At 63.5% G+C, this 57,237-nt stretch carries 50 protein-coding genes (1 of these 50 only partly in view); 25 read left to right on the top strand and 25 right to left on the bottom strand.

The features are described 5' to 3' along the window. On the top strand, window positions 1-128 hold the final stretch of the coding sequence (locus ACVOMB_RS10710) for an NAD(P)H-dependent glycerol-3-phosphate dehydrogenase (protein ID WP_481531158.1). Its footprint begins 901 nt before the window's first position; only the last 128 of its 1,029 coding nucleotides appear in the window; its start codon lies beyond the left edge, outside the window; it ends in the stop codon at window positions 126-128. A gap of 241 nt (window positions 129-369) precedes the next feature. On the opposite strand, the gene ACVOMB_RS10705 is transcribed toward ACVOMB_RS10710, so the two are convergent. Further along, the gene (locus ACVOMB_RS10705) at window positions 370-942 is read right to left on the bottom strand and encodes an OmpO family porin (protein ID WP_481531157.1); all 573 of its coding nucleotides are present in this window, start codon (window positions 940-942) and stop codon (window positions 370-372) included. Between the two features lie 446 nt (window positions 943-1,388). Then, window positions 1,389-3,464 (bottom strand): O-linked N-acetylglucosamine transferase, SPINDLY family protein, encoded by a 2,076-nt coding sequence (locus ACVOMB_RS10700; RefSeq protein WP_481531156.1) that lies wholly within the window; start codon window positions 3,462-3,464, stop codon window positions 1,389-1,391. 1,181 nt (window positions 3,465-4,645) lie between these two features. On the opposite strand from ACVOMB_RS10700, the gene ACVOMB_RS10695 reads away from it, so the two are divergent. After that, window positions 4,646-6,916 (top strand): Ig-like domain-containing protein, encoded by a 2,271-nt coding sequence (locus tag ACVOMB_RS10695; protein ID WP_481531155.1) that lies wholly within the window; start codon window positions 4,646-4,648, stop codon window positions 6,914-6,916. A 130-nt stretch (window positions 6,917-7,046) separates the two neighbouring features. Here the strand turns inward: ACVOMB_RS10695 and ACVOMB_RS10690 are convergent, their stop codons facing one another. The 7 genes from ACVOMB_RS10690 to ACVOMB_RS10660 form a co-directional block, all read right to left on the bottom strand. Next, window positions 7,047-8,972 (bottom strand): CocE/NonD family hydrolase, encoded by a 1,926-nt coding sequence (locus ACVOMB_RS10690; protein WP_481531154.1) that lies wholly within the window; start codon window positions 8,970-8,972, stop codon window positions 7,047-7,049. A gap of 287 nt (window positions 8,973-9,259) precedes the next feature. Next, the gene (locus tag ACVOMB_RS10685) at window positions 9,260-10,102 is read right to left on the bottom strand and encodes a hypothetical protein (protein ID WP_481531153.1); all 843 of its coding nucleotides are present in this window, start codon (window positions 10,100-10,102) and stop codon (window positions 9,260-9,262) included. Then, window positions 10,099-10,596, bottom strand: a complete 498-nt coding sequence (locus tag ACVOMB_RS10680) for a LeuD/DmdB family oxidoreductase small subunit (RefSeq protein ID WP_481531152.1) — start codon at window positions 10,594-10,596, stop codon at window positions 10,099-10,101. Before ACVOMB_RS10680 ends, ACVOMB_RS10685 begins: the two co-directional genes overlap by 4 nt. Beyond that, window positions 10,593-11,876: a 3-isopropylmalate dehydratase large subunit gene (locus ACVOMB_RS10675; RefSeq protein WP_481531151.1), complete on the bottom strand. Its 1,284-nt coding sequence runs from the start codon at window positions 11,874-11,876 to the stop codon at window positions 10,593-10,595. The genes ACVOMB_RS10680 and ACVOMB_RS10675 overlap by 4 nt, the downstream gene beginning before the upstream one ends. After that, window positions 11,873-12,670 (bottom strand): GntR family transcriptional regulator, encoded by a 798-nt coding sequence (locus ACVOMB_RS10670; RefSeq protein WP_481531150.1) that lies wholly within the window; start codon window positions 12,668-12,670, stop codon window positions 11,873-11,875. The genes ACVOMB_RS10675 and ACVOMB_RS10670 overlap by 4 nt, the downstream gene beginning before the upstream one ends. A gap of 410 nt (window positions 12,671-13,080) precedes the next feature. Beyond that, window positions 13,081-15,198, bottom strand: a complete 2,118-nt coding sequence (locus ACVOMB_RS10665; RefSeq protein ID WP_481531149.1) for a TonB-dependent receptor — start codon at window positions 15,196-15,198, stop codon at window positions 13,081-13,083. 334 nt (window positions 15,199-15,532) lie between these two features. Then, a complete protein-coding gene (locus tag ACVOMB_RS10660; RefSeq protein ID WP_481531148.1) occupies window positions 15,533-16,321 on the bottom strand; it encodes a GntR family transcriptional regulator in 789 nt (262 codons plus the stop codon). Window positions 16,322-16,377: 56 nt separating this feature from the next. On the opposite strand from ACVOMB_RS10660, the gene ACVOMB_RS10655 reads away from it, so the two are divergent. The 4 genes from ACVOMB_RS10655 to ACVOMB_RS10640 are packed head-to-tail and all read left to right on the top strand — an operon-like array spanning window position 16,378 to window position 19,952. Further along, window positions 16,378-17,157, top strand: a complete 780-nt coding sequence (locus tag ACVOMB_RS10655) for an enoyl-CoA hydratase/isomerase family protein (RefSeq protein WP_481531147.1) — start codon at window positions 16,378-16,380, stop codon at window positions 17,155-17,157. A gap of 11 nt (window positions 17,158-17,168) precedes the next feature. Continuing rightward, window positions 17,169-17,501: a DUF1330 domain-containing protein gene (locus tag ACVOMB_RS10650; RefSeq protein ID WP_481531146.1), complete on the top strand. Its 333-nt coding sequence runs from the start codon at window positions 17,169-17,171 to the stop codon at window positions 17,499-17,501. Then, window positions 17,498-18,541, top strand: a complete 1,044-nt coding sequence (locus ACVOMB_RS10645; RefSeq protein WP_481531145.1) for a nitrilase-related carbon-nitrogen hydrolase — start codon at window positions 17,498-17,500, stop codon at window positions 18,539-18,541. Before ACVOMB_RS10650 ends, ACVOMB_RS10645 begins: the two co-directional genes overlap by 4 nt. Further along, complete coding sequence (locus ACVOMB_RS10640; RefSeq protein ID WP_481531144.1) at window positions 18,534-19,952, top strand: aldehyde dehydrogenase family protein; 1,419 nt, start codon at window positions 18,534-18,536, stop codon at window positions 19,950-19,952. The genes ACVOMB_RS10645 and ACVOMB_RS10640 overlap by 8 nt, the downstream gene beginning before the upstream one ends. Window positions 19,953-19,959: 7 nt before the next feature. On the opposite strand, the gene ACVOMB_RS10635 is transcribed toward ACVOMB_RS10640, so the two are convergent. After that, a complete protein-coding gene (locus tag ACVOMB_RS10635; protein ID WP_481531143.1) occupies window positions 19,960-20,277 on the bottom strand; it encodes a hypothetical protein in 318 nt (105 codons plus the stop codon). Window positions 20,278-20,387: 110 nt separating this feature from the next. Further along, the gene (locus tag ACVOMB_RS10630; RefSeq protein ID WP_481531142.1) at window positions 20,388-20,702 is read right to left on the bottom strand and encodes a hypothetical protein; all 315 of its coding nucleotides are present in this window, start codon (window positions 20,700-20,702) and stop codon (window positions 20,388-20,390) included. Between the two features lie 313 nt (window positions 20,703-21,015). On the opposite strand from ACVOMB_RS10630, the gene ACVOMB_RS10625 reads away from it, so the two are divergent. Further along, a complete protein-coding gene (locus ACVOMB_RS10625) occupies window positions 21,016-21,792 on the top strand; it encodes a glucose 1-dehydrogenase (protein WP_481531141.1) in 777 nt (258 codons plus the stop codon). Between the two features lie 8 nt (window positions 21,793-21,800). On the opposite strand, the gene ACVOMB_RS10620 is transcribed toward ACVOMB_RS10625, so the two are convergent. From ACVOMB_RS10620 to ACVOMB_RS10590, 7 genes are all read right to left on the bottom strand, one after another. Continuing rightward, window positions 21,801-22,196 carry a c-type cytochrome gene (locus tag ACVOMB_RS10620; protein ID WP_481531140.1) on the bottom strand — a complete coding sequence of 132 codons (396 nt, stop codon included), beginning with the start codon at window positions 22,194-22,196 and terminating at the stop codon, window positions 21,801-21,803. A 429-nt stretch (window positions 22,197-22,625) separates the two neighbouring features. Further along, window positions 22,626-23,510, bottom strand: coding sequence for a methylisocitrate lyase (prpB, locus tag ACVOMB_RS10615; RefSeq protein ID WP_481531139.1), 885 nt, complete (start codon window positions 23,508-23,510; stop codon window positions 22,626-22,628). A gap of 28 nt (window positions 23,511-23,538) precedes the next feature. Continuing rightward, the gene (locus ACVOMB_RS10610) at window positions 23,539-25,218 is read right to left on the bottom strand and encodes an electron transfer flavoprotein-ubiquinone oxidoreductase (protein ID WP_481531138.1); all 1,680 of its coding nucleotides are present in this window, start codon (window positions 25,216-25,218) and stop codon (window positions 23,539-23,541) included. Between the two features lie 63 nt (window positions 25,219-25,281). Further along, the gene (locus ACVOMB_RS10605) at window positions 25,282-26,202 is read right to left on the bottom strand and encodes a polysaccharide deacetylase family protein (protein WP_481531137.1); all 921 of its coding nucleotides are present in this window, start codon (window positions 26,200-26,202) and stop codon (window positions 25,282-25,284) included. Then, window positions 26,199-27,134: a polysaccharide deacetylase family protein gene (locus ACVOMB_RS10600; protein ID WP_481531136.1), complete on the bottom strand. Its 936-nt coding sequence runs from the start codon at window positions 27,132-27,134 to the stop codon at window positions 26,199-26,201. The genes ACVOMB_RS10605 and ACVOMB_RS10600 overlap by 4 nt, the downstream gene beginning before the upstream one ends. After that, window positions 27,131-27,805: an isochorismatase family protein gene (locus tag ACVOMB_RS10595; RefSeq protein ID WP_481531135.1), complete on the bottom strand. Its 675-nt coding sequence runs from the start codon at window positions 27,803-27,805 to the stop codon at window positions 27,131-27,133. Before ACVOMB_RS10595 ends, ACVOMB_RS10600 begins: the two co-directional genes overlap by 4 nt. A 27-nt stretch (window positions 27,806-27,832) precedes the next feature. After that, a complete protein-coding gene (locus ACVOMB_RS10590) occupies window positions 27,833-29,065 on the bottom strand; it encodes an MFS transporter (RefSeq protein ID WP_481531134.1) in 1,233 nt (410 codons plus the stop codon). A gap of 141 nt (window positions 29,066-29,206) precedes the next feature. Between ACVOMB_RS10590 and ACVOMB_RS10585 the strand changes: the two genes are divergently transcribed. The 8 genes from ACVOMB_RS10585 (at window position 29,207) to ACVOMB_RS10550 (ending at window position 36,608) form a co-directional block, all read left to right on the top strand. Continuing rightward, entirely contained in the window at window positions 29,207-29,515 is a 309-nt protein-coding gene (locus tag ACVOMB_RS10585; protein ID WP_481531133.1) for a hypothetical protein, read from the top strand. A gap of 20 nt (window positions 29,516-29,535) precedes the next feature. Further along, complete coding sequence (locus ACVOMB_RS10580; RefSeq protein WP_481531132.1) at window positions 29,536-30,378, top strand: SDR family NAD(P)-dependent oxidoreductase; 843 nt, start codon at window positions 29,536-29,538, stop codon at window positions 30,376-30,378. Between the two features lie 120 nt (window positions 30,379-30,498). Continuing rightward, entirely contained in the window at window positions 30,499-31,365 is an 867-nt protein-coding gene (locus ACVOMB_RS10575) for a polysaccharide deacetylase family protein (RefSeq protein ID WP_481531131.1), read from the top strand. Then, window positions 31,362-32,216: an HpcH/HpaI aldolase/citrate lyase family protein gene (locus tag ACVOMB_RS10570; RefSeq protein ID WP_481531130.1), complete on the top strand. Its 855-nt coding sequence runs from the start codon at window positions 31,362-31,364 to the stop codon at window positions 32,214-32,216. Before ACVOMB_RS10575 ends, ACVOMB_RS10570 begins: the two co-directional genes overlap by 4 nt. 90 nt (window positions 32,217-32,306) lie before the next feature. Next, a complete protein-coding gene (locus ACVOMB_RS10565) occupies window positions 32,307-32,825 on the top strand; it encodes a MaoC family dehydratase (RefSeq protein WP_057634054.1) in 519 nt (172 codons plus the stop codon). Between the two features lie 10 nt (window positions 32,826-32,835). Then, window positions 32,836-34,005: an acyl-CoA dehydrogenase family protein gene (locus ACVOMB_RS10560; RefSeq protein ID WP_481531129.1), complete on the top strand. Its 1,170-nt coding sequence runs from the start codon at window positions 32,836-32,838 to the stop codon at window positions 34,003-34,005. 292 nt (window positions 34,006-34,297) lie between these two features. Beyond that, on the top strand, window positions 34,298-35,476 hold the full coding sequence (locus ACVOMB_RS10555) for a CaiB/BaiF CoA transferase family protein (protein ID WP_481531128.1): 1,179 nt from the start codon (window positions 34,298-34,300) through the stop codon (window positions 35,474-35,476). A 16-nt stretch (window positions 35,477-35,492) separates the two neighbouring features. Continuing rightward, window positions 35,493-36,608 carry a CaiB/BaiF CoA transferase family protein gene (locus ACVOMB_RS10550; protein ID WP_481531127.1) on the top strand — a complete coding sequence of 372 codons (1,116 nt, stop codon included), beginning with the start codon at window positions 35,493-35,495 and terminating at the stop codon, window positions 36,606-36,608. A gap of 95 nt (window positions 36,609-36,703) precedes the next feature. Here ACVOMB_RS10550 and ACVOMB_RS10545 read toward each other — a convergent pair whose 3' ends face one another. Further along, a complete protein-coding gene (locus tag ACVOMB_RS10545; RefSeq protein WP_481531126.1) occupies window positions 36,704-37,060 on the bottom strand; it encodes a hypothetical protein in 357 nt (118 codons plus the stop codon). Between the two features lie 307 nt (window positions 37,061-37,367). Further along, a complete protein-coding gene (gene hrpB / locus ACVOMB_RS10540) occupies window positions 37,368-39,971 on the bottom strand; it encodes an ATP-dependent helicase HrpB (protein ID WP_481531125.1) in 2,604 nt (867 codons plus the stop codon). Between the two features lie 133 nt (window positions 39,972-40,104). Here hrpB and ACVOMB_RS10535 point away from each other — a divergent pair, with 133 nt between their 5' ends. Continuing rightward, window positions 40,105-40,908, top strand: a complete 804-nt coding sequence (locus ACVOMB_RS10535; protein WP_481531124.1) for a TatD family hydrolase — start codon at window positions 40,105-40,107, stop codon at window positions 40,906-40,908. On the opposite strand, the gene ACVOMB_RS10530 is transcribed toward ACVOMB_RS10535, so the two are convergent. Continuing rightward, the gene (locus tag ACVOMB_RS10530) at window positions 40,897-42,267 is read right to left on the bottom strand and encodes a sensor histidine kinase (protein WP_481531123.1); all 1,371 of its coding nucleotides are present in this window, start codon (window positions 42,265-42,267) and stop codon (window positions 40,897-40,899) included. The two genes, ACVOMB_RS10535 and ACVOMB_RS10530, sit on opposite strands and share 12 nt — an antisense overlap. Then, window positions 42,264-42,938: a response regulator gene (locus ACVOMB_RS10525; protein ID WP_481531122.1), complete on the bottom strand. Its 675-nt coding sequence runs from the start codon at window positions 42,936-42,938 to the stop codon at window positions 42,264-42,266. The genes ACVOMB_RS10530 and ACVOMB_RS10525 overlap by 4 nt, the downstream gene beginning before the upstream one ends. 62 nt (window positions 42,939-43,000) lie before the next feature. Here ACVOMB_RS10525 and ACVOMB_RS10520 point away from each other — a divergent pair, with 62 nt between their 5' ends. Genes ACVOMB_RS10520 through ACVOMB_RS10510 form a run of 3 tightly spaced genes read left to right on the top strand, consistent with a single transcriptional unit; the run spans window position 43,001 to window position 48,530 of the window. Then, the gene (locus ACVOMB_RS10520) at window positions 43,001-44,260 is read left to right on the top strand and encodes a TolC family protein (protein ID WP_481531121.1); all 1,260 of its coding nucleotides are present in this window, start codon (window positions 43,001-43,003) and stop codon (window positions 44,258-44,260) included. Then, complete coding sequence (locus ACVOMB_RS10515; protein WP_481531120.1) at window positions 44,260-45,423, top strand: efflux RND transporter periplasmic adaptor subunit; 1,164 nt, start codon at window positions 44,260-44,262, stop codon at window positions 45,421-45,423. Before ACVOMB_RS10520 ends, ACVOMB_RS10515 begins: the two co-directional genes overlap by 1 nt. Next, the gene (locus tag ACVOMB_RS10510; protein WP_481531119.1) at window positions 45,420-48,530 is read left to right on the top strand and encodes an efflux RND transporter permease subunit; all 3,111 of its coding nucleotides are present in this window, start codon (window positions 45,420-45,422) and stop codon (window positions 48,528-48,530) included. Before ACVOMB_RS10515 ends, ACVOMB_RS10510 begins: the two co-directional genes overlap by 4 nt. A 32-nt stretch (window positions 48,531-48,562) precedes the next feature. Here the strand turns inward: ACVOMB_RS10510 and panE are convergent, their stop codons facing one another. From panE to ACVOMB_RS10495, 3 genes are all read right to left on the bottom strand, one after another. After that, on the bottom strand, window positions 48,563-49,501 hold the full coding sequence (gene panE / locus ACVOMB_RS10505) for a 2-dehydropantoate 2-reductase (protein ID WP_481531118.1): 939 nt from the start codon (window positions 49,499-49,501) through the stop codon (window positions 48,563-48,565). A gap of 237 nt (window positions 49,502-49,738) precedes the next feature. After that, window positions 49,739-50,533, bottom strand: a complete 795-nt coding sequence (locus ACVOMB_RS10500; protein WP_481531117.1) for an ABC transporter permease — start codon at window positions 50,531-50,533, stop codon at window positions 49,739-49,741. After that, entirely contained in the window at window positions 50,530-51,483 is a 954-nt protein-coding gene (locus ACVOMB_RS10495; RefSeq protein WP_481531116.1) for an ABC transporter ATP-binding protein, read from the bottom strand. The genes ACVOMB_RS10500 and ACVOMB_RS10495 overlap by 4 nt, the downstream gene beginning before the upstream one ends. A gap of 98 nt (window positions 51,484-51,581) precedes the next feature. Between ACVOMB_RS10495 and ACVOMB_RS10490 the strand changes: the two genes are divergently transcribed. From ACVOMB_RS10490 to ACVOMB_RS10465, 6 genes are all read left to right on the top strand, one after another. Further along, window positions 51,582-52,331: a ferredoxin--NADP reductase gene (locus ACVOMB_RS10490; protein ID WP_481531115.1), complete on the top strand. Its 750-nt coding sequence runs from the start codon at window positions 51,582-51,584 to the stop codon at window positions 52,329-52,331. A gap of 381 nt (window positions 52,332-52,712) precedes the next feature. Beyond that, window positions 52,713-53,297 carry a hypothetical protein gene (locus ACVOMB_RS10485; protein WP_481531114.1) on the top strand — a complete coding sequence of 195 codons (585 nt, stop codon included), beginning with the start codon at window positions 52,713-52,715 and terminating at the stop codon, window positions 53,295-53,297. A 9-nt stretch (window positions 53,298-53,306) separates the two neighbouring features. Then, complete coding sequence (locus ACVOMB_RS10480; protein WP_481531113.1) at window positions 53,307-53,504, top strand: helix-turn-helix transcriptional regulator; 198 nt, start codon at window positions 53,307-53,309, stop codon at window positions 53,502-53,504. A gap of 69 nt (window positions 53,505-53,573) precedes the next feature. Then, window positions 53,574-55,109, top strand: coding sequence for an alpha/beta hydrolase (locus ACVOMB_RS10475; protein WP_481531112.1), 1,536 nt, complete (start codon window positions 53,574-53,576; stop codon window positions 55,107-55,109). Window positions 55,110-55,138: 29 nt separating this feature from the next. Further along, window positions 55,139-55,894, top strand: coding sequence for an ABC transporter ATP-binding protein (locus ACVOMB_RS10470; protein ID WP_282271996.1), 756 nt, complete (start codon window positions 55,139-55,141; stop codon window positions 55,892-55,894). Continuing rightward, a complete protein-coding gene (locus ACVOMB_RS10465; protein WP_481531111.1) occupies window positions 55,891-57,084 on the top strand; it encodes an ABC transporter permease in 1,194 nt (397 codons plus the stop codon). Before ACVOMB_RS10470 ends, ACVOMB_RS10465 begins: the two co-directional genes overlap by 4 nt. Window positions 57,085-57,237 lie beyond the last annotated feature (153 nt).

Genomic DNA, 57,237 nt, shown 5'->3' with positions numbered 1-57,237 from the left:
GCATTGACCTGCCGATCTCCAAGGCGGTGCAGTCGGTATTGCACGGCGAACTCAGCCCGTCCGAAGGCCTGCAGCAGTTGCTGGCCCGTGAGCAGAAGCCGGAATACCCGGACACGCTGTTCAAGTAAGGATGAGCGAAGTTTGACGAAGAAGCCCGGCAATGCCGGGCTTTTTCTTTGCGCGTCCTGTAGTGGGGGGGGGGGCGGGTGGCGGGGGGCGCCTCTGCCGAGCATGGCTCGGCACTACGAAAAATCCTTGCCGCGCGCCCAAAAAGAAGCCCGGTCGGGGGAGGACCGGGCTTCCAGCGGCGCGTGGGAGAGAGGTCACGCGCCAGACAACACCACTATTTGTTGCTTGCAGCTTTGTCGCTTACCAGGTGAAGCGCGGGCCGACGAACCATTCCTTGTCGCCAGCCTTGGCCAGCTTCACTTCGCCGGTCAGGCCCCAGTTCGGGTTGAACTTGGCGGTGGCGCCGACGCGGCCGTAGAACTCGCCGTCCGGATCGTAACCGCGCTTCTTGCTGTAGTTCTCGTAACCGGCCAGGGCATAGCCCTCAAAGTTCTGGGTGAAGGCGGTGCGTACGCCGACTTCAGCGCTGTAGCCGCTGAACTTCGGGCCGTACTGGAGATCCAGCTTCTGGTAGGCCGCACGGGCCAGCAGGTCGGTGTTCGGGGCCACGGTGTAGTTGTAGCCAACACCCAGGCGCCACTGGTCCACATCAACCTTGCTCTTGTCGGTTTCCTGAGCGTTGTACTCACCGAACACATGGAAGTTCGGGTGCACCGCGACCGAGCCCTTCACCGCCCAACCGTCGGCGTCGCCGCCCTTGGCGTCGGTATTCACATAGCCGCCTTCCACATAGTTGTAGGACAGGCCATCGGCAGCCGAAGCGGCGAACGGCAGGGCGGCCAGCAGGCCCAAAGCGATCAAAGAAGTCTTCATTTCGGCGTTACCTCGTTATTGGTCTTGATCGTTACGGCCTGATTCGGTGGCCGTTCGATAGTTGTGAATTATCCGTTAGCCGACGGAATCCACCCTGAATACCAAACTGACCAGTACATAAATTTAGGTGAAGATCGGGGAACTTCTTTTGCCTTGGACCAGAGCGCATGGCTGGGCCTCCCGACGTCCCCGCCTTGTCGCGGTAACCGGGGTTTACGAACGCCAACCTCGGCTATCTCGCCAGCCAGGAAGTGCTTCGGCTCGTACCGCAGCGGAAGGGAGCTCTCGACGCTGTGGATCAATTACTTCTTGGCAAGCGTTGCAGAGGGGCTGGACAAGCCATGCAGCCAGCCCGCTCATTCCTTGATACCGGACGGACGCCCGGCGGCAGTCAGCCCGCAGCGTCCCGGTGCCAGCGGGCGCAGGGGGGTTTGCTGGAGCGGGTACTACTCGGCTATGGCAGGGCGACTACTCAGATCGATGATTTCTCTTCGTCCGGCCTTGGCCTGCGTGTGCATGGCATAGAGCAACTGCTCGAGCTGTGCGGCAAATCTGTCGGGCTGGTAGAGAATCGAAGTGCTCAGTTGCTCGCCAAGCTTGCGGCGTATTGCGTCCCGCTTCGATGGGTTGCTGGCCAGTTCGATGGCAATGGCCACGTAGTCAGGTCGACGCGTGGTGCAGAGTTCGTCCATGCCCAATGTATGCAACAGGCTGCCGGCCATGCGACTGACAAAGGTTTCGCCCATGCAGGTAAGCAGAGGAACCCCCGCGCGTAATACATCACTCGCTGTTGCCCCTGAGTTGTAGGGATAGGTGTCCAGTGCAATATCGGCAAGGGCAATACGCGCACGGTGATCTGCAAGTGATTGGCGTTTGGCGAAAATGATCCTTGTAGGCTCCACACCGCGCTTCTCGGTCTCCTTCAACAAGTTGCTGCGGACCACTTCAGAGGACCCCGGGGCGATCCACAGCACGCCTTGGGGTACGTTACGGAGGATTTCGCACCAGTCATCCCAAAGCTGCGGGGTGAATTTGAAGACCTGATTGAAGCTGCAGAACACGATGGCATCCGCCGGCAGATTTTCCGCTTCGCGCGTCGGCGGCTCCGCCAGTGGCGCCAGTGGACAGTTGGGCTGGAAGCACTCGGGCATCAGCGCCAGTGCTTCGCTGAACTGGCCGGCATGTTCAGGCGGTGTGGCTACCGCGTCGCTGATGATGTAATCGGCAAGCCGGGCCTCGCCCAAGGTGCCGATGTAGCCAACCCAGGAGGCTATGACCGGGGCTGGACGCAGTGCGCAGATGCCCAGGCGGGCGTGGGTTGTGTAACCGGTGAGGTCAATCAGGATGTCGATCTGGTCATCGCGGATCAGCTGCGCGGCCTCCAGGTCGTCCATTCGGCTGATCACGGTGAAATGATCAGCGGCTTCAATCAGCCTGCGTCGCTCTTCATCGTCGACTTCCGGGCCATAGGCATACAGGTGCGCTTGGAAGTGCTTACGGTCGTGGGCGGCAATAACCTGGGTGATCAGATGTGCGACCGGATGGTTGCGGAAGTCGGCTGACAGATAGCCAATGCGCAGGCGTCCAACGGGCGCCGTGGCCACTGACGACACCAGCGGATCTGCTGCCAGGGAGGATGCCCAGCGTTTGCGACCAAACTGGCCCGCGAGTCTGCGTAACATTGCGGCATCGAATTCTGGCCAGGCAAGCATGTCGAGCGGCGACAGGTCACTGGCGTCTTGTTGTGACAGCACCGCCAGAAAGTCGGGTATCGATGGTTGCCCAGCATCCCAGTCCGCCAGCTTGCGGCGCAGGCTCAGAATGCGTCCGATGATTTCGACATTGCCCGGTTGCAGTTCCAGCGCATTCTGCAGGCAGGCAAGGGCCTCAACTTCCCTTCCAGTCTTTTCAAGAGTGCCTGCGAGGTTCAGGCGTGGCTGGAGGTAGCCCGGGTTGCAGGCGATGGCGGAACGAAAGCTCTCCTCCGCAGCAGCCTTGTCGCCATGGACCGTGTCGAGTGCGTGGCCGAGATTGTTGTAGGCATTGGCATACCTTCGATCGGCCTTGATGGCCCGACGATAACAGTCGATAGCTTCCGCTTGCCGGTCTGACGTGAAGCTGTTTTTAAGGATGTTGCCCAGGTTGTTCCAAACGTTGGCCTGGTGCGGATTCAACGCCAGGGAGCGACGATAGGCTTGTTCAGCCTCCGGCGCGCGATGCATGGCATTGAGTGTCAGTGCCAGATTGGTATAGGCGTCGGCATTGTCTTCCTTCGCTGCCGCCTGCCTGAGATGGCGTTCGGCTGCCTGGAAGTCTTTGTTGAGATAGCAGATCACGCCCGCACAGACCAATCCACCGGGATGTCCAGGCGATAGTTTCAACAGTTTGCCGCGGCAAAGCTCCAGCGCCTGGGTCAACTGATTCCGTTGGTACAGGGCCAATACCTGTGCGTAAGTGGCGTCGACAATGCTTGCTGGGCGATGGTTCGATCGCTGGGGGATTTTTCTGTGTGAGCGACTCACTCGGCTCTCCGCGTTGATGGATTTTCGTCCTGCACCACAGATGGAGATACCTGCCCTGAATGGCCGGCCATACATATCTCGAAATCTGCCTGGGTGCATGGACCTGGGAAGGTTGTTACCTAGTCCAGCGCGGCGAGGAAATGCGCGGAATACTGCCTCGGCTTGTGAGATTTTTCTGTAGGACAACGCCTAATTTGCAGTGCAGGGCTGGCCTTGGCGTCATGCATGCATGAACGAGCAACGCTGCAGGGCCGCCACAACCATGGCTTGCTTGATGTCGGGACCTAGGCTGCGTGTGCCTGATGCGATAGCCGCATGCATCGAGGCGGTGCTGCGTGACGTGGATAGCGAGCACGACGAAGGGTTTGAGGTACTGGATGCGGCACGGCTGTTCAAACAGAGACGGAGTGCGTTGCCTTGTGGCAATCGCTGGGTGGGAAAATCACAGTCATCAGTGCGGTCCCGCGGGTTGCAGGCGTGCTATGGGAGGTGCCTGGACCACGCTTGCTGCATCGACGTGCGTGGCTGGCTTCCAGCTGGCGATGTATCGCTACGAATTTTCACTAGTGACCCTGTTACTCGTGATAACGCGGCTTTTTCGCGATAGTGGTTTCTCCGGTGAATTCCAGACTCTCATGGCTAGAGCATCGCCTAGGATTCGAGCTGATTCTCATGTCTGAATTTAGGACAGCTCCCGATAATCCAGCCATCCGTACTGCATCGGCTGCTTGAACCGCCGGTCAGCTCCGCACCGGCTGTAAAGCTTGTGGCTACGCGTGAATAGGGAGAAACCTGGATTGCTGCTGATCGCTTGGCGGGGATTGATTCCGCGGGAACGAGATCATCCATTCGGACTAGGAACAATTTGCGTGACACCTGGCTTTCGGGCGGCCTTGGCTACGGACAGCAGTGGGGCGGAAAGTTGATGTACCGAGGTGACGGGCTACCTGGTTGCTGATTGCCACACCAGACGGACCGTATGGGCAGCGGCCTTGATGTCGCTATGCCCCGGCACTGGACACGAGACAAGCGTCTAACGACGACAGCTTGCAGCATCGATGCTGGAGGTGCCGTCGCTGCGCGCGCAGATAGCGCCATGGCCGTGGATTTCGTTCGTGAAATCTGGCGCGCAGCCGCCGACAAGCGGTTGCATGGTCATTTCACTTCAATGGAGAAAACAAGTGAACGCAGTGGGTTACGACAAGGTATCGCAGACGACGGAGTTCGACTACTTGTATGGGTATGCCCATGGCGATGTGCCTGTGATCGAGGCGATCATCGATAGTCACGGCAGCAAGACCGGTACTATCGCCGACGGTGGCTACACCGATGACGGTCGCCCTGAGATCGTGGGCAAGGGGCGCCCTGGCGATATGGTGCACGTCTATGACGGCCGATACCTGATAGGTCATGTCAAGGTTGACGTCGACGGCAGGTGGAGCTTCACGCCAATCGCTCCCTTGACCGATGGAAAACACAGCATCAGCATCATCCATGAGGATCACAACGGCGACGTCGGCGAGGAGTCCGCGCCGTACGTGATCATCGTTGACAAGGTCGCGCCTGCCAAACCGCTGATCGAGGAAGTCTTCGATGATGTCGGCCCGCAGACGGGCCCCGTTGGCAATGGCAGCGCCACCGATGACACCATGCCGACGCTGTCGGGCAAGGGCGAGGTTGGGGCTACCGTCACCATCATCGACAACGGCCAGGTGATTGGTGAGACGCTGGTCGCCGATGACGGAACCTGGGTGTTCACTCCGCATGCCGAACTTGCTGATGGTCAGCATGAATTTGAAGTGGTGATGACCGACCAGGCGGGCAACAGCTCCGAAGCTTCAGAGAAGCATATCGTGGTGGTCCAGGCCAAGGTGCCTGCACAGGTTGCCACCGTAACCTCGATGGGCAAGGACTGGGGCGTGAGCAGCAGTGACTGGCTCACCAACGATGGTGGTGCTGGCCGCCTGATGCAGGGTGCACTCAGCGCACAGCTGGCCGCCGATGAGCGCCTGCTGGTATCTACCGACGGTGGACTGAGCTGGAACCAGGCGATTGTGGACGGCCTGAGCTGGGCAGCGCAGGACAACAACAGTCACAGCGGTAACTGGTCGATCCAGACCAAGGTCGTGAATGATGCCGGCCGCAGCAGTGAAGTGGAATCGCGCGACGTTTTCCTCGATACGCTGGCGCCAGATGCGCCAACCAAACTGACCGTTGATGGTGCGTACCTGACGGTTGGGTTCAAGGCGGGGACGGTATCTGCGGGTGATATCGTCAGTGTGGTGCTGAACGGCCAGCGTTTTGATTACGCATTGACCGTCAAGGATGTGAGCGTTGGCAGCGTGCGCATCGCGCCAGGCTTCGCGGTGAGCTCGGGCGATGTCATGGCCGCGATCATCGACAAGGCTGGCAACAGCTCGAAGTACCGCGACATGGGCGACAACAAGCTCATCGACTTCAATAGTGCCGCGTACGTGAACCTCAATACCGGACAAAGCACGAGCTACAACGGGCTGCGGATCACCTCCGAGGTGGATCATGATGTATGGCAGATACCTGACGCGATCACCGGACTGACCAGTTACGATCCCGCGGTCTATACCGGCATGAAGATCGGCGTCACCGGGCGTACCCGCATAGATTTCACCGAAGGCCCGGTTTCCGAGCTCAAGTTCCTCGTGACCAACCTGCAGGCCGGTTACTTCGACCCCTCCGTGGTCAAGTTCTACACGGCCAGTGGTGCGTTGGTCGGGCAGTTGTCGCTGTCAGCGTATTGGCCGAATTCCTTGAATGCCTCCTTCAAAGCGCCGGCTGGGCAGGACTTCTCGTACATGGTGGTGAGCACCGGTTACAAAGTGCCCGGTTACAAGGGGATCGGTTCGTGGGACTGGATCGGTTTGGATGACTTCCAGATACGTGGTGGTAGCAGTGAGCTCAATGTACTCAAGAATCAAACCATTGATGGCAAGGCTGGCGCCTACTACGGCGGTGATGAGGACAACGTATTTTCGTTGGCCAATGTCGCCCATCTCTCGGCAGCCAGCAGCGGCGGTGTTTCCGCCGGCGCGGGTGTGGACACGCTCAAGCTTACTGGTGCCAATCAGTTGCTGGATCTGGCGGTGTTGCAAGACAAGGTCGATTCCATCGAGGTATTCGACATCACCGGCACCGGCAACAACAGCTTGAGCCTGTCATTGAAGGACGTACTCGCCAATGGCCAGGTTGACCTGTTCCATCAAGGTGGAAAGCAGACGGTGCAGATGATGGTGAAGGGCAATGCTGGCGACGTGGTCAAGCTGGATGACCTGCTCGGCGTTGGCGGTCCGGATCTTGGCGACTGGGCATCGATGGGCAAACAATCCATCGGCGGCGTCTCGTATGTTGTCTATCAGCACTCTGGTCTGGATGCCGAGTTGCTGGTGCAGGATGCGGTACGGGTTGACCTGATCTAAGCCTTGTCTGCGGGCTTGGATGCATCAGGAAAGCGGCACCTCGTGGTGCCGCTTTCTTTGCATGTGCTCGCTGCCAAATGTTGCAGCACTACCTGTGCATTGCCTGCATTTCGCATCAATGCGGGTGGATTCACTCAACGACAGGCAGGCTGATGTAGCTCGGATGCTCGCTGCTGTTCCAGATACGCTGCGTGGCCTTGCGGTAGTCACCGGGCTGGGCGAAGAAGATGTTGTCCACGTACTTCTGTGGGTTGCGGTCGTAGAGCGGGAACAGGCTGGATTGCACCTGCACCATCAAACGGTGCCCGGGTTGCAGGGTCTGGTTCACGTTGGGCAGATCGAAACTGTAAATCTGCGGCGCATCCGGCGTGATCGGCTTCGGCTGGCTGAAACTCTCGCGGTAGCGGCCGCGGAAGATGGTGACCGCCAATGGCAGCTGGTAGCCGGCCATCTTCGGGTTGTCGGGATACTGATCGGGATAGACATCGATCAGTTTGACCACCCAGTCGCTGTCACTGCCCGAAGTGGATGCACTGAGCTGCACCTGCGGAATGCCCGCCAGCTTCATCGGCTTGTCCAATACCGGGCCGGTATAGGTCAGCACATCGGTGCGTCCATCGACAAAGCGCTGATCGCGCACCAGCCATGTGGTCCAGACATCACGATCACCCATATTGACCGGGCGCGGCACGAATGGAACGGGCTTGGCCGGATCGGAAATGTACTCGGCGTACTGCGCGCCGGTACTGGCGCTGTCGAAGCCGAGCTGCGCATCGGCATTGAGATAGAGCCTGCGTGCGTTGGCGGCGCAGCCTTGTGTGCAGCTCTGCGGCCAGTTGCTATAGCTGTCCCAGCGATTGCTACCGGCGTTGTATACCCACACCGGCGGCGTGTTGGCGAGCGGTGCGCCATCCTTTAGGTATTGATCGAAGAACGGCTTGAGCACGTCACGCCGCCACTGCAGGGCGGTGTCGCCGTTGAAGTCCAGCGCGCCGAGCGCGCTGCCGTTGTAATTGGCGCCGCTATGACGCCACGGCCCGATCACCAGGAAGTTGCGCTTGTTGTCGTGGTCCTTGGGTTCCAGTGCGGCCCAGGCGGTGTGTGCGCCGTAGATGTCTTCCTGATCCCATAGCCCTTGTTCCCACATGGTGGGAACCGTGATCTCCGGCAGCTTGGCCAATAGTTTGTCCAAGGCCTGTTGCTGCCAGAACGCGTCGTAGGCCGGGTGCTCGCTGACCTTGTGCCAGGCCGGAATCTGTTCCAAACCCTGCGCCTTGGCAAAGGCGCCCACCGAGCCGATCTGCAGGAAGCTGCTGTAGTCATCGCCGGTTGGCATTGCGATCTTTGCACCCGCACCGCGCGCGGTCATCTGCCCGCTGAAATAGCCGAGGTTTACCTGCCGGTAGGCACCGTGCTGGAACCAGTCGTCACCCATCCAACCGTCTATCATCGGGCTTTCCGGCGCGGCCACTTTCAGTGCGGGGTGCGGATCAAGCAAGGCCATCACCACGGTGAAGCCTTCGTAGGAAGAGCCAAGCATGCCGACCTTGCCATTGGACTCGGGCAGGTGCTTCACCAGCCAGTCGATGCTGTCCCAGGCATCGGTGCTGTGATCGATCTTGGTAGGGTTGAGCGGGCCGCGTGGCGGCCGCGTCATCACGTAATCACCTTCCGAGCCGTACTTGCCGCGCACGTCCTGGAACACGCGGATGTAACCGTCTTCGGCGAACACCGTGTCGCCTTGGGCGAGGGCGTCGACGAGATGCGTCGCACCCGGTGTGCGGTCGACCCGGCCGGCGGCGTTGTAAGGCGTGCGGGTGAACAGGATCGGAGCGTTGTGCGCGCCCTTGGGGATCATGATGACGGTGTAGAGCTTGACCCCATCGCGCATCGGGATCATCACCTCGCGCTTGTCGAAGTCACGGGCTGGTACCGGTGCGACAAACTTCTTGCCAGTGATGTCCGGGGTCATCGGCGCGACCTGCGCGGTGGCTGGCATCGCCATGCCCAGGCAGGTGATGGTGGCGATGGCTGCTGCCAGAGTCAGGTTCCGCATTGCGCTACCTCAAGTGGCTGGGTAAACGCTGACGCTATGCCTGTGTAGTGCTGGTTACACATGGCAAAGGTAATGGGCATTGAAGCAACAGAGGGAGCAAGGCAGGAGCTACCCCTCCCCACCCCCCCCCCCGCACCTTCGGTGCAAGGGAGGGGGCTGTTCGCTGCGCTCTGCCACTTCATGGCGGTGCCGCTTCTACCCCCTCCCTTGCGCGCAGCGCAGGGGAGGGTTGGGGAGGGGTGCTCTTCAGCCGTTGCTGTTGCCCGTACCCAGCAGCCCAACGGCAATCACCCAGCAAGCAACTCCACATGCTCCCCGGCAGGCCCACGCAGGCTGCGGCGCTCACCAGCATCCATGACAACCCAGCCGGCCTCAGCCAGCACTGCAGCGTCCACTGCGGGCAAACGCAGCCCCAGGCTGTACTGACCCGAATGCCGCAGCTTGGATGAAGCAGGCAGGTCCACCTGGTCAATCTCGACCATGCATTGCCCGGGCATCGGCACCACGGCCACCGGGTAGCGGCCGTCCAAGGCCTTGCCATAGGCACGATTGAGTACGGTGATCTTGGTATCGAAGGCCCAGCCCTTGCTACCCAACAATGCAGACCAGGCACGCTGCGAGGCATCGCGATCCGGCGTGGTCATCACTCCGATGAAGGTGCTCGCAACCGTCGCGTCGGTCATCGGCAGATCAAAGGGTGGCACCGCTGCCTTGATCTGGGTGAGGTAGAGCAGTTCGCCGCACGGTCCAAGCACCTGCGCGGCGCGGATGGCATCGCTCAGTTCCAGGTTGGCGGCCGGTCCCAGTACCTTGAACGGCGCGTGCAAGCCCGCGGCCAGAGTGTCGATATCGCCAACCAGCACCTCCAGCGATAACCAGCCGTGGCGGAACATGGGCTCGGCAACGACTGCATGCGGGTCTTCAATCACCCGCAGCACCGGCTCGCCAGCGCTGTTGGCCAGCCATGCCAGCGGCGCGCCGATCAGATCCGACAGGTCGAGTGCGGCAGCATCCTCGGCGCCCAGCACTCCGCGCTGCTGTATCTGTAGCGCCAACTGCGCGACATAGGCGTCGCAGACCTGTTGCAGGTCCGGCGCGATCAAGGTCGCGTGGATGATGCCTTGTTTCATGTGCGGCGCTCCGTGGCCAGCCTGCGCTCCAGCCAAGGCATCAGTCCGCCGCCGGCAACGATCGTCATCAACTCGGTGGGGATCTTCTCGCAGTCGAATGCACGACCAGTGGTGTGATTGATGATGCGACCCTCCACCGGCCGTACTTCCAGTTCATCGCCGCGCGATGCTTCAAGCGTCGCACAGACCAGCGCGGGAACGCCGAGATTCAATGCGTTGCGATAGAAGATGCGCGCGAATGACTTGGCGATGATGGCGCCTACGCCGAGTTCGGCCAATGCTTGCACTGCCTGTTCGCGTGAGGAACCAATGCCGAAGGATTCACCGCCCACCACGATGTCGCCGCGACGTACTTCGCTGGCGAAGTCCGGGTCCACCGCTTCCAGGCAGTGGCTGGCGAGCACGCTCATTGGTTCGCGCATATAGGGACCCGGCGCCAGCACATCGGTATCGATGCGGTCGCCGAACACGAAGGCTTTGCCACGGACGTTCAAACGCTTTCTCCCAGCAACTCGCGTGGATCGCAGATCTCGCCTTTCACCGCGGCGGCCGCAACGCTGTATGGCGAGCCAAGATAGACCTGTGCCTCGGCCGAGCCCATGCGGCCCTTGAAGTTGCGCGCGGTGGTGGACATGCACACTTCGCCACTGCTGAGCATGCCCGCGCCCATGCCAGCACAGGCGCCGCAGCCGGACGGCAGCAGAATGGCGCCGGCTTCGGTCAGCGTCGCCAACGTGCCTTCGGCGGCTGCCTGTGCTGTCATCGCCACCGAGGCCGGCGCGATCAGCAGGCGGGTGCCCTTGGCGACCTTGCGGCCTTTCAATACTTCGGCGGCCATGCGCAGGTCGGTCAGCTTGGCGCCGGTGCAGGCGCCGATATAGGCCTGGTCGACGTGCACCTTGCCGTGCTCGGCAACCGGACGACTATTGGCCGGACTATGCGGCGCGGCGACGTGTGGTGCGATCTGCGCGGCGTCATAGCGATAGTGGTGCAGGTAGCTGGCACCACTATCGCTGCGCCACTGTGCAAGATCACCGTGGAAGGGCTTGCCGGCCTGTTCCAGCGCAGCCAGCGTGGTTGCATCGGGTTCGACGATGCCAGTCTCAGCGCCGAGCTCGGCGGCCATATTGCACAGGGTCAGGCGCTCATGCATCGGCATCGCCTGTACCGCGCTGCCACCGTACTCGAACACCTGGCCTTCGTTGCCCATGCCGTATTGGCCGCACAGCATCAGCATCACGTCCTTGGCACTGACGCCGGCACCGAGCATGCCATCGAGCTGCACGCGGGTGGTCTGCGGCACGCGCAGCCACACTTCACCGGTGACCAGTGCGCCGGTGATGTCGGTGGCACCCATGCCGACCATGAAGGCACCAAAGGCGCCACCGCTGGGCGAGTGCGAATCACCGCCAACGCAGAACATGCCGGGCTGCACGTGGCCGTGTTCCTGCAGCACCACATGGCAGATGCCGAGCATGTCGTAATGGGTGACGCCCTGCGCCTGCGCCCACTTGCGGGTCAGGGCGAGGATGTCGGCGCTTTCCATGTCCACCGCAGGTACGAAGTGGTCGGAGACCACCACCACTTTGTTCGGGTCCCATACTTTTGCGCCGAGCTTTTCCAGCCGTGAGGCGACCCGGCGCGGACCGCCGGAGTCATGCATCATCAGCAGGTCGAGCCTGGCGGTGAGGATTTCACCGGCCTGCACGGCCTCACGTCCGCAGGCACGGGCGAGGATTTTTTCGGCAAGCGTTGCACGCACAGTTGCACTCAAACAAATGTCTCCGGCTTGTTGGTTTCGTAGTCCATGCGCATCTGGTAGCGCAGCTGGTCGGGGCGATATTGGATGTCGAGCAGATCCAGCAACTGCTGGTCAGGGCCGTAGGAGCGACGGGTCAGGTTCATCACTGCCTGGCCGGGCGACATGTGCAGGTGCATGGCGGTCATCGCGCCGGCACGCAGCGCACTGACGGTCTGCTGGACCTGCACGAAGCGGATGCCACAGCGCCGGAACAGGGCGATGCGCGAGCCGTAGGCCAGTTGCTCGGCGTTGAACTCCGGATGTGCGGTGCGGGTCCAGCTGGCGTAGTAGCCGAAGGCCTGGCCGTGGCGCGAGCGCACCCGCACGCAATGCACCAGGGTTTCCTGCGGGCCGCTGCCGAACTGCTCGCGGATCGGCTCGGGCGGAACCACGCGTTCCCAGCCCAGCAGGCGTACCTGGGTATTGCTGGCCAAGGTATCGAGGCTGTGGATCAACTCGCCCAGCGGCGTCTTCAACGGCATCGGGATGCTGGAGCTGCGGCTGCTGCCACCGACCACACGGGTGCCGCGGCCGCGCTGGCGTACCAGCAGGCCATCGTTGGCCAACAGCTGCAGCGCCTGGCGCACGGTGACCCGCGAAATGCGCAGACGCCGGGCCAGCTCTTCCTCGCGCGGTAGCTGTTCACCGTCGCCGATCTCGCCACGTTCGATCAGCCCACGCAGGAAGCCCTGTAGCTGGTGGTACAGCGGCGCATGCAGGTCACGGCGGAGGATGCCCTCCAGGGATTGGGTGGTGAACGGGTCCACGGTGGTTTGCCGGCAGGTCCGAAATAATCTTAATGATATATCTATATATCTAAAAGGGTCGTTGGTATAGACCTTGTTGTGTTTCGGGCAGGAATTCGCTTGGGTTGGGAGGGGTTTTCGCTGGCTGACGGGTTGGCGGGAGGATGCCTGCCGAGCATGGCTCGGCACTACGCTCCCTCCCTTTCGCACAGCGAAGGGGGTGAAGAAGGTCCGCTGGCGCGCTACTGGCGCGCGGCCTGATGAACGACCGAAGGCTGTGCCTTCGGGCCGGGCGGGTTGGGGAGGGGTGCTCTTCGGTGTCTGATGGGTTGGCGGGAAGGCCTCTGCCGAGCATGGCTCGGCACTACCTGATGGGCTGGCGGGAAGGCTTCTGCCGAGCATGGCTCGGCACTACCTGTCGCTATCCGCCCTCACCAGAAGCGGTAGCTGAACTCCACGCCGTAGGTGCGCGGCACGTTCGGGTAGATCACGCCTACGCCCAGCCCGGCAATATCAAAGCCGCCGGTGGAGGCGAATTCATTGCTCAGGTTCTTGCCCCATAGCGCCACCGACCACGCTGCATCACGCGGTTCATAGGCGATGCGCGCGTTGTACTCATGCCCGGCCTTGCGCATGATCAAGCGCGAGGCATCCTGGTTCTGGAAGTAGTCGTCGGTGTAGCGCGCCTGTGCGCTGAACACCAGGTCGGCATTGCCAAGCGGGTGCACGTAGCTGCTGCCGAAGGTCCATTGCAGCTTGGGTGCGTTCTTCAGCGGGTGGCCGCGGAAGTAGGCGGCGTTGATGGCCTTGTACTTCTGGTATTCCGAATCGATGGTGCCGAGCGTGGCGTTGAGCTTCAGCCCGCGAGTCAGCTGTGCCTCGGCTTCCAGCTCGATGCCCTGGATCAATGCGCCGGTGGCGTTGGTCACCACGAAGATGCCTTCCGGGTTCACTGCGGCCAATTGGATGCCGTCGTAATCGAGCCGGTAGTAATTACCGTTCAAGCGCAGGCGGTTGTCCCACAGCGTCGACTTGATGCCTATTTCATAGGCGCGCAGGGTTTCAGCATCCACCTGCACCAGGGTTGCCGGGGTGCTGCCGCGGCCATTGAAGCCGCCACTCTTGAAGCCGGTGGTGACGCTGGTGTAGCCCATTACATTGTCACTGAAGTTGTAGGACAGCAGCACCTTCCAGTCCGGACGGTTCCAGCTGTTGCTCATGTTCTTGCTGAAGTTGGGGTCGCCATTGGCCTTGACCGCGCGCACCGAGAAATCCTTGCTCTCATAGCTGTAGCGGCCGCCCAGGGTGAGGGTCAGCTTGTCGGTGAACTTGTAGTCACCTTGCGTGTAGATCGCATACGCCGAGGTGTTCTGGGCGATGTAGTTGGTGCCACCGCGCACGAAGATGTCGCTGCGGGTTGGCTGGTCGTTGTGTTCCTTGAACGCGAACACGCCGGCTACCCAGCTGAAAGGGCCGTCCAGCTGCGAGGTGAATTGCGCCTCGTAACCCTTCTGGTTCTGGCGCTGATCCTGTTCAAGGTGATAACGGGTCTGCGCGGTGCCATCCACGTCCATGTAGAAGTGATGATCCAGCGTGCGGTAGTGCGCGATGCTGCGCCAGGAGAACGCACCGAAGTCGGTTTCATTGGTCAATGCCACGCCGAACTGGTCGATGTCGTTCAAGCCCAGCGTGTCGGTTTCGGTCTTGTAGAAGCTGCCCAGGCGCGGCACCTGGTTGCCATTGGCATCCAGCGCAACCGGTGTGCCCCAGGCCGGGGTGGAGCGCTCGCGCAGGCGGTCGATGCTCAAGGTGGCGTAGGAGGCTTCGCCCCAGGTCGAGGCCAGCGACAAACGCCCGGCCAACACGTCCTGGTCGTTGACCATGCGGTTGTGGGTGATGTCCTTGAGGATGCCATCGCGCTGGCGGCTGAGCGCGGCGGCGGAGACGTCCAGCGTCTCGCCGATGCGGGTGGCAAAACTCAGCCGCGCGTCGCGGCGGCCGAGGTTGCCGATGCTGCCATCCAGCGCCAGCTTGCTTTCGCCGGTGGGCTTGCGCGAGATGTAGCGGATCGCGCCGCCGGTTGCATTGCGGCCGTACAGCGTGCCCTGCGGGCCGCGCAGCACTTCGATGCGTTCGACGTCGTACAGGTCGAACATCGCCCCGTTCTGGCGCGGGATGTAGACATCGTCGATGTACAACGCCACCGCCGGGTCATTGGTGAACATCGACTCATCGGCACCCACGCCGCGCATGAAGATCTTGGCGCCGGAACTGGTGCCGGTGTTCTGTTCGATGATGATGTTGGGTGCGGCGAACTTGATGTCGTCCACGCGCTTGACCTGCATGCGGTCCAGCTCCGGCCCGCTGATCACGCTCATGCTCAGCGGCGTCTTCTGCATCTGCGCTTCGCGGCGTTGCGCGGTAACGCTGACCTGATCCAGCTGCACGGCCTGATCGTCACCGCTGGTCTGCTGTGCCAGCGCGGGGTTGCTGCCAAGGGCGGTCACGATCGCGACTGCCAGCGCACTGCGGTACAGAACTTCCTTCATTGCCTGCCTCATAGCGTGGACGGGGATAGGTGGCGCGGGCGCACAGCGGTCAGTGGCGTGCCGGTGCGGCTGGTTCCCAGTCTTTCGCTATTTGTCCGGACAATCAATGTGGCCAAGGCGGGATCATCACAGCTGTGTCGTGCGCTGCAGCACGCGCATAAGCAATTGATCGAACTTGGAAAGTAGAAGAAATTGCGGCCCTCTCGTGTTGCACTGCAAAGGCATATAGGTCTTAGCCCTATGTCTTTCCGCGTCGGCGGCGCAGCCTGCCAAACGCAAAACGCCGCCCGGTTTGGGCGGCGTCTCGCAGCAGGGTGCTGGCGGCGTTGTCAGACTACAGCGGGGTGCCGTCGTCCACGTCCAGGGTCATCTGGTAGGTGAACTGATCCGGCCGGTACTGCACGTTGAGCAGGTCGACCAGATTGCCGTCGCCATCGTAGGAGCGGCGCTCCAAGGCCAGCAGTGCCGTGCCCGGTTCCACTTTCAGGTGCAGGGCGGCGATGGCGTCGGCGTTCACTGCTGACAGCACCTGTTCCACCTGTTTGATCTGGATGCCGGCGGCCTGGAACAGCTTCAAGCGCGAGCTGTTGGCCAGCCGCGCCTCGTTGAATTCGGGGTGATCGGTATTGGTCCAGCTGATGTAGTAGCCGAACGGGATGTCACCGCGCAGGCGCAGGCGGATTGCATGCGCGAGCACATCGCGGGGGCCGGTATCGAACAGCGCCCGGATCGGCTCCGGCGGCACCGCACGGCGGAACTGCAGCAACTGCACCTTGGTGTGTTCGGCCAGCACTTCCAGGCTTTCCAGCAGGCCGGTCAGCGGGCTGTGCATCGGCTTGGGCCGGGAGCGGTGGATGACGTGGGTGCCCTTGCCGCGGCGGCGCTCTACCAGGCCCTCGGCGGCCAGCTCGTCCAGCGCCCGCTTGGCGGTGATGCGCGACACGCCAAAGCCGTCGGCCAGGTCGAACTCGGTGGGGATGCGGGCGCCGCGCGGGATCTCGCCATTGAGGATGCGGTCGCGCAGCAGGCTGAACATCTGGTGGTAAAGCGGCGTCGGCAAGTCATTACGCAACAGCTTGTGCGCGTTGGCACTCAACAATGTGGCCAGTGTGTCTTGGGACATCTCGCTTCACCCTCCTTTGGCTTAATGCTATAACGATAGAACAAACAGGATAGGCCATGGTCACTGAAGAAACCGTGATTTGCTGGAGCCGTGACGGCGCGCTCGCCCGCATCGGCATCCACCGACCCGACAAGCGCAACGCCTTGGCGACCCGCCATTGGGCGGCGATCGAGGCCGCACTGGACGAAATTGCCGCCAGTGATGCCCAGATCGTGGTGGTGTCAGGCGTGCCGGGGGCGTTCAGTGCCGGCGCCGATATCGACGAACTCGGTCAGCTGCTCACCGCTCCGGAGGCCTTTGCCGCCAACAACGCCCAGGTCCAACGCACCCAGCTCAAACTGCAACGCCTGCCGCAGACCACCCTGGCCGTCATCGACGGTGCCTGCGTGGGCGGCGGCCTTGGCTTGGCGTTGGCCTGCGACCTGCGTCTGGCCAGTGCCCGCAGCCGGTTCGCTATCACCCCAGCCAAGCTCGGTTTAGTTTACAGCGCCGATGACAGCCGTCGGCTGGTCAACACGGTCGGCATGGCCCGCACCCGCGAAATGCTGTTGACCGGGCGTCTGCTCGACGCCGCTACCGCGTTGGATTGGGGGCTGGTCAATCAGTTGGCGGGTGAGGACGGCATCGAGGCACTGGAGCAGGCGCAGGTACAGCAGCTGCTGGTCACCTCGGGGCAGGCGCGGCGTGCGATCAAGATCGTGCTCGGGCATCTGGGCGGCGATGCCAGCATCGGCGCGGCCCACGCCGAAGCGGCGTTCAACGACGCCTTCAGCAGCAGCGATTTCGTCGAGGGCGCGGCTGCCTTTCTCGAAAAGCGCGCGCCGCGCTTCGGCTGAGATCCGCACACATGCCTGCTTATCTGATCATCGAAGCCCACGTCACCGATCCACAAGGCTTTGCCGCGTACGTCCGCGCGACACCGGCGGTGGTGGCACGGCATGGCGGCCAGTACCTGGTGATGGGCGGCGAACAAACCAGCTTGGAAGGCATCCACGCCCCAAGCCGCACGGTGATTTCCTGCTGGCCTGACCGCGACGCTGCCTTGGCGTTCTGGAACAGCGCCGACTACGCCGAGATCAAACCGCTGCGCGCCGGCACCGGCAGCTTCCGTGTGCTGCTCGCCGATGGCGTGCACACCCAAGCCCTCAACGACACCGCAACCGAAGGTAAGGCTCCATGATCGACGCTTATCGCGCGCTGGCCCTGCAGACCACCTGCCGCGCCATCAATGCCTGCGCAACACCGGCTGCTGCCGCCGCCGCGGTGGCTGACAACATCGAACGGGTAGGTCGGCAGATTCGCGCCTCCAAAGCCTTCATCGGCGCCGACCTGAAGCTGGTGGTGCTGCCGGAATACTTCGCCACCAGCTATCCGCTGGGCGACACCATTCCCGGTTGGGCGGCCAAGGGCTGCTTCTCGATGGATGGCGCCGAGTACGAACAACTGGGCCGCATCGCCCAGGACAACGGCGTCTATCTCTGCTCCAACGCCTACGAGCGTGACCCGAATTTCCCGGAGCTGTACTTCCAGTCGTCGGTGATCCTTGACGACAGCGGTAACCAGATCCTGCGTTACCGCCGACTGATCTCGCTGTACGCACCCAGCCCGCACGATGTCTGGGACAAGTACCTGGACGTGTACGGCATCGACGGCGTGTTCCCGGTCGCACGCACCCCGCTCGGCCGCCTGTCCTGCGTCGCCTCGGAAGAAATCCTCTACCCGGAAATCGCCCGGGCGATGGGCCTGCGCGGTGCCGAAGTGTTCCTGCATTCGACCAGTGAAGTCGGCAGCCCGGAACTGACCCCGAAGGACATCGCCAAGCGCGCCCGCGCCTTGGAAAACATGGCCTATGTGGTTTCGGCCAATACCGCCGGCATCAGCGGTGTGGATATTCCGTTGGGCAGTGCCGATGGCATGAGCAAGATTGTCGATGACCAGGGCCGGGTGCTGTCCGCCGCCGGTACTGGCGAGTCGATGGCCGCCTACGCCGATCTGGACATTGCCGGCCTGCGCCGTCGTCGCCTGCGCCCGGGCATGGGCAATTTCCTGTCGCGGCTGCCGCAGGCAGCCATCAACGCCGGCCTCGCCAGCACCGCCTTGAAGCCGAATGCGCTGTTGGATGGCGACAGCTTGAAGATCCCGCAGCGTGCCGATTTCGCCGCGCGCCAGAAAGCCACCCTTGATGCACTGCTGAGCGCCGGAGTACTGGGCAATGACTGAAGCCACCACGCTGCCGCTGCGCAATCCGCGCACGGGTCTATCCGATGGCGAGCTGCCCATCACCTCCGCTGCCGAGGTTGCTGTCTTGGGCGCCGGCCTGCGCAAGGCGCAGCTCGACTGGGCCGAGCGCAGCATCGAAGAACGCTGCGCGCGCTTGAATGCCTTGGCCGATGCGCTGGTCGCTCGCCGTGACGGCTTCCTGGATGCACTGCTGGCCGATACCGGGCGCTGGCATGAATCGCAGATTGAAGTGGACGGCACGGTCGGTGCGATTCGCCGCTGGGCGCAGCAGGCTACAGGGTGCCTGGCAGAGAAGCCTGCCCAGCAGGAAGCCATTCCCTTCATCCACAGCCAGCAGACCTGGGTGCCGTTCGCGGTGGTAGGGGTGATCAGCCCATGGAACTTCCCGCTGATGCTGACCCTGATCGATGCCGTGCCGGCGCTTGCCGCAGGCTGCAGCATCCTGGCCAAGCCCAGCGAAGTCACCTCGCGCTTCGTGCCGTTGCTGCGTGAAGCGTTGGACGAAGCGGGCCTTGGCGAGGTGTTCAAGCTGGTCACCGGTGCTGGCGCTACTGGCCAGGCGGTGATCGAAGCCAGCGACCAGATCTGTTTTACCGGCTCGGTCGCTACCGGCCGCAAGGTTGGCGAAGCCTGCGCGCGCCGTTTCATTCCCGCGTCACTGGAACTGGGCGGCAAGGACCCGGCGCTGGTGTTGTCCGACGCCAATATCGAACATGCCGCACGCGCCCTGGCCTGGGGCAGCTTCGTCAACGGCGGCCAGAGCTGCATGTCGATCGAACGCGTCTACGTGGAAGCGCCGGTTGCGGATGCCTTCATCGCCGCATTGGTAAAAGAAGCGGATGCGTTGCAGCTGGCGTGGCCGGACCCGAAGCAGGGCCATATCGGCCCGGTGATCGCCGCCTCGCAGGTCGAGCTGGTGCGCGCACAACTGGCCGACGCCAAGGCCAAGGGCGCGCGTGCGCTGACCGGCGGCGAGCTGATCGACCATGGCGGCATCTGGTGTCCGCCGACGGTGCTGGTCGATGTCAGTGACGAAATGACCGTGGTCGCCGATGAAAGCTTCGCCAGCGTATTGCCGGTGATGGTGGTGGCCGATGAAGCCGAAGCCATCGCGCGTGCCAATGCCACCGAGTTTGGTTTGTCGGCAGCGGTGTTCACGCAAAGCCCAGAACGCGCGCAGCGGGTAGCGCGTCAGCTGCAGGCCGGTGGCATTTCGATCAACGACGCCTGCCTGACCGGCATGGTGCAGACCGCCGAGAAACAGAGTTTCAAGCTCTCCGGCATGGGCGGTTCACGCATGGGCAGCGCATCGATCCGGCGCTTCGTGCGTGCACGCGCGCTGCTGATCAATACCGGCACCGCGTCGCCATGGTGGTTCCCCGCAGCGTAGGGCTGGCTCAGCACACCAGCACGAACTGGCTGAAGAAAATACCGAGGCCCAGCATCCACATTGCCAGCATCGCCGGGATGCTGGCGATACGCAGCAACCAGCGCGGCTGTGGCCGCGCGTTGCGTGTCGCGCGGAAGATCAACAGCGGCAACACCACACCGGCGACAACGAACAGCGCAAGAATCGACCAGCCCAGCAGCCAGAACGCGGTGGATTTCTCGCCGAACTCCTGTGGGCATTGGGTCATGGCCAGCGCTGCCGGCGACAACATGGAGAGGACGACGGCGGACAACGACCGGGTCAGCCCCGGCGAAACGACAGACATGTGGACGATTCCCCTGATGGATGCGTCAGGGGTTGATCCTGCCACATCTTACGGTCAGAGCCCCAATACGCCAGGGTTCGTATGTCTTTCTGGATCAGGAAGATGCTGCCTCAGCACATAAGCACGAATCTAAAGTAGTAAATACCAAGGCCGAGCATCCACAGTGCCAGCATCGCCGGAATGCCGGCGATGCGCAGCAGCCAGCGCGGCCACGGCCGGGCACTGCGTGTGGCGCGGAAGATCAACAGCAGCAGCACCGCACCGGCGAAAACAAACAACCAGAAGATCGACACGCCCAGCAGCATGAATGCGTCGGATTTTTTGGATTCCGGCGGACATTGGCGCATGGCCAGCGCTGCCGGTGACAACATGAAAAGTACGGCAGCGGATGGTGACCGGGTCAAACCCGGTGAAGCAATGCGCATGTGGGAGGCTTCCCGGATGGATGCGTGAGGGGCTGATCCTGCCATAACCTGCGCTCAGAGCCCCAGTACGCCCGGGTTCATGCGCCTGTGCCGATCCAGCAAAAGCTTGATGTCACGCAGCAGCTTGGCAGGTGGGTCATCCAGCTCGGACAGGAACGGATAGATGCGCCCAATCTGATTGGAAGCACCGTCATCTGTACGAACAAGTCGCAGGTTTGTTGCCGCGTCAAGAACACAGGGCGCTAACCTCACTGTGCAGGCTTGTGTGTATCGTGTACGGGCGAATGAATCGCCTGTACAGGAGCACGCAACCATGATTCCGCAAGCGCATTTCGACCTGAGTGGCAAAGTGGCCATCGTTACCGGCGGCGGCAATGGCATCGGCCGCGCCAGTTCCCTGATGCTGGCCGCCTATGGTGCTGCCGTGACTGTCGCTGATTTGAAGTTGGCCTCTGCCGAAAAGGTGGCAGCGGAGATCGTGGCGGCCGGTGGCAAGGCTTTGGCCCTGGAGTGCAACGTGCTCAAGGACGAAGACCTGGTGCGCACGGTCGAGCGCACCGCGAGTGAGCTTGGTGGCATCCATATCCTGGTGAACAATGCCGGTGGTGGAGGTGCTGGGCGGGAGAGTCCGTACGAGATCACGCTGCAGCAGTTCGAGCGGCCGTTCCAGATCAATGTGTTCAGTGCGTGGCGGCTGTCGCAGCTGTGTGCGCCATACATGAAGAAAGGCGGTTACGGCTCGATCATCAACATGTCGTCGATGAGCTCGATCAACAAGAGCCCGGCGATCAGTGCCTACGCTGCGTCAAAAGCGGCGATCAACCATATGACCGCGAACCTGGCGCACGACTATGGTCCGGCCGGTATCCGGGTCAATGCGGTGGGGCCGGGTGCGGTGCGTACCGATGCCTTGGCGACGGTGCTGACGCCAGAGATCGAGGAACGGATGCTGTCGCATACGCCAATCAAGCGACTGGGTGAGGCCGATGATATTGCCGGGGCGGTGCTGTACTTCGCTGCGCCGATATCCAACTGGGTCAGTGGCCAGACCTTGTTCGTCAATGGCGGCGGCGTGCAGACGCTGGATTGATTCGTTGGCTACTCGGGTAGCGTGGATAGGAATTCGATCACGGCCTGGCGGCGTGCCGGGTCGGCGGTTGCGTTGACCATCTTGCTGCCGGGCACCTGTTTGGTCGGCGACTTGATGAAGGCGTCCAGGGTCTGTGCATCCCAGGTGATGCCGCTGGCCTTCATTGCTTGTGAGTAGTTGTAGCCCGGCGCGGTGCCGGCTTTGCGGCCGATCACGCCATGCAGGTTGGGGCCTACGCGGTGGCCGAGCTCGGCACGGGTGTCGTGGCAGCCGGCGCAGATGGCGAAGGCGCGTTCGAGTTCACGTTGATGCGGATCAGCGCTGGCGCTGTGGTTGAAGGCATCGCGCTGGCCGCAGGCGCTGAGCGCCAGGCAGGCAAGAGCGATTAGTGGCAGACGGGGCATTGCTTTCTCATTGCGATGGCGGCCGTGGTTGTTCCGCGTTGGCAATGATGGCTGGTGCTGTGAGTGGAAAGCAAAGGGGTGTGATGCGGGTTGAGGCATTAAAAGAGGCTTGTAGTAGGAGCCAGAGCAGAAGCAGAAGCCCCCTCATCCGCCCGTTGGGCACCTTCTCCCGCAAGCGGGAGAAGGGATGCTTCAGAGCATTGCTTGAGCTGTGGGTCTCCGGCTCCGGACAGATTTCGCGAAGTGCGCCGAAGCCAGCGATGCCGGTCCAAGCAAAATGTCGTCGAAGTAGCCCCTCTCCCGCATGCGGGAGAGGGGTAGGGGTGAGGGGAGCTTTTAGGCCTTTTGGCCTTTAGGATCTTTGGCTTTCAAGCTTTCAAGCTTTCAAGCCCGTAGCTTCAAAGCCTTCTACCCGCTCAACCCCAATCCTCACTTCTTCGCAGCAAGCGTCCTATCCAGACTCTGCTCAAACGTGTGGTATCCGATCCGCTCATACAGCTCCTCGCGGGTCTGCATGGTCTCCACCACATTGCGCTGGTGGCCATCGCGACGGATCGCGGTGTACACATTCTCAGCCGCCTTGTTCATCGCGCGGAACGCCGACAGCGGGTAGATGCACATCGCCACGCCCACCGAACCAAGTTCTTCAGTCGAGAACAACGGCGTCTGCCCGAACTCGGTGAGGTTGGCCAGCACCGGTACCTTCACCGCATCAACAAAGCGCTTATAGGTATCAAGGTCATACGACGCCTCAGCAAAGATGCCATCGGCGCCAGCCTCAACGCAGGCAAGCGAGCGCTCGATCGCCGCATCCACGCCTTCCATCTGGATCGCATCGGTACGCGCGATCAGGAAGAAATCCGCATCGGTCTTGGCATCGGCGGCGGCCTTGACCCGGTCCACCATCTCGCCCAGCGACACGATTTCCTTGTTCGGGCGATGGCCGCAACGCTTGGCACCGACCTGGTCTTCGATATGGCAGGCCGCCGCACCGGCCTTGATCAGCGACTTCACCGTGCGCGCGATGTTGAATGCGCTCGGGCCGAAGCCGGTATCGATATCCGACAGCAGCGGCAGGTCGCAGACGTCGGTGATGCGGCGGATGTCGGTGAGCACGTCGTCCATGGTGTTGATGCCCAGGTCCGGCAGGCCCAACGAGCCGGCGGCGACGCCGCCACCGGACAGGTAGACCGCGCGGAAGCCCGCCCGCTTGGCCAGCAACGCGTGATTGGCGTTGATCGCACCGGGGATCTGCAACGGGCTTTCCTGCTTTAGCGCTTCGCGGAAGCGGGTGCCTGGACTGACAATGCTCATCAAAACTCCTGTGGGTTGATGGCGATGCTTACATCGCCGGATAGTTCGGACCGCCACCACCCTGCGGGGTTACCCACACGATGTTCTGGGTCGGGTCCTTGATGTCGCAGGTCTTGCAGTGCACGCAGTTCTGCGCGTTGATCTGCAGGCGGGTATCGCCGCCTTCGCCGACGAACTCGTAGACGCCAGCCGGGCAGTAACGTGCTTCCGGGCCGCCATAAGTGGCCAGGTTGACCTTCACCGGCACGCTGGCGTCCTTCAAGGTCAGATGGCTGGGCTGGTCTTCTTCGTGGTTGGTCGAGGACAGGAACACCGAGCTCAGACGATCAAACGTCAGCACGTTGTCGGGCTTGGGATAGTTGATCTTCGGCTGGCTTGCGGCCGGCTCCAGGCACTCGTGGTCGGCCTTGGTGCGGTGGATGGTCCAAGGCGCATTGCGGATGCCCAGCTTGGGCAGCAGCCACTGTTCGATGCCGGTCATCAGCGTGGCCAGTGTGCGGCCCTTCTTGAACCACTGCTTGAAGTTCTTGGCCTGCATCAGCTCGGCCTTCAGCCAGCTGTTTTCGAAGGCTTCCGGATAGGCGCTCAGCTCATCGCGCGAGCGACCGGCGACCAGCGCATCGAACGCGGCCTCGGCGGCCAGCATGCCGGTCTTGATTGCGGCGTGGCTGCCCTTGATGCGGCTGACGTTGAGGTAGCCGGCTTCACAGCCGACCAGCGCGCCGCCCGGGAACACCGTCTTGGGCAGCGACAGAATGCCGCCGGCGGTGATCGCACGTGCGCCGTAGGCAATGCGCTTGCCGCCTTCCAGGTGCTTGCGGATCGCCGGGTGGGTCTTGAAGCGCTGGAACTCCTCGAACGGGCTCAGCCACGGGTTCTTGTAGTCCAGGCCGACCACATAGCCGATCGAGACCTTGCCGCCTTCAGCGTGGTACAGGAAGGCGCCGCCGTAGGTGTCGTTGTCCAGCGGCCAGCCAGCGGCGTGCACTACCAGACCCGGCTCGTGCTTGGCCGGATCGATCTGCCACAGTTCCTTGATGCCCAGGCCGTAAGCCTGCGGGTCCTTGCCGGCATCGAGCTTGAACTTGCTGATCAGCTGGCGGCCCAGATGGCCGCGCGAGCCTTCGGCGAAGATCGTGTACTTGGCATGCAGTTCCATGCCGCGCTCATAGTTCGGGCCCGGCGTGCCGTCCTTGTGGATGCCCATGTCGCCGGTGGCCACGCCCATCACCGCGCCGTTCTCGTCGTACAGCACTTCGGCGGCGGCAAAGCCCGGGAAGATCGACACTTCCAGTGCTTCGGCCTGCTGCGCCAGCCAGCGGCTGACTTCGCCCAGGCTGATGATGTAGCTGCCGTCGTTGTGGAAGCACTCCGGCAGCAAGGCGTGCGGCGTGCTCTTGGCGCCGGTTTCATTCAAGAACAGGAATTCGTCGCGGGTGACGGCCTGCCGCAGCGGCGCACCGCGTTCTTTCCAATCCGGGAACAGCTCGTTGAGCGCACGCGGGTCCATCACCGCACCGGACAGGATGTGCGCGCCGGGCTCGGAGCCTTTCTCCAATACGCACACCGACAGTTCCTGGCCCTTCTCAACCGCCAGCTGACGCAGGCGGATGGCAGTGGCCAGACCGGCAGGGCCGGCGCCGACGATGACGACGTCAAATTCCATCGCTTCGCGCGGCGGCAGGGCGGTGTTGGCTTCAGTGTTCATGCAAGGGCTCTTGGGTAAAGGCCGGCGCGGGTTGAGCGACGACGGTTGCCTGGAACCGCCGCCTCAACGTGAGGCGGCGATGATCTGCGAAGGCGCAGCGTTCCAGATCAGCCCTGCGCGATCGGCCAGATGGGCGAACACGCGTTCCAGGTGCTTGATGCGGTGCGGCTGGCCCATCACCCACGGGTGGATGTTGAGCGCGAGCAGGCGACCCTGTCCGGTGCGCTGCGCTTCCTCCAACAGGAAATCGCAGGCATCGACCATCTGGTCCGCATACTCGGCCTCGGCATGCAGATTTTCGCCGACGATGAAGCGATCTTCCAATTCCAGTGACAACGGCAGTGCGGTGAGCGGGCCGTTGGCGGTCTGGAAGGGGTAGGGCAGCTCGTCGTTGATCCAGTCGCCAAACCACTGCAAACCGGCCTGTTGCAACAGTTCCGGGGTGTTCTCGGACTGCGAGCGGGCCGGTGACAACCAGCCCTGGATGGGGGTGTCGGAATACGGGGCCAGCGCGGCCAAACTGCGCTGGATGTATTCAGCTTCGCGCGCCGGGTCCAGCCCGCCGTAGTGCACGCTGTCCATGTTCCAACCGTGCGCGACCAGCTCGGCGCTGCGCGCCTTGAGCCGGCGCAGCAGCGCCGGGTAGCGCTGCGCCAGTTCGCCATTGACCGCAGCACTGGCGCGCAGACCGTACTTTTCCAGCGCATCCAGTACGCGGAACACGCCGACCCGGTTGCCGTAGTCGCGCAGCGTGTAATGGCGCAGGTCCGGGTAGGGCATGACCATCGCGCCGTGCGGCTTGAAGCCCTCGCCCTTGGGGTTGAGCGGGAAGTGCTCCAGGTTCAGGTTGATCCACAGCGCCAGCGGCTTGTCGTCGGGCCAGCGCACGGCCGGGCGTTGCGCCAGCATCGACCAGCTGTAGCGCGCGTGGTCCATGCCGTGGCGCAGTTGCGGGTATTCGAGGAAGCTGCGATCCAGGCTCATGCCGCGTCCTCCGCGTTGATCGCCGCCATCGAGGCCAGCGCATCGTCGTAGTGGTTGTCCAGGTAATGCTGGGCGATCTCGCGGCCGGTGGCCTTCCACACCTTGTCGTGGCTGCAGATGTAGTCCATCGCGTCGTGGAAGGCGGCCAAGCGGTGCGGATGGCTGACCTGGTAGGCATGCAGCGGCACGCACATCACCGTGCCGGAGTTCTCGCCTTCGGCGTACAGGCGGTCGAATGCGTCCTTGATCATCTGCCCGTAGCGGCGCGGCTCGATCTTGTTGGTGACGTAGACGATGGTGTCGTTGAGCTCCAGCGAGTACGGCACCGACACGAAGCGCTTGCCCGAGCGGGTGGTGACCGGCGTTGGCTGGTCGTCGTGGAACAGATCGCAGGTGTACAGCCCACCGGCTTCGGCAAACAGGTCGATGGTGGCGTCCGAATGCGACAGCGCCGGTGCCAGGTAACCATCGCAATGCTGGCCAGTGTGCTCGGCGATCAGTGCCATCGAGTGCGCGATCATCTCCCGCTCCTGCGCCTCGTCCATGCCGTAGGTGTAGCGGGTGTTGTAAATGCCGTGGCTGAAGAACTCCCAGTTGCGCTCGGCCGCCATCTGGATCACTTCCGGATGGTGCTTGAGCATGGCCGTGGACAGCGATACCGAGCCGCGCAGGCCGTACTGGTCCATCACCCGCATCATCCGCTGGTGGCCGACGCGGTTGCCGTAGTCACGCGTGCCATAGCCCTGGATGTCGGGCAGCGGCCGCGGCCACGGCTTGCGCTGCGGGTTGGCCGGCGGCGCGTACTCGTAGAACTCGATGTTGGGCGCGATCCACAATGCCACGCGCGCGTCGCCCGGCCATTCGATCTTTGGCCGGCTGTCATAGGGCCAGTAGTCGAACAGGCCAGGATCGGACTTGGTTGCGACGTTCATGCGCGCAAGGCCTGCAGTTGTGCGGCCACCTGCTCGACCGATTCCACGTCGCCGTACTTGAGCATGATGTCGCTGAGGTTGGCGAAGTGCGGGATCTCGTGTTTGTCGGCCACGCATTCTTCAGGAACGATGCTGCGGTAGCCGCGCGACAGGCTGTCGATCACGCAGGCGCGGATGCAGCCCGAGGTGGAACCGCCGGTGATGATCAGGGTGTCGATCTTGTGGAAGGTCAGCAGCGACCACAGGTTGGTTTCGAAGAACGGGCTGGCCATGCGCTTATGCATGACGATGTCGCCAGGCTGCACGTCGGCGCGCGGGTCGAACTGCGCACGTTCGGAACCGTGCTTGATGTTCTGCAACGAGTCTGGCGTGTTGGTGCGGGTGCCCCAGGTGCCGGCGTCCTCGCCGGATTCCAGATAGGCGACATACGTCCATACCACCGGCAGGCCGAGCGCACGTACCTGCGCCGACAGCGCATTGATGTGCTCGATCTGCCGCGGGTCGGTCTCATACGCGGTCTTGAACGCGTCCATGTCGGTATAGGCGCGCTGCACATCGATGTTGACGATGGCCGGGCGCGCGCCGAAACCAAACTTGGCGCGGTTGGGGTTGGCCTTGACCTGCTCCCAGTACTGGCGGGCGGTGAGGTTGGACGTTTCCATCACGGGCATGGGGTCTCTCCGTTGCAGTAGTGGGGGTCAGGTGGCCGAAGCGCGCGAACGTTCGTCGCGCACCAGCGTTGCGGCCAGCAGGGCCAGCACGATCAGCACGCAGATCAGGCTGAAAGCGATGTGGTAGCTCTTGGTGATGTCGAAGATCTTGGCCGTCACCCAGATGCCGAGACCGGCAGTGGTCGCATCGAGCAGGGTGATGGTGCCGAGGATCTTGCCGGCCGAGCTCAAGCCGAAGGCGTTGACCGCGAGCAGCTGGATCATCGTGTACAGGCCGCCCCAGCCCAGGCCGAACAGGGCCAGCGAATACCAGATCAGGTCGGCGCGCATGGTCGCCAGGATCAGCGCGCCTGCAGCCATGATGGTCAGGTTGAGCAGGAACACGCGCTTGGCCGGCAATACATCGGCAAGGAAGCCGAACACGAACTTGCCAACCATCGCCAGGCCGAACATCAGGCCCAGGCCATTACCGGCGGTGGCCGGCTCAAAGCCCAGGTCGCGCATGTGCAGGAACAGGTTGGAGGCCACCGCCATGATCGAGAAGAACGTCGTCATCGCCACGAACGCCAGCACCCAGAAGGTGCGGGTGCGCATCGCCTGCTGGTAGCTCAGGTCCGGCAGCGAGGCGGCGGCCGGCGTGCCTGCGGCTGCTTTGGCGGCCAGCGTGTCAGCGCCCCACGGCTGGATGCCGCCCGGGCGCGGGCTGCGCACGAACAGGAAGGCGATGATCAGGAAGGCCAGCGGAATCGCGGCTTCCCATAGCAGCGCGGCACGCCAGTCCATGCTCTGCATCAGGTGCACGCCGAGCTTGGGGAACAGCATGCCGCCGAGGCTGGTACCGACCAGGGCAATACCAATTGCGGTGCCGCGATGGGTGGCAAACCACTGCGAGACGAAGATCACCGCCACGTTCAGGCCGGCGGCGACCAGCACCGCGGCAAAGCCGACGTGGATCCAGTACAGGTGGGCCAGCGTATGGATGTGCGCATAGGCCGCATACAGCGCCGCCAACAAGGCGATGCCGGCCAGCACCAGCTTGCGCGGGCCGACCTTGTCGATCAGCGCGCCCAGGAACGGTGCCATCCAGCCGGCCAGCACCAGGGTGATCAGGTCGCGCAGCTTGAGCTCGCTGCGGGTCCAGCCGAAGTCCTTGAGCAGGGATTCGTCAAAGGCGGTCAGGCCGGTCACGGTCAGGCCGTTGGAGACCAGCAACACCAACATCCCCATCACCGCCATCAACCACGGGTAATAACGCTTCATCCAGGCACCTCAATCGTTTGGGTTATGGCAGGTAGATACGCCGGAGGGGGAATTCCACCGCCGGCGTTGACCGGGGGCGAATGGCATGCCTACACTTTGTCCGGACAAAGTGTGCCACAGTCTTTTACCTGGGAGGAAGCCATGCAAACCGTGATCGTCCTGTTCAACCTCAAAACCGGCGTCAGCCGTGAGGAATACGAGGCCTGGGCGCGTGCCAGCGACCTGCCGGTGGTCAATGCGCTGCCGTCGGTGGAGAAGTTCGAGGTACTCAAGGCCAGCGGTCTGTTGATTGGTGAGGGCAGCTCCCCGTACGAGTACATCGAGCTGATGCGGATACCGGACATGGCTGCGTTCGGCGCCGACCTGGCTGATCCGGCCGTGCAGGCCGGTGCAGGGCAGTTCCAGCAATACGCTGACAATCCGTTGTTCATCCTCACCAGCGCGCTGTAAGCGCACAAGGAACATTGGTCATGGCTCGTTTCCCCGAATTGCAGGGCAAGGTCGCACTTATCACTGGCGCTGGTCGCCGCGCCGGCCTGGGCGAGGGCATCGCCCGCCGTCTGCTGCAGGAAGGCTGCAAGGTGGTGCTGACCGATATCGGCCAGGTGCGTGGCGCCGAGATGCCGGTTACTGCGGTCGGTACCGACGAGGAAATGGTGCAGGTCGCCGCTCAGCTGGCTGCCAGCAGCGGTGGCGAATGCGTGGCGATGGCCCTGGATGTGCTGGAAGAGGCGCAGGTGGAAGCGGTGGTCAAGGCCACGGTCGAGCGCTTCGGCCGCCTCGACATCCTGGTCAACAACGCCGGCATTGGTTACTTGATGAAGTCGCTGGTCGACATCGATGCCAAGGAATGGGACGCGGTGCTGGGCGTGAACCTGCGCGGCGCCTTCCTGACCATCAAGCATGCAGGCCGGCAGATGATTGCCCAGGGCGGCGGCCGTATCGTCAATATCGCCTCGCAGGCGGCCAAGTCGGCCTTCCCGCATGCAGCGGCGTATTGCTCGTCCAAGCATGGCCTGGTCGGCCTGACCCGCGTAGCGGCGCTGGAGCTGGGCGCGCATGGGATCAACGTCAACGCGGTATGCCCGAACCATGTGACCACGGGTCTCGGGGCTTGGCAGAACGAATATTTCGCCGAGAAGCAGGGCAAGAGTGTGGAGCAGTACCTGGCGGACATGCGTGCGCGCATTCCGGCTGGGCGCCCGGGCCTGCCTTCGGATACGGCGGCGGCTACGGCGTTTCTGTGCTCGGACGATGCGGTTTACATCACGGGCGAGGCGATCAATGTCTCGGGTGGTGAGGAAAACCACTGAGGCGTTCCTGCCCAATTTTCAAATCGTCATTCCTGCCGTCGCAGGAATGCCGGCATAAAAAGCCGAAACAGCAAAGCAGCAGTCCCCCACCACACAACCAACAACCGCACTGAGACCACCATGTCCAAACCCGCCTATCAGTGGCCCAACAACGCACGCCTGGCCTTGTCCGTGGTCGTCAATGTTGAAGAGTTGTCCGAGTACAACGTGGGCCAGGGTGACAAGATCACCGAGCCGGTGGACGAGCTGCACGTCACCCTGTCCAAGCCGGTGCGCAACTACGGCAACGAATCCAATTACCGCTACGGCGTGAACGAGGGCCATGCGCGCGTTTCCGCGCTGCTGGACAAGTACAAGGTCACCAGCACCTATACCGCCGCTGCGGTGTCGCTGGAGCGTGCGCCGGAAATCGCTGACTACCTGCGTGGCAGCCGTCACGAAGTGTGTTCGCACGGCCACCGCTGGATCCACCAGTTCCGCTTCAACGAAGAACAGGAACGCCAGTTCATCCGCGACGCTGCCAACAGCATTGAACAGACCACGGGCGTTCGTCCGGTTGGCTGGCTGTCGCGCTATCTGCATACCGCCTCAACCCGTCGTCTGCTGCAGGAAGAGGGCTTCCTGTACCACATGGACGATTACTCGGCCGATGCGCCGTTCTGGGGCGATGTTGAGGGCAGCGACAAACCAATGATCGTGGTGCCATACCAGCTCGATACCAATGACATGAAGATGTGGGTGGCGCCGTCCTACCTGCCCAAGGACTGGCTGGACTACGCCATCGACAGCTTCGACACGCTGTACGCCGAAGGCGAGCACAGCCCCAAGGTGATGTCGCTGGGCCTGCACCTGCGCATCATCGGCCGCCCGGGTCGCATCGGCGCGTTCGAGAAGTTCCTGCAGTACGTCGCGCAGAAACCGGGTACCTGGTACGCCACCCGTCGCCAGATTGCCGAGCACTTTGCTGCACAAGTGAGCGCCGCATGAGCGCCGCATTGAACAATCCACGCCGCTGCCTGCTGTTCGTGCCGGGCTCGCGCCCGGAGCGTTACGCCAAGGCAGTGGCCACCGGTGCCGACCAGGTCTGCATCGATCTGGAAGATGCGGTTGCCCCGGGTGACAAGGAAACGGCACGCGCTTCGCTGTTCGCGTTTCTTGCGCACAAGCCAGAAAGCCGTGGCGAGATAGGCCTGCGCATCAATCCCTTGTCCACCGAGCTGGGTCAAGCGGATCTGAACGCGTTGGCGGCATCCGGCTTGAAGCCAGCGTTCGTGATGTTGCCCAAGGTCGAAACCGTGGCCGAACTACAGCAGGCTGATAACGCGCTTGCTGCCATCGACACCGTGTTCATCGCACAGATCGAAACGCCGAAGGGTTTACTCGATGCACGCGCGCTGGCCACTGCCATTCCACGCCTGCAAGCGCTGATGTTTGGCGGCTTCGACTATATCGTTGCGCTGCGTGGCCGCGCCGGCTGGGACAGTTTCTTCCACCCGCGCGTGCAGCTGGCAACGATTGCCGCCGAAGCAGGTGTCGGCTGTCTCGATGTGCCCTTCCTCGACATCAAGGACGAAGCAGGCCTGGTCGATGAAACCGATCGCGTGATCGACCTTGGCTTCACTGCCAAGGCGGCGATCCATCCGGCCCAGGTCGAGCCCATCCAAAGCCGCTACCTGCCGACCGCTGCCGAGTACGACCGTGCCCAGCGCGTGGTCGCGGCACTGGCCGCCAGCGGCGGCGAAGCCATCCAGCTCGACGGCAAGCTGGTGGATCGCCCGATCGAAATTGCCGCCGAACGCGCAATCGCACTGGGTGCACTCGGCGTACGCGCCGGCTGACCGCAACCCTCCATTGAACGCCTGATCACACCCCCTCTTTGACCAAGCTGCGCCCAGCGCCAGCCCAACCCGCACCAAAAGGACATTGTCATGGTTCAGAACGTCAAGCAGATTTCCGAAAACCGCTTCCGCGAAACCTTCGGCCGCTACTACGAAGAGTTCAATGTCGGCGACATCTACGAGCACCGCCCCGGCCGCTCCATCACCGAAACCGACAACACCTGGTTCACCCTGCTGACGATGAACACCCATCCGATGCACTTCGACAAGGAATACGCCAAGGCCTCGGAATTCGGCAAGGTCATCGTCTGCTCTCCGTTCACCGTGGCGCTGATGGTCGGCATGAGCGTCACCGATGTCAGCCAGAAGGCCGTGGCCAACCTAGGTTGGAGCGAAATCAAGATGACCCATCCGTTGTTTGTCGGTGACACCCTGGTCGCCGAATCGGAAGTACTGGAAAAGCGTGAGTCCAAGTCGCGTCCGGGCGCGGGCATCGTCACCTGCCGTACCGATGGTTTCAATCAGGACGGCAAGTTGGTCTGTACCTTCAACCGCACCATGCTGATCGCAAAGCGCGGCCATTCGGTGGAAGACAAGGTCAACTACTGAGGGCGCAATGATGAGCACCGAACTGGAACAGCTGTGGGGCCCCGACGAAGAGCAGGCACTTCTAGCCTCGATTGACCATTGGGTGGAGAAGTCGGTCGCGCCGATCGCGCAGGAATACGACCTCGAAGACAAGTACCCGCATCACCTGGTCGAGGAGATGAAGGACCTCGGTCTGTTCGGTGCCACCATCTCGCCCGAGTACGGCGGGCTTGGGCTGCCGGCACGCATCTACGCCAAAATCGTGATCAAGGTGTCGTCGGTATGGATGGCACCGACCGGCATCTTCAATTCGCACCTGATCATGGCTGCGGCCATCGAGCGTTGCGGCACCGAGGCGCAGAAGCAGAAGTATCTGCCGCGCATGGCCACCGGCGAGTTGCGTGGCGCGCTGGGTTTGACCGAGCCGAACGCGGGCACTGATCTGCAGGCGATACGCAGCGTTGCCAAGCGCGACGGCGATCACTACGTCATCAACGGCGCCAAGACCTGGATCACCAATTCCATGTATGGCGACATGGTGTTGCTGCTGGTCAAGACCGACCCGGAGGCGCAGCCACGCCACAAGGGCATGAGCATGTTCATCGCCGAGAAGGGCGAGGGCTTCATCGTCGCCAAGAAGATGAAGAAATCCGGTTACCGCGCCATTGATACCTGCGAGCTGGTATTCCAGGACTACAAAGTGCCGGCGGACTGTTTGCTTGGCGGCGTTGAAGGCCAGGGCTTCCAGCATGCCGTCGGTGGTCTGGAGCTTGGCCGCATCAATGTGGCCGCGCGTGGCTGCGGCATTGCCGAGGGCGCACTGCGCTTGTCGGTGCGTTACGCACAGGAGCGCATGACCTTCGGCAAGCCGATCGCCGAGCATCAGGCCATCCAGCTCAAGCTGGGCGAGATGGCAGCCAAGGTGGAAGCCTCCAAGCTGCTGATCGAGAGTGCGGCCAATGCCTACGACAAGGGCCTGCGCTGCGACATGGAAGCGGGCATGGCCAAGTACTTTGCTACCGAAACCGGTGCCTACTGCGCGCAGGAAGGCATGCGCATTTTTGGTGGTTACAGCTACTCGGTGGAGTACGACATCGAGCGCTTCCATCGTGACGCAATGCTGATGTGCATTGGTGAAGGCACCAACGAAATGCAGCGCATCATCATCGCCAAGCAATTGGTGGCAAGAAACAAGATCTAAAAGCCCAAGCAGACCAGAGCCCCTCTCCCGAATGCATCAGACGCAAAGCCCCTCTCCCGCTTGCGGGAGAGGGGTTGGGGTGAGGGGGAGCTCTACGAGCGAAGTCAAAAGCTCCCCTCATCCGCCCTCCGGGCACCTTCTCCCGCAAGCGGGAGAAGGGATAGATCAGAAGCCGAAGCCACGGCGACAGCCAAAGCCAAAGCCAAAGCAACAGCCAAGTAGACGCAACAGCAGCATCCCTTCACCGCGGTCCTCAACCACCGCGGTGCTTTTTACAAACCAGAGGCCACACATGAAAGACCTTCCCCTGCAGGGACTGCGCATCCTTGCCGTCGAACAGTACGGTGCTGGCCCCTATGGCTCGATGCATCTGGCCGACCTTGGCGCCGAGGTCATCAAGATCGAATCCCCGCCGGGCGGCGACGTTTCGCGCGCCACCGGGCCGTACTTCCTGGGCGAAGGCGACAGCCTGTTCTTCCAGACCTTCAACCTCAACAAGCGCTCACTGCGCCTGGACCTCAAGGCAGTCGAAGGCCGCGAAGTCTTCGAAAAGCTGGTCGCCAGTGCCGATGCCGTGCTCAACAACCTGCGTGGCGATCAGCCCGGCAAGCTCGGCCTGGACTACGCAACGCTAAGCAAGCTCAACCCGAAGATCGTCTGCGCCCACCTGTCCGCCTATGGCCGCGACAACGAGCGCGCGGCATGGCCGGGTTACGACTATCTGATGCAGGCCGAAGCCGGCTTCATGGCGCTTACCGGTGAGCCCGACGCGCCGCCGGCGCGCTTCGGCCTGTCGATGGTCGACTTCATGACCGGCACCACCATGTCGATGGGTCTGCTCGCCGCCATCATCGGCGCGATGCGCACCGGGCTTGGCCGCGATGTCGATGTCAGCCTGTTCGACGTGGCCCTGCACCAACTCAGCTATCCGGCCACCTGGTACCTCAATGAAGGGCACCGCACCGAGCGTCTGTCGCGCAGCGCGCACCCCTCCACCGTGCCGTGCCAGGTCTATCGCACTGCTGACGGCTGGGTGATGGTGATGTGCATGCTGGAAAAATTCTGGCAGACCTTCGTCGAAGGCATTGGCAGCCCGGCTTGGGCTGGTGAGCCGCGCTTCGGCAGTTTTGCCGAACGTCGCAAGGTGCGTGAGGAGCTGACGGTGTTGGTCGATACGATCCTCAGCACCCAGCCCACTGCGTATTGGACGCAGAAATTTGCAGGTCGCATTCCGATCGCGCCGGTGCTGGATATCGCCCAGGCGCTCGACAATCCCTATGTGCGCGATGTCGACATGCTGCAGGAAGTCGAGCACGCACAGGGCACGCAGCGCCTGCTGCGCAATCCGATCAAGCTCGACGGCCAGCGGTTGAGTGGTAGTGCTTGTCCGCCACTCAATGCCGATGCCGACGCACTGCTGCGCGGGCTGGGCTACAACGATGCAGATCGCGCGCGCCTGCTCAGCGCGTGATCCAACGGAGTCGATGATGAAACTCGAAGGTGTACGCGTACTCGATCTGTCGCTGTTCCTGCCCGGCCCGCACTTGACCATGGTGATGGCCGATCACGGCGCCGAGGTGATCAAGATCGAGCCGCCCGGCGGCGAGCCGGTACGCGAGGTCGGGCTCAAGCAGGCCGGTGTATCCACCTGGTTCCGCAACACCCATCGCGGCAAGCGCTGCATCGTGCTGGATCTGAAAAGCGCCGACGGCAAAGCCGCCTTCGCCAAGCTGGTGGAGTGGGCTGATGTGGTGGTCGAAGCCTTCCGCCCCGGTGTCGCCAAGCGTCTTGGCATCGATTGCGCCAGCTGCAAGGCGATCAACCCGAAGCTGGTGTACTGCTCGATCAGCGCCTTCGGCCAGACCGGGCCCAAGCTCAATCGGCCCGCCCATGATCTGGCGATGCAGGCCGATAGTGGTGTGGTCAGTCTGAACCGCGCGCCGGATGGTACACCGGCGATGCCGCATATGCCGGTGGCCGACATGGCCGGCTCGCTGATGGCGCTCAACGGCATCCTGATGGCCTTGTTCCGCCGCGAGCGCACGGGCGAGGGCGACTACATCGATCTGTCGATGCAGGACGCGTTGATGGCGTGGTTGCCGAATGTGCTTGGCCCGCCGTTCGCACTCGGCCGCGACCCGGTGGTCAAGGAAGAACGCAGCTGGGGCGGCAATGCGCTATACAAGCTGTACCGCTGCTCCGACGATCGTTGGATCGCACTCGGCGGTGCCGAGCACAAGTTCGCCGAGAACCTGTTGAACGCGCTCGGTCGCGCCGACCTGATCCATCTCTGCCATCTGCCACCGGGCAGCGGTCAGGACCCGGTCAAGCAATTCCTGGCCGAAACCTTTGCCCGCCGCACCTTGGTGGAATGGACGCTGTTCCTGCACGATATCGACGTGTGCTGGGCACCAGTGAAGACGCTGACCGAAGCCTTCAATGATCCGCATACGCGTGCGCGCGAAATGGTCTGGACCGATGCACAGGGCGGCACCCACCTGGGCATTCCGATCAAGTTCGCCAACGAACCGGGGCGTATCAATCCGCAGCTGGATGGCATCGGCCAATCCACCGCAGCCGTATTGGCAGAACTAGGTCTCTAGCAAGCTGCAGGACCTGCTCCCTCCCTTGCGCTACGCGCAGGGGAGGGTTGGGGAAGGGGTGCTTTTGATTCAAGCACCACCCCAAAAAACCAAACTCAGGCGTCGCTGCCGATATCGCTGGTTTCATCGGTCACGCTGGCCGCATGACGGCGACGCTGGGCGATCTGCCGCGACTTGGCCTCGATGGCCTCGTTGTCGCGCTTGTTCTTGCGGTACAGCGCATAGCCAATCAGCCCCAGGCCAACAGCCGCAACGGCGACGGTAGCAGTGGGGTTGCGCTTGGCGGCGCGGGTGACGGCACGGCCGCCGGTCTTCATCGCACCAATGGCCGCGCCGGTCTTGAGCCATTCGGCTGCGCTGGAACCACCGTGCTTGATGTTGCCGCCGGCGCTGTTGACCAGTTCCAGTGCACGCTCCAGTGCCGGGCCGGTGATATCGCTGAACTTGCTCATGTGGGGACTCCATGTAGATGAGGGCCAGACCCCCATTCTTACCAGGGGGCCGTGTACGGGATGTTAGCCGGGAAGCGCCAGCCGTGGTTGTGGAAGGCTGAAGCGGGACTAACGAGCACTGCGAACGTCAAAAGCTACCCCTCCCCAACCCTCCCCTTGCCTTCGGCAAAGGGAGGGGGCGGTTCTTGGCAATCGGTCAGAGCGCAGCGCGCCGCTTTGCTCCCTCCCTTGCGCAAAGCGCAGGGGAGGGTTGGGGAGGGGTGCTTTTGCTCTCGCTTTTGCCATTGCCCCAACCCAAGCAAGCCAATCAAGTCCCCCGAGGCTTCGCCCGATGCGTCGCCGTAGCGCTCCACGGATCATCCGGCCACGGATGCCGCGGATAGCGGCCCTTCATTTCTTTCTTAACTTCGGCATAGGTGTTCTGCCAGAAATTGCGCAGGTCACCGGTCACCTGCAGCGGTTTTCCACCCGGCGACAGCAGGTGCAACAAAAGCGGCACGCGCCCATCGGCAATGCGCGGCGTATCGGCCAAGCCGAACAGTTCCTGCAGCTTCACCGCCAGCACCGGCGGGCGCGGGCTGAAGCCGTCATCATCCAGTGCGTACTCAATGCGCCGTTCCATCCCCGAAGGCACGCTGACACGGGTTGGCGCATGACGATCGACCAACTGCCGCTTGCTCCAGTCGATGCCGGACTTCAGCGCTTCGCCCAGCTCTTCCTCGGACAAGGCTTCCAGGCGCGTCTTGCCGTTGAAGGCCGGCAGCAGCCAATCATCCAGCGTCTCCAGCAAGGCGGCGTCGGAGAGATCGGGCAGTTCAAGTTCCGGCATCCAGCGGCGCAGGCCCATCACCCGCCAGCGCAACTGCTGCAGGTTCTCGGTCCACGGCAATGCGTCCAGCCCCAATTCGCGTACCGCATCTGTCAGTGCACGTGCGGCGCGCGCAGGGTCCACCTGGCCTGCCGGGCGGCTTTCCAGCACGATGCGTTCGAAGCTGCTTTCGCGGCGTGCTTCCAGTGCGCGCTTGGCGCTGTTCCAACGCACCACGTCCTGGGTCTTGAAACGGCTGGGGAAGTCGCGGCGCAGGCGCTGTTCGTCCACCGGCGCGGCACGCAGGATCAGTGCATCGCGTGGGTCGTGGCGCAGTTCGCTGATCACCAGCCACGGCTCGCCGCGTAGATCGCTGTTGTCGAACTGGCGCGCACTGCGGCCATTGGCCAGCTGGTAGCGCTGCGGATCACTCGGGTGCTGGGTGGCAATGCGGTCGGGGAAGGCATGGGCGAGCAGGTCACCGAGTTCATGCGCTTCGATATCGGCGGGCGGCGTGGCATCGCAGCGCAGGCGGCGGCGCCATTGTTTGGCGGCCGCATCAATCGCAGCCAAGCCACCGCGGTTGGCGTCGTAAGGCGCGCGGCCATTGCGGAACGCCGCCAATGCACGCCAACGCGCGGCCAGCGCATCGCCGCCCTGACGCAGCGGATCGCGTGCCTCCAACAGTGCTGCAAGGTCTGCCACCAAGGCTTGCTCGCGCGGATTGCCTGCAGACAGCAGCATGGCCGCCATGCGCGGATGCGTGCCCATCGCCAGCATGCGCTTGCCCAGCGCGGTGATGGTGTTGTCTTCGCTCAAGGCGCCCAGGCGCTGCAGCAGCTCACGTGCGGCCGACAGCGCACCGCTGGGCGGTGGATCGACGAAGCGCAGGTCGTCACTACCCCAGGCCGCCAATTCCAGCGCCAGCCCGGCCAGTTCCACCTGCGCCATTTCCGGGCGGCGCTGTGGCTCCAGCCGCTGTGACTGCGGCCACAAGCGCCACGCCCAACCGGAAGCCACGCGCCCGGCACGCCCGGCGCGCTGGTCAGCCGAGGCCTGCGAGATGGTCACCGCATCCAAGCGCGAGAAGCCGCTGTTGGGGTCGTAGCGCGGTTCGCGCGCCAGCCCGGCATCGATTACCACGCGCACGCCGGGCAAGGTGACCGAGGATTCGGCGACATTGGTGGCCAGCACAACCCGGCGGCGGCCGTCGGGATCGGGCTGCAGCACGCGGGTTTGTTGTTCTATTGGCAGCTCGCCGTGAAGGGGGAGCACGTCAAAGCTCTGCTCCTCCCCTTTCGCGGAGCGAAGGGGGAGGTTGGGAGGGGGTTGCTGTTGATCCTGGTCTAACGCCCGAAGCGACCCCTCCCCAACCCTCCCCTTGCCTGCGGCAAAGGGAGGGAGCAGAGCGGCTTGCACTCTGGCAATCTCCCGTTGCCCCGGCAGGAACACCAGTACATCACCCGGATGCTCGGCCACCGCCTGTTCCACCGCGCGCCGGGTCTGCGCTTCCAAGGCCTCGTCACGCCGCGCCGGGAAGTGGCTTACCTCCACCGGATAGCTGCGGCCTTCGCTGGACAGGCGCGGCGCATCCAGGAACTGCGCCAGCCGCTCACCATCCAACGTGGCCGACATCACCACGATGCGCAGGTCATCGCGCAGCTGCGATTGCACGTCCAGCGCCAACGCCAGCCCAAGATCGGCCGCCAGATGACGTTCGTGGAATTCATCGAACAGCAGCGCGCTCACGCCCTCAAGCAGCGGATCGTCCTGCAGCATGCGGGTCAGGATGCCCTCGGTGACCACTTCAATACGGGTACGCGCGGACACCTTGTTCTCGAAACGGATGCGGTAACCGATGGTTTCGCCAACCGGTTCGCCCAGCTGCCTGGCCATGAACGTGGCGGCACTGCGCGCAGCTACCCGGCGCGGTTCCAGCATGATGATCTTGCCGCCCTGCAGCCACGGCGCATCCAGCAGCGCCAACGGCACCTGGGTGGTCTTGCCGGCACCGGGCGGTGCTTCCAGGACCAGCCGCGTGTGTGCGGCCAGCTGCTGGAGGATGTCGGGGAGCAGCGGAGTGATGGGAAATGCTATTGCCATTGCAGCATTGTAGAAGCCGTGCGCTTCAAACGCCGCCAGAAACCCGGTTACACCGGCTCGTTCATCCTGCGAAGGGCTTGCCAGCGGCCAAACCTCTACAATTCACCCTTTCCGCCTCACCATCCCCAGCTCAATGCAACTGATCGACATCGGCGCCAATCTCACCCATGAATCCTTTGATCGCGACCTGGACGCGGTGCTGGAGCGCGCCCGCGCCGCTGGCGTGGTGCAGATGGTGATCACCGGTGCCAGCCGCGAGCATTCGCCGATGGCGCTGGATCTGGCGCGGCGTCACCCGGGTTTCCTGTACGCCACTGCCGGCGTGCATCCGCACCATGCCAGTGAATACACCGAAGAATGCGATGTGGAAATGCGCGCATTGCAGGCGCATCCGGAAGTGGTAGCGGTGGGCGAATGTGGCCTGGATTACAACCGCGATTTCTCGCCGCGTCCGGCCCAGCGCAAGGCTTTCGAGCGCCAGCTGCAGATATCCGCGGATCTCGCCGGCAAGCCGCTGTTCCTGCACCAGCGCGATGCGCATGATGATTTCATCGCGATGATGAAGAACTTCGACGGCAAGCTCGGCCCGGCGGTGGTGCATTGTTTCACCGCCGAGCGCCGCGAATTGTTCGATTACCTGGACCGCGATTGGTACATCGGTATCACCGGCTGGCTGTGCGACGAGCGCCGTGGTGCGCACCTGCGTGAGCTGGTAAAGCACATCCCGGCCGAGCGTTTGATGATCGAGACCGACGCGCCGTACCTGTTGCCGCGCACGATGCGGCCGCTGCCCAAGGACCGCCGCAACGAGCCAGCGTTCCTGTCGCATATCGTCGAAGAGCTGGCCCGCGACCGCGGCGAAGACGTGGCAGTCACCGCTGCCAACGCTACCGCCGCCACCCGCGCCTTCTTCCGCCTGCCGGCCTCAGCGGGCTGAGGCGGGGAATACCAGCGTTACCTGCGTACCACCTGTAGGTGATGCCGCAAGCGTGAGCTGGGCACCGTGCAGGCTGGCGATTTCGCTGACGATGGACAGGCCCAGCCCGCAGCCTTCGCCATCGTTTGCCAGCCGGTAGAACCGTTCCAGCACGCGTTCGCGTTCATCAGGAGGAATACCTGGGCCGTCGTCCTCCACCTGCAGGGTAAGGGGCGCGGCGGACAGGCGCAGTGTCACTTGTCCAGCGCTGCGGCCATAGCGCAGCGCGTTGTCGATCAGATTGCCGATCATTTCGCGTAGCAACTGCGCCTCGCCCTCGATCCACAGGCCCTCGTCCGGCCCTTCGTAGCCCAGGTCTGCTCCCTGCTGGATGGCGCGGTCGGCATGGCGCTCCAATGCCTGCCGGCACAGGCTGGCCAGGTCCAGCGGACGCAGCGCGAGGGCGCCGCTTCCGGCAGCATCGGAGCGGTTGAGCATCAGGATCTGATGGGTGAGGTGGTGCAGGCGGGTCAGCCCGTCCAGCACCGCATCAAGTGCGTGCCGACGGGCATTGGCATCGGTCTCGCGCAGGGCGCTGTCCAGCCGCACCTGCAGTGCAGCGAGTGGCGTGCGCAGCTGGTGGGCGGCATTGGCGACGAAGCGCTGCTGCTGTTGCTGCGCAGCGACCAGCCGCTCTATCAGCGTATTGATGGCATCCAGCGCGGGCTGCAGTTCGCGTGGACTGTCTTCATGCACGGGTAGCGGCCGCAGGTGCTGCACATCGAAAGCAACCAGTCGTTGCGTGGCGCGGTTGATGTTGCTGGCAACGGCGGTACTGCCCCAGCGCAATGCGGCAGCGGCCAGCAACAGCACCACCGCCTGCAGCGGCAGGCTGGACAGCAACATGCGGCGCTCCAGCCGATGGCGCTTGATCCGCGTTTCCGCCACACGGATCAACACCGGTCGCTGCGTGCCTGCCAGCGCGACCGCCACCTGCACCACGCGTACCGGGGCGTCATCGATGCGCGCGTCGTAGTACAGCGGCTCGCTGCTTGTTGCCAGGCTTGGCGCTGGCAGCCTGTGGTCACCGAACAGCGTGCGCTCACCGTCGATGACCTGCCCGTAGACATGATCCACGGTATCCCACTGGAACATGCGTGCAGTGGCATCGGTCATGGTGATGTCCACGTTGCCATCATGCACGTACAGCAACTGTGCCAACGACATTGCCGAGTCCCACATCCAGCGGTCGTAGACCTGCCCTGCGTAGTAGCGGGCCAGGGCGAACGATGCCACCGCGCTGGCCAGCAGCAGCAACAGCAACGGCAGCCACAGCCGGTGCAGCAGCAATGTGCGCAGGCTGGCCGGCCTGGCCTTCATTGCGCGGCTTCGATCCGATAACCCAGCCCACGCAGCATGCGGATGCCGACGCCCGCGCCTGCATCGTTGAGTTTGCGTCGCAGGCGGCTGAGATGCACCTCGATCACCGAAAGGTTGGCATCGGCATCCCAGTTGTAGATCGCATCGAACAGGCGTTGCTTTGAAACGACCCGTCCTGGCTGCTGCATCAGCATGTCGACCAGGGCCAGCTCGCGCGCAGTCAATTCCAGCGCGGTGCCGTCGTCGAGCCGCACATCGCGGACACCGGCATCGAACACCAACCGGCCGATGCTGCGCAGCTGCGCGGCGGCGCCACGGCGCCTGGCCAGGGCGCGTACCCGTGCTTCCAGTTCACCCAGTGCGAAGGGCTTGGCCAGGTAGTCATCCGCGCCCGAGTCCAGGCCACGGATGCGATCTTCCACGCCATCGCGGGCGGTGAGTATCAACACGGGGGTGTCCACGCCACGCCGTCGTAGCTGCGCCAACAGTTCCAGGCCATCGCCATCCGGCAGCCCGAGGTCGAGGATGGCCAGGTCGTAGTCCACGGTGTCGAATGCCGCCGGGGCCGAGCCGGCACGGTCCAGATGGTCGCAGGCATGGCCGTCCTGCGCCAATGCACGCAGCAGGCCTTCGGCGAGTTTCTGGTCGTCTTCGATCAGCAGGATACGCATTGCAAGGTTCACGCAAGAATCGGGCAAGTTTCCCGCAAGCCCAGCACCTTACCGTGTTGGGCATGAACGCCAAACTTCCAATTCTGCTTCTGTTGCCGCTGCTGGTGACGCCCTGCATCGCCCACGGTTTGAGCCTGCAACAAGCGGAGCTGGCGCTGCGAGGGAACAATGCAGACATCCAGGCGGCACGCATCGAACTGCGTGGCACGCAGGGCGATGCAGTGGATGCGTCACGCCGGCCGCCAGCCGAGCTGAGCCTGGGCAGCAGCAAGATCAGCAAGCAGCAAGGCATCGGTGCCGGCCGTTGGAGTGACAAGCGCGTGGACAGCACGCTGGGCCTGGGCTGGAGCTGGGAGCGCGGTGGCAAGCGCCATCTGCGCATGGAAGGCGCGCGGGAACGCGGCGATGCGGCCGAGCTGGACGTGCTCGACCAGCTGCGCGAGCAGCGTCTGGCGTTGCATGAACACTATTTCGGCTTGAAAGCTGCACAGCAGATGTTGCAGGTGGCGCAGTCCAATCGCGATGAATCCGCAAGCGCACTGACTGCGGCCGATCGCCAACTGGCTACCGGCGCCATTGCCTCCATGGAGCGTAACCGTCTGGCGGTGGAGGACATGAAAGCCCAGGCCGAGGCACGCCAGGCGCGGCAGCAGCTGTTCGAGGCGCAGACCGCACTGGGAATACTGATCGGGGATACGCGGGCACCGGAACAGTTGAGCGCCGACGACCCGTGGCCGCACCTCTACGACGCGCCGGCACCGGCGGAGAGCGTCGATCCAATGTTGCGCGCCGATCTGCAGGCGACCGCGGCGCGGTTGCGCGCGGCCGATGCCGATCGCCGTTTGGCCCGGAGCCAGCGATACCGCGATCTGCAACTCGGCGTGGAAATGGAGCGCGAACCGGCTGACATCGGTGGCGTTACCTGGGGCTTTTCGGTGAGCGTGCCGCTGACCGGTCCCAATCACCATCGCGGCCAGATACAACGCGCCGAAGCGGACTATGAGCTGGCGTTGCTGGACCTGCAGCAGGCCGAGCGTGCGGCCCGCGCCGAACTGCGCCAGGCCGCCAGCCAACTGGATGCCAACAGTACGCGCCTGCGTCACTACGAGATGCAGATCGTGCCTGCTGCGCGTCAGGCCTTGGATGGCATGGAGCTGGCGTATCGCCGCGGTGCGGCGAACCTGACCGATCTGCTCGACGCGCGCCGCACCTGGCGTGAGGCCGAGCAGGAGCGGGTACAGGCGTTGTTGGACCACGCCGTGGCGCTGGCCCGTTGGCAGGCGCTGCTTGAGCTTCCCTCTTCGCAAGGAATTCGATCCTGATGGGCTACAAGGTTTTCGCCGCGCTGTCGCATCGCGGCAGTCACGCAGTGTTGTTGGTGGGGTTGCTGGCGGGCTGTGGCCGCAACGCGGGCGAGGTACCGGCGGCAGCACCCGAGGTACGGCAGGACACCATCCGCTTCGCTGCCACCAGTCCACAACTGCGGGTGCTACGCAGTGAAGCTGCCGAAACCGTGGCCAGCAACCGCGTGCAGGTGCCGGCGCGGTTGGCGTGGGACGAATCGCGCACCAGCTACCTGCGTGCGCAGATGGCAGGCCAGGTGGCGCAGCTGGTGGTCGCGCCCGGACAGACGGTGCATGCCGGACAAACACTGGCGTGGATAAATTCGGCGGAGTTTGGCCAGTTGCAGGCCGAAGGTGTGCGCGGCGAAGCAGAGCTGCGTAAGGCGCAGCATGAACTCACACGCGTGCGTGAACTGCATGAGGCCGGGATTGCGTCAGGCCGCGAGCTGGATGAAGCCGAGACCAGTTTCGCCGCCAGCCGCGCCGAGCGCACGCGCTCCCGTACGCTTGCGCAGACGCTGGGAGGCCAGGGAAGCATCGACCAACGGCTGCCACTGCGCACGCCGGTCGATGGTGTACTGGTGGAGCGCAACATCAGCCCTGGCATGAATGTAACGGCCGACAGCGAGCGGCCGCTGGCGGTGGTCAGCGACCCGGACCGCCTGTGGTTGCTGCTGGACATTCCCGAGCACCTTGCCATGCAGGTCCACGAAGGCGCGCAGGTCGACATCGATGATGGCAGTGGGCAGCCGCAGCCACTGGTGCTTGCGCATGTGGCCGACTACGTGGACAGCCAGACACGGGTGGTGCAGGCGCGTGCGGAGGTGGACAACCATGGGCGTCGCTTCAAGGCTGGGCAATACCTGCATGCCTCGCTGGCGCTGCCGGTGCGGCCGGGTGTATCGGTGCCGGTCGCCGCGGTGCTGCTGATCGACAACCGCAACATGGTGTTCGTCGATGAGGGGCAGGGGCGCTACCGTCGCCAGCCGGTCGTCAGCGAGGATATCGGCGCCGGCCGCAGCTGGATTCGTGAGGGCCTGCAAGCTGGTCAGCGCGTGGTGGTGGACGGCGGCCTGCTGCTGCAGCAGTTGCTCGACCAGCCACGTGCCAACGCCAATGGTGCTGCGGGTACGGCGCCATGATTGATCGTCTGGTTTCATGGTGCATGCGCCAGCCGGTGATGGTGATGCTGGCGCTGGTACTGTTCATTGGTGCGGCACTCGTCGCCTTCCGCGAATTGCCGGTGGAAGCATTCCCGGACGTTTCCGATACCCAGGTCACGGTGGTGGCCCTGCATCCCGGGCGCGCCGCCGAGGAAGTCGAACGCGAGGTGACAATGCCACTGGAAGTGGCGCTGTCGGGTATCCCACATTCGGTGCGGGTGTTCTCGCACACCCAGTTCGGCCTGTCGATGGTGATCCTGACCTTCGATGACGGCGCCGATGACTATTTCGCCCGTGCGCAGGTACTGGAGCGCTTGCAGGACGTGGAGCTGCCCGAGGGTGTGCATCCAGGCATCGAACCGATGAGTTCGGCGGTGGGCGAGATCTACCGCTATGTGCTGCGTGGCGATCACCTGAGCTCGACCGAGCTGCGCACGCTGCAGGAGTGGGTGATGGCGCGGCAGTTGCGTACGGTGCCGGGGGTGGCCGACGTGATCGGCTTCGGCGGCTGGTTGCGCAGCTTCCAGGTGCAGCCGGACCTGGGCCGCCTGCGTGATCGTGGGGTCAGCCTGGAGGACTTCGCCAAGGCCCTGCAGGATGGCAGTTCCAACGCCGGCGGCGGCTATGTCGAAAAGGGCCAGCAACAGTATCTTATCCGTGGTGTTGGCTTGTTGCGGTCGGCCGAGGACATCGCGCGGATCGTCGTTGCCGAGCGCGATGGTGCGCCCATCCTGGTACGCGACCTGGCCAGCGTTGCCGATACCGGCCTGCCCCGACAGGGACTGGTTGGCCAGGACGGCAATGACGATGCGGTCTTTGGCATGGTGTTGATGCGCAAGGGCGAGAATCCCTCCAAGGTGCTGGATGCATTGCACGCCCGCATCGCCCAGATCGAGGCGACCGGGCAGTTGCCGCCGGGGGTGAGCATTGAACCGTTCTACGACCGCTCCTGGTTGGTGTCGACCACGTTGCGCACTGTGTTCGGCAACCTGGTGGAAGGTGCGGTGCTGGTGTTTCTAGTGCTGTGGCTGTTCCTGTACAACCCGCGTGCGGCATTGATCGTGGCGGCGATGATGCCACTGGCGATGCTGTCCACTTTCCTGGGCCTGCGCCTGTGGGGCGTGCCAGCCAACCTGCTATCGCTGGGAGCGATGGACTTCGGCATCATCATCGACGGCGCGGTGATCGTCACCGAGCACATCGTGGCGCGCTTGGCACTGTTGCCACCCGGTAGCGACCGTCGGATCAAGTTCGATACGGTGCTGTCGGCGACGCGTGAGGTCGGGCGGCCCACCTTCTTCTCGATGCTGATCATCATCGCCGCGCATATCCCGATCTTCACCCTGCAGCGGCACGAAGGGCGCATGTTCGCGCCGATGGCGTACTCGGTGACATCAGCCTTGATTGGCGCCCTGCTGTTGGCGCTGACCGTAGTGCCGTTGCTGTGCTACTGGTGGCTGGGTCGAGGCCGACCACCGCGTGCCGACAATCCGCTGATGCGGCGCCTGGGCGGTTGGTACCGACCGGTGCTGGAGCGGGCGCTGGCGCGGCCGAAGGCGGTGGCCTTGAGTGCGTTGGCGATACTGGCGGTGACGCTTGCACTCGGCACACGCTTGGGCAGCGAGTTCCTGCCGGAGCTGGATGAGGGATCGATCTGGTTGACTGCCACGCTCGACCCCAGCGTCAGCCTGAGCGAGGCGCAGTCGCAGTCGCGGCGCATCCGTGCGCTGGTCGGGTCGATGCCGGAGGTTTCCACCGTGGTGGCCAAGCTTGGGCGGCCGGAGGATGGCTCCGATGCCAAGGGTGCCAACCAGATCGAGGCGCTGGTGGCACTCAAGCCGGAGAAGCAATGGCCTGCAGGCATCACCAAGGCACGACTGGTGGCGCAGATGCAGCGCATGCTTGAAGAGCGCATTCCCGGGCCGGAGTTCTCGATCTCGCAGCCGGTACGCGACAACATCCTGGAGAGCATTTCCCAGATCAAGGGTCAGATCGTCATCAAGATCAGCGGCGATGATCTGGAGCTGCTCAACGAACATGCCCAGCAGGTATTGGCGCAGGTGCGCGACGTCGAGGGCGTGGAGAGCGCTTTCATCGATCGCGATGGCACGCTGCCGCAGCTGCGCATCGAGATCGACCGTGAACGTGCTGCGCGCTACGGCCTGAGCATCAAGGCGATCGATGAGGTGATCGAGACCGCGCTGGGCGGTCGTGAGGTCGGCGAGCTGTGGCAGGGCGAGCGTCGCTTCCCGGTGACGCTGCGGCTGGCGGATGCGGACCGTGAACTGCAACGGCTGCGCCTGCTGCCGGTGGATATCGGCGAAGGGCGGACTGTAACGCTGGGTGACGTGGCCGACTTCGGCATGGCGAACGGCGCGATCAACATCTCCCGTGACAATGGCCAACGGGTGAAGGCGATCAGCATCTTCATCGCTGGGCGTGACATGGGCAGTGTGGTGGCCGACATGCGCGCACGTGTGGATGCATCCCTGCGCTTGCCACAGGGGTATGCGGTCAGCTGGTCGGGCGAATTCGAGAACCAGCAACGGGCCATGCAGCGATTGGCGTGGGTGGTGCCGCTGTCGGTGCTGATCATCTTCGTGCTGTTGTTCGATGCGTTCAAGGATTTCACCAGCGCGGGCCTGATCCTGGCCAACGTGCCGTTCGCGTTGATCGGCGGCATCCTGGCGCTGCTGCTGACCGGGATACCGCTGTCGGTATCGGCGGCGATCGGCTTCATCGCCCTGTTTGGCCAGGCGGTGCTGAACGGGGTGGTGATGTTGAGTCGCTTCGGCCAGCTGCGCGAGCAGGGCATGTCGTTGTACGACTCGGTGGTGCAGGGTTCGCTGCAGCGCTTGCGGACCGTGTTGATGACGGCGCTGCTGGCGATGTTCGGCCTGTTGCCGATGGCGACCTCGCACGCAATCGGTGCCGAGACCCAGAAGCCGCTGGCGGTGGTGGTGATCGGTGGGCTGATCTCGGCGATGCTGCTGACCTTGGTGGTCCTGCCTGCGTTGTACTACTGGGTGCATCGCCGTCGTGAACAACGCCAGCAGCGTGCGCTGGCGTCGGCACCAGAGGCATGATGCCGACGCGTCGCAGTCGCATCCGTACCGGCTCAGCGCTGCAGCTGCGCCTGGTAGGCCTGCAGGTGGCAATGGGCTGCCTGCAGCAACGGTGCCTGCTGGCCGACGGCCAGTGCACGCTGCAACATATCGCCCACGATATGTGCCGCTTCCACGCGTTGGCCGGCTTCCAGATCGCGCAGCATCGAGGCTTTGATCGGCGAGCCGGGCTTGGTGAGTGCACCTAGCGCGATGTCCTGCGCCTTCGCTGGAATTGGCTGGCCGGCCTGCGCGGCGACTGCCAGGCATTCGGCGTACAGGGCCTGCATGAAGGCGGTGCCATGGTCGCTGGCAACGATGGTGCCGACGTCGGCGCGCATCAGGCAGGTGCCGGCGGCCAGCGCGGTGAGGAAGGTGTACTTGATCCACTGCTCCTGGGCGATATCGGCCGAGGCGACATGATCAATGCCGGCTTGTTCGCAGGCTTTGACCAGTGCGCTTACGCGTGCGCTGTCAGCAGCACCATCGCGCTCGCCGAAGGTCAGCTTGGCCGGCTTGTCCAGATGCAGCACCGCCCCGTCCTCGGCCTTGGTCGCGCTGATGAAGCACAGCCCGCCGAGTACGTGATCACGCCCGAAACGTGCATCCAGCGCAGCGTAATGACGCAGGCCATTGAGAATCGGCAGCACGCTGGTATTTGCGCCCACTGCTGGCGCGATGGCATCGATCGAGCTGTCCAGGTCATAGGCCTTGCAGCTGAGGATGACCAGATCGAATGGCTGTTCCTTGGCCAGTTGTGGCAGTGCGTCGGCAGTGACGTGGGCGACCGGGAATGCCGCATCGCCGAGCGGGCTGCGGATCACCAGACCATCGCGATCGAGCTGGGCTGCGCGGTTGGCCCGCACCAGGAAGGTGACATCAACGCCGGCCTGGGCCAGCCGACCACCAAAGTAACCACCGGTACCGCCGGCACCGAGAATCAGGATGCGCATCAGCGTGGATATCCATCGACAAAGGGGAGTGGGAACATCATAGGTGTTCGGGAGTGTTGTAGGAGCGGCGTCAGCCGCGAAGCTGGTGCCAACGCCGGTGGCAGTGAAATGGAGAGAACAGAGGCTGTGGAGAATGCGATTGCGAAGACCCAGCGGTGCTGATGGTTCACCAGCTTCGCGGCTTACACCGCTCCCACAAAAGCCAGAACAAAAAAAGGCGCCTTTCGGCGCCTTTTCTCAGCTGCGCAGGCCTACGCCTCGCCGCAGCAGCCACAGTGCCAGCGTGGTGAGCGCGACAACAAAGCCCAGCATCAATGCATACGACACCCACAACGGCACGTCGCTGCTGCCGAGCAGGCCATAACGGAACGCATTGACCATGTAGAAGATCGGGTTGGCATGGGTCATCGCCTGCGCCCAGCCCGGCAACAAGGTCACCGAATAGAACACGCCGCCCAGGTAGGTCAGCGGGGTCAGGATGAAGGTCGGCACGATCGCCACGTCATCGAACTTCTTGGCGTAGACGGCATTGATGAAGCCGGCCAGCGAGAAGATCGTTGCGCCCAGCAGCACCGTGGTCAGCGTCACCAGCGGGTGCGGGATGCGCACGGGGGTGAAGAACATGGCGATGATCAGCACGATCACACCGACCATCAAGCCGCGCAACACCGCGCCGGCCACATAGCCGCCGAGGATCACCCAGTTCGGCATCGGGCTGACCAGCAGTTCTTCGATATGACGGCCGAACTTGGCGCCGAAGAACGAAGAACTGATGTTGCCGTAGCTGTTCTGGATCACGCTCATCATCACCAGGCCCGGCACGATGAATTGCATGTAGCTGTAGCCGCCCATCTGCCCGATCTTGGAGCCGATCAGGCCGCCGAAGATCAGGAAGTACAGGGTCATGGTGATGGCCGGCGGGACCAGGGTCTGGCCCCAGATGCGCAGGATGCGGTTGACCTCGCGACGAACGATGGTGCCCAGCGCCACCCAGTTGCGGCTGCTGTCGGTCACGGGAACGGGGGTACTCATGCTGCGCTGTTCTCCAGGTTGCCGGTGAGCCGCACGAACAGCTCCTCCAGGCGGTTGCTCTTGGTACGCATCGAACGCACGCGGATGCCGGCGGCATTCAATGCGTCGAAAACACGGTTCAGATCCATCGCGCGCGGCATGTCCAGATCCAGCGTGTGCGCGTTGCTGGCGGTCAGCACGGCACCTTCGATCTGTGGCAGCTGCGCGGGCAGGTCACCGTCGATATCGAACAGGAAGCCTTCCACATCGAGCTTGGCCAGCAGGTCGCGCATCGGCCCCTGCTCGACGATCTGGCCATGGTTGATGATGGCCAGGTTGCGGCACAGCTGCTCGGCCTCTTCCAGATAGTGCGTGGTGAGGATGATGGTGGTGCCGGCGGCGTTGATTTCCTGCAGCGTCTTCCACATGTCGCGGCGGATCTCGATATCCACGCCAGCGGTGGGCTCGTCGAGGATCAGCAGACGCGGCCGGGTCATCATCGCGCGGGCGATCATCAGCCGGCGCTTCATGCCGCCGGACAGGGTGCGGCTCATCATCTGCGCCTTGTTCCACAGGTGCGCGCGCTTGAGTTCTTCCTCGGCGCGGACCTCGGCCTCGGCACGCGGAATCCCGTAGAAGCCGGCGTAGTTCACCAGGATGTCGAAGGGCTTCTCGAACAGGTTGAAGTTGATCTCCTGCGGTACCAGCCCGATCAGGCGCATGGTGGCGCTGCGCTCGGCCACCAGGTCGCTGCCGAACACCTGTACCTGGCCTTCGCTCAGGTTCACCAGTGAAGAAACGATGCCGATCAGGGTCGACTTGCCGGCGCCGTTGGGGCCGAGCAGGGCGAAAAAGTCGCCCGGCGCGACGTCCAGCGACACCCCTTTCAGGGCCTGGACGCCGTTGTCATAGGTCTTGCGCAGGTCGGTGATGCGCAGCGCAGCTGTGCTGTTTTGGGTACGGGAGTCCAATCTCGGGCCTTCGCGCCGGGTACAGGCGTCGGATAAGTGCAGGCGGCTATTATAGGAGGCCCCGTGGTCCATACCCGGTTACACACTGTTCCCCTCCTGTGCCAATCCAATTCCCCCTCAAGCTGGTCGGCCGCCACATGCTGGCGCCCAGCATCGGCCATTACCAGTTCGTCCGTGACGACGGCCAGCCGCTGGATTTCCTGCCCGGTCAGTTCATTCAGATCCACTTCGACTACGCCGATGGCACCGCGACCAAGCGCAGCTACTCGCTGGCCACCATCCACGACCACGCGCTGGGTCCGGGCGATGCGGTGGAAATTGCAGTCAGCTTTGTCCCCGGCGGCGCCGCCACGGCCCTGTTCGAGGGCATGGAACTGGGCGACCACGTCAGCGGCAGCGGCCCGTTCGGCCGTTTCTGCCTGCAGCCGGGTGACCACAATGCCCGCTATGTGCTGATCGCCACCGGTACCGGCGTCACCCCGTACCGCTCGATGCTGCCGCAGCTGCACACGGCCATGGTCGAGCGCGGTGTGGAGGTGGTGCTGTTGCAGGGCGCGCGGACCCCGGAAGAACTACTGTACAGCGACGACTTCTACGCCTTCGCCGCGGCCAACCCGGGGTTCCGCTACATGCCCTGCCTGTCGCGCGAACTGCCGGAAAACCCGCACGCCGATGTCCGCAAGGGTTATGTGCAGCAGCAGCTGGCTGAGATCGCCCCGGACCCGGCCCGCGATATCGTCTACCTGTGCGGCAACCCGGACATGGTCGATACCTGCGTGGAAGTGCTGAAGCAAGCAGGTCTGCCGATGCCGCAGATCCGCCGCGAGAAGTACGTCAGCAGCAAGTGATGCTTGGCGACTGCAGCGCAGTCGTCCCTGCTGGTGAGCCGGCCGGTCTGGTCTCGGCTTGGTTTCGATCCGCATAAAGGCGCGACGCTTTCGTTCGCGCCTTTCTTCGTTGTGGATGCATCTTTCCCACGCTGGGCGGGGCAGGGCGGGTCAGCGTACTGGTCGTTTCCATCTGTAAAGGCTACTTGACAGGCTGGCTGGCTCCGTCGCAGGATGTGTCAAGCGTGCTTTACAGGAGTTGGCCATGCGTCATTGCAGCTGTCTTGTCTGTTCCGCGGCAACGGACTCCGTTGCCAGCCGGTGTGCTGTCAATCGGCGTGCTGTCAGCCGGTTTGTTGCCCTAGCGCCAAGCCTGCAGACGCTGTTGCAGGGGACGGGACGATGAGCCGCAATCAATCGACGGTCGGCATGTTGATTGTCGCCGCAGTATTCGCCCTCGTCGCTTCCGCCGTGCTGCTGTGGCAGCCAATGGGCGCGCAGCCGCAGCTCACCGGCATCCTGTTTGGTATCGCCCTGGGCCTGGTATTGGCAGCACTGCTGCGTCGGTTGATGCCCGATGGCTGCGATGCCGCGCCGGCCAAGCTGCGCAAACGCTATACCCGCGAGGTGATGCTGGCCATGGCTGGCTACGTGGTGCTGCTGGTGCTGTCGATCCTGCTGCTGAAGCGGGTCGAAGACGGTCTGCTGCGGGCTTTGATCGCGCTGTTGCCGGTACCGCCGATGATGCTGGTGCTGCGGGCGATGATCCGCTACATCCGCGATACCGATGAGCTGCAGCAGCGTATCGAGCTGGAGGCAGTGAGTTTCGCCACGGCATTCATTTCGCTGCTGTATCTGACAGGGGGCTTTCTGCAGTCGGCCAAGGTCATCGATGTGCCGTCCAACGTGGCGATGATCTGGGTGTTTCCCTTGGTATGCCTGTCGTACGGGCTGGCCAAGGTCGTGGTCGCACGGCGTTACCACTGAGCTGGGGCGATGGATAACCGATTGCGCGAGCTGCGCGAAGCCAAGGGCTGGTCGCAAGGGGAGTTGGCCGAGAGGCTCGAAGTCTCCCGGCAGACCATCAATGCGCTGGAGACCGGCAAGTACGATCCCAGCCTGCCGCTGGCGTTCCGGATTGCGCGCCTGTTTGAAAGCCGTATTGAAGAAATTTTCTTTCCTGATGTCACATAGCTGCCGCGCCCGCGTCTGGATGCAGGTAGACCCGTTTATTTCCTTCAACCGTGAGGGGCTGTTCCGATGATGTCCCGCAAGACCCAAACCATCCTCGCCTTGGCCGTGATCGCCGGCATCGTTGGTTACCGCCTGGTGCGGTCAACCGATACGCCTGCGCCAGCACCTGCTGCGGCCGGAGCCACTACTGTAACGGCCGTGGCCGGCAAGCCGCAGACGCTGGGCAGCTTGAACTTCCAACCCTGCAGCCTGAGCTCGGCCGGCAGCCGCGACAGCCTGGAAGCGCAATGCACCACGCTGGAAGTGCCCGAAGACCGGACAAACCCGCAAGGCCGCAAGATCAGTTTGAACATCGCCTGGGTCGCCCCGGAGAAGGAAAGCGATCTGCAGCCAGACCCGGTGTTCTTCCTGGCCGGTGGCCCGGGCCAGGCCGCGGTCGCCACTTATCCGCAGGTGGATGCCGCATTTGCCGAGGTGCGCAAGCACCGCAACGTGATCCTGGTGGACCAGCGCGGCACCGGTAAATCCAATCTGCTGGCCTGCGATACGCCGGACGATGCCGATTTCAGCACGGCCTCGATGGTCGCAGCGGCGCAGAGCTGCGCAACCGAGCTGGCAAAGAAGGCCGACCTGCGCTTCTACACCACCACCGAGGCGGTGGCGGATCTGGATGCGGTGCGCCAGGCCATCGGTGCGACGCAGATCAATCTGGTCGGCGTCAGCTACGGCACCCGCGTGGCCCAGCAGTACGCCATGCGCCATCCGCAGGCCACCCGCAGCATCGTGCTCGACTCGGTGGTGCCGAACAGCCTGCAGCTGGGCAATATCTTCGCGCGCAATCTGGATGACGCCTTGGCGCTGCAGTTCGCCCAATGCACCAAGACCGCATCGTGCAAGGACAAGCTGGGTGATCCACGTGCCGAGCTGGACACGCTGCTGGCCAAGCTGCGCGCGCAGCCGGTGATGGTGCAATACCGCGACGCCAGCACCGGCGAACAGCAGCAGGGCGAGCTGCGTGCGGAAACCGTGGCCGGGCTGGTACGCATGTATGCCTACATGCCGGCTGCCGGTGCGCTGCTGCCCAAGCTCATCCATGAAGCCAATGGCGGCCGCTACGACAACCTGATGGCGCTGACGCAGATGCTGCAGGGCGAGATGAAGGATGCCATGGCGATGGGCATGCAGCTGTCGGTGGTGTGCAGCGAAGACAAGGAAAGCATGGTCGCCAACAGCGCCGACGAGAACACCGTGCTCGGCAACCAGATGGCCGAAGCCATGGGCGCGATGTGCGCCAGCTGGCCCAAGGGCACGGTACCAGCCGACTTCCACAAGCCGCTGGCCGGCAAGCTGCCGACGCTGGTGCTGGAAGGCGAGTTCGATCCGGTGACGCCGCCGCGCTATGGCGAAGAAGTGGTCAAGCATCTGGATAACGCGCGCCTGTTCGTGCTGCGTGGCCAGGGCCACAACGTCATCGGTGCTGGCTGCATGCCCAAGCTGTTCGCGCAGTTCATCGAAAAGACCGACCCGAAGGCGCTCGACGGTGCCTGCCTGGAAAAACTCAACTACGTGCCGCCGTTCACCAGCTTCAATGGCTGGGAACCGTGACATCACCGCATCACTGAGGATTAGCTTCCATGATCGTTGCAGAACGACTCCGCAAGACCTTCCCCGGCAGGGGCAAGGACAAGACGCCAGTGATTGCCGTGGATGACGTGGGCTTCACCGCCCACGACGGCCAGATCACTGGCCTGCTCGGCCCCAATGGTGCCGGCAAGACCACCACGCTGCGCATGCTGTACACGCTGATGACGCCGGAAAGCGGCCGCGTGCTGGTCGATGGCATCGATGCCGCGGTCGACCCCAACGCGGTGCGTCGCAGCCTCGGCGTGTTGCCGGATGCGCGCGGTGTGTACAAGCGCCTCACAGCCCGCGAGAACATCGATTACTTCGGTGAACTGCACGGCATGAGCTCGGCCGCCATCGTCGAGCGCACCGCGCGCCTGGCCAAGGCGCTGCAGATGGAGGACTTCCTCGATCGTGCCACCGAAGGTTTCAGCCAGGGCCAGCGCACCAAGACCGCGATTGCCCGCGCGCTGATCCACGACCCGCGCAATGTGATCCTCGACGAGCCGACCAATGGCCTGGACGTGATGACCACCCGTGGCCTGCGTGGCTTCCTCAAGGAACTGCGTGAGGAAGGCCGCTGCGTGATCTTCTCAAGCCACATCATGCAGGAGGTCGCCGCGCTGTGTGACCGCATCGTGATCGTCGCGCAGGGCAGGGTGGTTGCCCAAGGCACGCCGGATGAACTGCGCGAGCAGGCCCACGAGAGCAACCTGGAAGACGCGTTCGTGAAACTGATCGGCAGCGAGGAGGGCCTGCACGCATGAGCCAGACTGGATATTTCCGCGCCATCTTCACGGTGATGCGCAAAGAGCTGCGCGACTTCGCCCGCGATCGCCGCACCTTCCTGTTGACCCTGCTGACAGCACCGTTGCTGTACCCGTTGCTGTTCCTGGGCATGAACAAGCTCACCAACCTGCGCGCCGAGACGCAGTTGGAGAAGGACTTGAGCATCCCGGTGGTGGGCATCGCCCGTGCGCCGAACCTGGTCGCCTTCCTGGCCAGCCGCGGCATCAATGCCACCGAGGCACCGGCCGACTACGAAGCACTGATCCGCAGCCAGCGCGAAGACCTGGCCTTGGTGATCGACGAGAACTTCGCTGCCGACTGGCAGGCTGGCAAGCCAGCCAAGGTGGAAATCGTCGCTGATACCACGCGCCGTACCGGCGACGTGCAGATCGCCCGCGTGCGCAATGTGCTGACTGCCTACGGGCAATCGGTGGGCGCCTTGCGCCTGCTGGCACGCGGCGTCAATCCGGCGGTGGCCGCACCGGTCAATGTCGGCACTCGTGATCTGGCCACGGCCGAGGCCAAGCGCGGCATCTTCCTGTCGGTGGTGCTGCCACTGGTACTGATGTTGTTCGCCTTCATCGGCGGCTCGCATCTGGCAATGGACACCACCGCCGGTGAGCGTGAGCGGCAATCGCTTGAGCCCTTGCTGGCCACGCCGGCAGCACGCGGCGCCTTGGTCAGCGGCAAGATGCTGGCAGCGGTGTTGCTGGGCCTGGCGTCGATGCTGCTGATCCTGATTTCGTTCAAGGTCAGCGCCAGCATTGGTGGTGGCGCGGCGCGCTCGCTGGACGTGAGCTTCGCGGCGATGGGCAAGCTGCTGGTGATCCTGCTGCCGCTGGTGCTGATCGGCACCGCGCTGCTGACCTGCCTGTCGGCCAGCTCCAAGAGCATGAAGGAAGCACAGAGCCATATGGTCTGGTTGATGTTGCTGCCGATGCTGCCGGGCTACGCCTTGATGGCCTACCCGCTGAAGGACACCCAGCTGTGGCAGTACGCGGTGCCGTTCCTGTCGCAGAACCAGATGCTGGTGAAAGTGACCCGCGGCGAGATGCCGTCGGCCACCCAATGGGCGGTGTATCTGGCCGCGTCGGTGTTGCTGGCAGTGCTGCTGTGGGCGGTAGCCGTGTGGCGTTACCGCCAGGAACGTCTGGCAATCTCCAGCTGATAGGGCGTCTCCTGTAGTGGGGGGGGGGGGGGGGGGGGGGGGGGGGGGGCGGGGGGGGTGGGGGGGGGGGGGGGGGGGGGGGGGGGGGGGGGGGGGGGGGGGGGCGGGGGGGGGGGGGGGGGGGGGGGGGGGGGGGGGGGGGGGGGGGGGGGG

The organism is Stenotrophomonas sp. STEN018, from assembly GCF_056760235.1.
Note: the sequence above shows the minus strand (reverse complement) of the source record. Positions and strands in the feature narration are given on the sequence as shown.

Coding starts and splice junctions, on each gene's coding strand:
- ACVOMB_RS10640 (WP_481531144.1), top strand. CDS start 18,534: ATGACTGAAGCCACCACGCTGCCGCTGCGCAATCCGCGCACGGGTCTA.
- hrpB (WP_481531125.1), bottom strand. CDS start 39,971: ATGGCAATAGCATTTCCCATCACTCCGCTGCTCCCCGACATCCTCCAG.
- ACVOMB_RS10600 (WP_481531136.1), bottom strand. CDS start 27,134: ATGAACGTCGCAACCAAGTCCGATCCTGGCCTGTTCGACTACTGGCCC.
- ACVOMB_RS10465 (WP_481531111.1), top strand. CDS start 55,891: ATGAGCCAGACTGGATATTTCCGCGCCATCTTCACGGTGATGCGCAAA.
- ACVOMB_RS10645 (WP_481531145.1), top strand. CDS start 17,498: ATGATCGACGCTTATCGCGCGCTGGCCCTGCAGACCACCTGCCGCGCC.
- ACVOMB_RS10510 (WP_481531119.1), top strand. CDS start 45,420: ATGATTGATCGTCTGGTTTCATGGTGCATGCGCCAGCCGGTGATGGTG.
- ACVOMB_RS10545 (WP_481531126.1), bottom strand. CDS start 37,060: ATGAGCAAGTTCAGCGATATCACCGGCCCGGCACTGGAGCGTGCACTG.
- ACVOMB_RS10620 (WP_481531140.1), bottom strand. CDS start 22,196: ATGCCCCGTCTGCCACTAATCGCTCTTGCCTGCCTGGCGCTCAGCGCC.
- ACVOMB_RS10500 (WP_481531117.1), bottom strand. CDS start 50,533: ATGAGTACCCCCGTTCCCGTGACCGACAGCAGCCGCAACTGGGTGGCG.
- ACVOMB_RS10665 (WP_481531149.1), bottom strand. CDS start 15,198: ATGAAGGAAGTTCTGTACCGCAGTGCGCTGGCAGTCGCGATCGTGACC.
- ACVOMB_RS10630 (WP_481531142.1), bottom strand. CDS start 20,702: ATGCGCATTGCTTCACCGGGTTTGACCCGGTCACCATCCGCTGCCGTA.
- ACVOMB_RS10585 (WP_481531133.1), top strand. CDS start 29,207: ATGCAAACCGTGATCGTCCTGTTCAACCTCAAAACCGGCGTCAGCCGT.
- ACVOMB_RS10555 (WP_481531128.1), top strand. CDS start 34,298: ATGAAAGACCTTCCCCTGCAGGGACTGCGCATCCTTGCCGTCGAACAG.
- ACVOMB_RS10515 (WP_481531120.1), top strand. CDS start 44,260: ATGGGCTACAAGGTTTTCGCCGCGCTGTCGCATCGCGGCAGTCACGCA.
- ACVOMB_RS10580 (WP_481531132.1), top strand. CDS start 29,536: ATGGCTCGTTTCCCCGAATTGCAGGGCAAGGTCGCACTTATCACTGGC.
- ACVOMB_RS10565 (WP_057634054.1), top strand. CDS start 32,307: ATGGTTCAGAACGTCAAGCAGATTTCCGAAAACCGCTTCCGCGAAACC.
- ACVOMB_RS10520 (WP_481531121.1), top strand. CDS start 43,001: ATGAACGCCAAACTTCCAATTCTGCTTCTGTTGCCGCTGCTGGTGACG.
- ACVOMB_RS10480 (WP_481531113.1), top strand. CDS start 53,307: ATGGATAACCGATTGCGCGAGCTGCGCGAAGCCAAGGGCTGGTCGCAA.
- ACVOMB_RS10605 (WP_481531137.1), bottom strand. CDS start 26,202: ATGAGCCTGGATCGCAGCTTCCTCGAATACCCGCAACTGCGCCACGGC.
- ACVOMB_RS10590 (WP_481531134.1), bottom strand. CDS start 29,065: ATGAAGCGTTATTACCCGTGGTTGATGGCGGTGATGGGGATGTTGGTG.
- ACVOMB_RS10660 (WP_481531148.1), bottom strand. CDS start 16,321: ATGTCCCAAGACACACTGGCCACATTGTTGAGTGCCAACGCGCACAAG.
- ACVOMB_RS10690 (WP_481531154.1), bottom strand. CDS start 8,972: ATGCGGAACCTGACTCTGGCAGCAGCCATCGCCACCATCACCTGCCTG.
- ACVOMB_RS10560 (WP_481531129.1), top strand. CDS start 32,836: ATGAGCACCGAACTGGAACAGCTGTGGGGCCCCGACGAAGAGCAGGCA.
- ACVOMB_RS10575 (WP_481531131.1), top strand. CDS start 30,499: ATGTCCAAACCCGCCTATCAGTGGCCCAACAACGCACGCCTGGCCTTG.
- ACVOMB_RS10650 (WP_481531146.1), top strand. CDS start 17,169: ATGCCTGCTTATCTGATCATCGAAGCCCACGTCACCGATCCACAAGGC.
- ACVOMB_RS10525 (WP_481531122.1), bottom strand. CDS start 42,938: ATGCGTATCCTGCTGATCGAAGACGACCAGAAACTCGCCGAAGGCCTG.
- ACVOMB_RS10470 (WP_282271996.1), top strand. CDS start 55,139: ATGATCGTTGCAGAACGACTCCGCAAGACCTTCCCCGGCAGGGGCAAG.
- ACVOMB_RS10655 (WP_481531147.1), top strand. CDS start 16,378: ATGGTCACTGAAGAAACCGTGATTTGCTGGAGCCGTGACGGCGCGCTC.
- ACVOMB_RS10595 (WP_481531135.1), bottom strand. CDS start 27,805: ATGCCCGTGATGGAAACGTCCAACCTCACCGCCCGCCAGTACTGGGAG.
- ACVOMB_RS10475 (WP_481531112.1), top strand. CDS start 53,574: ATGTCCCGCAAGACCCAAACCATCCTCGCCTTGGCCGTGATCGCCGGC.
- ACVOMB_RS10625 (WP_481531141.1), top strand. CDS start 21,016: ATGATTCCGCAAGCGCATTTCGACCTGAGTGGCAAAGTGGCCATCGTT.
- prpB (WP_481531139.1), bottom strand. CDS start 23,510: ATGAGCATTGTCAGTCCAGGCACCCGCTTCCGCGAAGCGCTAAAGCAG.
- ACVOMB_RS10550 (WP_481531127.1), top strand. CDS start 35,493: ATGAAACTCGAAGGTGTACGCGTACTCGATCTGTCGCTGTTCCTGCCC.
- ACVOMB_RS10485 (WP_481531114.1), top strand. CDS start 52,713: ATGAGCCGCAATCAATCGACGGTCGGCATGTTGATTGTCGCCGCAGTA.
- panE (WP_481531118.1), bottom strand. CDS start 49,501: ATGCGCATCCTGATTCTCGGTGCCGGCGGTACCGGTGGTTACTTTGGT.
- ACVOMB_RS10535 (WP_481531124.1), top strand. CDS start 40,105: ATGCAACTGATCGACATCGGCGCCAATCTCACCCATGAATCCTTTGAT.
- ACVOMB_RS10685 (WP_481531153.1), bottom strand. CDS start 10,102: ATGAAACAAGGCATCATCCACGCGACCTTGATCGCGCCGGACCTGCAA.
- ACVOMB_RS10610 (WP_481531138.1), bottom strand. CDS start 25,218: ATGAACACTGAAGCCAACACCGCCCTGCCGCCGCGCGAAGCGATGGAA.
- ACVOMB_RS10570 (WP_481531130.1), top strand. CDS start 31,362: ATGAGCGCCGCATTGAACAATCCACGCCGCTGCCTGCTGTTCGTGCCG.
- ACVOMB_RS10635 (WP_481531143.1), bottom strand. CDS start 20,277: ATGTCTGTCGTTTCGCCGGGGCTGACCCGGTCGTTGTCCGCCGTCGTC.
- ACVOMB_RS10705 (WP_481531157.1), bottom strand. CDS start 942: ATGAAGACTTCTTTGATCGCTTTGGGCCTGCTGGCCGCCCTGCCGTTC.
- ACVOMB_RS10530 (WP_481531123.1), bottom strand. CDS start 42,267: ATGAAGGCCAGGCCGGCCAGCCTGCGCACATTGCTGCTGCACCGGCTG.